Source organism: Alicyclobacillus sp. CIJ1 (assembly GCF_057538885.1).
Genome location: NZ_BAAJPH010000143.1, coordinates 57,006 through 112,889, shown reverse-complemented (window position 1 = coordinate 112,889; position 55,884 = coordinate 57,006). Strand labels below are relative to the sequence as shown.

Annotated in this window: 57 protein-coding genes and 2 pseudogenes (1 of these 59 cut by a window edge); 17 read left to right on the top strand and 42 right to left on the bottom strand. The window is 63.8% G+C overall.

Annotated elements, in window-relative coordinates:
* Window positions 1-59: 59 nt before the first annotated feature.
* Window positions 60-1,226 (bottom strand): iron-containing alcohol dehydrogenase, encoded by a 1,167-nt coding sequence (locus AC27E8_RS13555; RefSeq protein ID WP_487099816.1) that lies wholly within the window; start codon window positions 1,224-1,226, stop codon window positions 60-62.
* A 137-nt stretch (window positions 1,227-1,363) separates the two neighbouring features.
* Here AC27E8_RS13555 and AC27E8_RS13550 point away from each other — a divergent pair, with 137 nt between their 5' ends.
* Both AC27E8_RS13550 and AC27E8_RS13545 read left to right on the top strand, forming a co-directional pair.
* Window positions 1,364-2,269, top strand: a complete 906-nt coding sequence (locus AC27E8_RS13550; RefSeq protein ID WP_487099814.1) for an EamA family transporter — start codon at window positions 1,364-1,366, stop codon at window positions 2,267-2,269.
* Between the two features lie 55 nt (window positions 2,270-2,324).
* Window positions 2,325-3,605, top strand: a complete 1,281-nt coding sequence (locus AC27E8_RS13545; protein ID WP_487099813.1) for a BaiN/RdsA family NAD(P)/FAD-dependent oxidoreductase — start codon at window positions 2,325-2,327, stop codon at window positions 3,603-3,605.
* Between the two features lie 67 nt (window positions 3,606-3,672).
* On the opposite strand, the gene AC27E8_RS13540 is transcribed toward AC27E8_RS13545, so the two are convergent.
* A complete protein-coding gene (locus tag AC27E8_RS13540) occupies window positions 3,673-3,867 on the bottom strand; it encodes a hypothetical protein (RefSeq protein ID WP_008336644.1) in 195 nt (64 codons plus the stop codon).
* Between the two features lie 92 nt (window positions 3,868-3,959).
* Here AC27E8_RS13540 and AC27E8_RS13535 point away from each other — a divergent pair, with 92 nt between their 5' ends.
* Window positions 3,960-4,559 (top strand): Maf family protein, encoded by a 600-nt coding sequence (locus tag AC27E8_RS13535; RefSeq protein ID WP_487099812.1) that lies wholly within the window; start codon window positions 3,960-3,962, stop codon window positions 4,557-4,559.
* A gap of 76 nt (window positions 4,560-4,635) precedes the next feature.
* Here AC27E8_RS13535 and AC27E8_RS13530 read toward each other — a convergent pair whose 3' ends face one another.
* The 10 genes from AC27E8_RS13530 to AC27E8_RS13485 all read right to left on the bottom strand — a co-directional run bounded on the left by AC27E8_RS13530 (window position 4,636) and on the right by AC27E8_RS13485 (window position 14,972).
* Window positions 4,636-5,802, bottom strand: a complete 1,167-nt coding sequence (locus AC27E8_RS13530; protein ID WP_487099810.1) for an alpha-hydroxy-acid oxidizing protein — start codon at window positions 5,800-5,802, stop codon at window positions 4,636-4,638.
* Window positions 5,803-5,814: 12 nt separating this feature from the next.
* A complete protein-coding gene (locus AC27E8_RS13525) occupies window positions 5,815-7,494 on the bottom strand; it encodes a long-chain fatty acid--CoA ligase (RefSeq protein ID WP_487099808.1) in 1,680 nt (559 codons plus the stop codon).
* A 36-nt stretch (window positions 7,495-7,530) separates the two neighbouring features.
* The gene (locus AC27E8_RS13520; RefSeq protein ID WP_487099807.1) at window positions 7,531-8,508 is read right to left on the bottom strand and encodes an alpha-ketoacid dehydrogenase subunit beta; all 978 of its coding nucleotides are present in this window, start codon (window positions 8,506-8,508) and stop codon (window positions 7,531-7,533) included.
* Between the two features lies 1 nt (window position 8,509).
* Window positions 8,510-9,577: a pyruvate dehydrogenase (acetyl-transferring) E1 component subunit alpha gene (pdhA, locus tag AC27E8_RS13515; RefSeq protein ID WP_487099971.1), complete on the bottom strand. Its 1,068-nt coding sequence runs from the start codon at window positions 9,575-9,577 to the stop codon at window positions 8,510-8,512.
* 32 nt (window positions 9,578-9,609) lie between these two features.
* Entirely contained in the window at window positions 9,610-10,695 is a 1,086-nt protein-coding gene (locus tag AC27E8_RS13510; protein ID WP_487099805.1) for a class I SAM-dependent methyltransferase, read from the bottom strand.
* Window positions 10,696-10,859: 164 nt separating this feature from the next.
* The gene (locus AC27E8_RS13505; RefSeq protein ID WP_487099804.1) at window positions 10,860-12,026 is read right to left on the bottom strand and encodes a trans-sulfuration enzyme family protein; all 1,167 of its coding nucleotides are present in this window, start codon (window positions 12,024-12,026) and stop codon (window positions 10,860-10,862) included.
* Between the two features lie 70 nt (window positions 12,027-12,096).
* Complete coding sequence (locus AC27E8_RS13500; RefSeq protein ID WP_487099802.1) at window positions 12,097-13,299, bottom strand: SWIM zinc finger family protein; 1,203 nt, start codon at window positions 13,297-13,299, stop codon at window positions 12,097-12,099.
* Window positions 13,300-13,338: 39 nt separating this feature from the next.
* Window positions 13,339-13,992 carry an SdpI family protein gene (locus AC27E8_RS13495; RefSeq protein WP_487099801.1) on the bottom strand — a complete coding sequence of 218 codons (654 nt, stop codon included), beginning with the start codon at window positions 13,990-13,992 and terminating at the stop codon, window positions 13,339-13,341.
* Window positions 13,976-14,266, bottom strand: coding sequence for an autorepressor SdpR family transcription factor (locus tag AC27E8_RS13490; RefSeq protein ID WP_487099800.1), 291 nt, complete (start codon window positions 14,264-14,266; stop codon window positions 13,976-13,978). The genes AC27E8_RS13495 and AC27E8_RS13490 overlap by 17 nt, the downstream gene beginning before the upstream one ends.
* Before the next feature lie 121 nt (window positions 14,267-14,387).
* Window positions 14,388-14,972, bottom strand: a complete 585-nt coding sequence (locus tag AC27E8_RS13485; protein WP_487099798.1) for a YdeI/OmpD-associated family protein — start codon at window positions 14,970-14,972, stop codon at window positions 14,388-14,390.
* A 304-nt stretch (window positions 14,973-15,276) separates the two neighbouring features.
* On the opposite strand from AC27E8_RS13485, the gene AC27E8_RS13480 reads away from it, so the two are divergent.
* A complete protein-coding gene (locus AC27E8_RS13480) occupies window positions 15,277-17,079 on the top strand; it encodes an alpha/beta fold hydrolase (protein ID WP_487099797.1) in 1,803 nt (600 codons plus the stop codon).
* A pseudogene (locus tag AC27E8_RS13475) lies at window positions 17,076-17,891 on the top strand (DMT family transporter); the annotation flags it as partial. The gene AC27E8_RS13480 and the pseudogene AC27E8_RS13475, both read left to right, overlap by 4 nt.
* 30 nt (window positions 17,892-17,921) lie before the next feature.
* On the opposite strand, the gene AC27E8_RS13470 reads toward AC27E8_RS13475, so the two are convergent.
* Entirely contained in the window at window positions 17,922-18,284 is a 363-nt protein-coding gene (locus AC27E8_RS13470; RefSeq protein WP_487099796.1) for a DUF423 domain-containing protein, read from the bottom strand.
* A 12-nt stretch (window positions 18,285-18,296) separates the two neighbouring features.
* Window positions 18,297-19,724, bottom strand: a complete 1,428-nt coding sequence (locus tag AC27E8_RS13465; RefSeq protein ID WP_487099795.1) for an amidase family protein — start codon at window positions 19,722-19,724, stop codon at window positions 18,297-18,299.
* Between the two features lie 216 nt (window positions 19,725-19,940).
* Between AC27E8_RS13465 and AC27E8_RS13460 the strand changes: the two genes are divergently transcribed.
* A complete protein-coding gene (locus tag AC27E8_RS13460) occupies window positions 19,941-20,273 on the top strand; it encodes a hypothetical protein (RefSeq protein ID WP_487099794.1) in 333 nt (110 codons plus the stop codon).
* Window positions 20,274-20,468: 195 nt separating this feature from the next.
* On the opposite strand, the gene AC27E8_RS13455 is transcribed toward AC27E8_RS13460, so the two are convergent.
* From AC27E8_RS13455 to AC27E8_RS13445, 3 genes are read right to left on the bottom strand one after another with little or no spacing between them, the layout of a single operon-like run.
* Window positions 20,469-21,878, bottom strand: coding sequence for a PTS fructose transporter subunit IIC (locus AC27E8_RS13455; RefSeq protein WP_487099793.1), 1,410 nt, complete (start codon window positions 21,876-21,878; stop codon window positions 20,469-20,471).
* Window positions 21,863-22,843 carry a 1-phosphofructokinase family hexose kinase gene (locus AC27E8_RS13450; protein ID WP_487099792.1) on the bottom strand — a complete coding sequence of 327 codons (981 nt, stop codon included), beginning with the start codon at window positions 22,841-22,843 and terminating at the stop codon, window positions 21,863-21,865. The genes AC27E8_RS13455 and AC27E8_RS13450 overlap by 16 nt, the downstream gene beginning before the upstream one ends.
* Window positions 22,840-23,628: a DeoR/GlpR family DNA-binding transcription regulator gene (locus tag AC27E8_RS13445; protein WP_487099791.1), complete on the bottom strand. Its 789-nt coding sequence runs from the start codon at window positions 23,626-23,628 to the stop codon at window positions 22,840-22,842. The genes AC27E8_RS13450 and AC27E8_RS13445 overlap by 4 nt, the downstream gene beginning before the upstream one ends.
* Window positions 23,629-23,876: 248 nt before the next feature.
* On the opposite strand from AC27E8_RS13445, the gene AC27E8_RS13440 reads away from it, so the two are divergent.
* Complete coding sequence (locus AC27E8_RS13440) at window positions 23,877-24,329, top strand: PTS sugar transporter subunit IIA (RefSeq protein WP_487099790.1); 453 nt, start codon at window positions 23,877-23,879, stop codon at window positions 24,327-24,329.
* A gap of 101 nt (window positions 24,330-24,430) precedes the next feature.
* Here AC27E8_RS13440 and AC27E8_RS13435 read toward each other — a convergent pair whose 3' ends face one another.
* From AC27E8_RS13435 to AC27E8_RS13395, 9 genes are all read right to left on the bottom strand, one after another.
* Entirely contained in the window at window positions 24,431-25,084 is a 654-nt protein-coding gene (locus AC27E8_RS13435) for a hypothetical protein (protein ID WP_487099789.1), read from the bottom strand.
* A 103-nt stretch (window positions 25,085-25,187) separates the two neighbouring features.
* A complete protein-coding gene (gene trxB, locus AC27E8_RS13430; RefSeq protein ID WP_487099788.1) occupies window positions 25,188-26,147 on the bottom strand; it encodes a thioredoxin-disulfide reductase in 960 nt (319 codons plus the stop codon).
* Between the two features lie 28 nt (window positions 26,148-26,175).
* Complete coding sequence (locus tag AC27E8_RS13425) at window positions 26,176-28,089, bottom strand: acetate--CoA ligase family protein (protein WP_487099787.1); 1,914 nt, start codon at window positions 28,087-28,089, stop codon at window positions 26,176-26,178.
* 72 nt (window positions 28,090-28,161) lie between these two features.
* The gene (locus AC27E8_RS13420; RefSeq protein WP_487099786.1) at window positions 28,162-28,482 is read right to left on the bottom strand and encodes a thioredoxin family protein; all 321 of its coding nucleotides are present in this window, start codon (window positions 28,480-28,482) and stop codon (window positions 28,162-28,164) included.
* Window positions 28,483-28,659: 177 nt separating this feature from the next.
* Entirely contained in the window at window positions 28,660-28,827 is a 168-nt protein-coding gene (locus AC27E8_RS13415) for a hypothetical protein (RefSeq protein ID WP_014463746.1), read from the bottom strand.
* A gap of 141 nt (window positions 28,828-28,968) precedes the next feature.
* A complete protein-coding gene (locus tag AC27E8_RS13410) occupies window positions 28,969-29,442 on the bottom strand; it encodes a hypothetical protein (protein ID WP_487099784.1) in 474 nt (157 codons plus the stop codon).
* A 122-nt stretch (window positions 29,443-29,564) separates the two neighbouring features.
* Window positions 29,565-30,032: a low molecular weight protein-tyrosine-phosphatase gene (locus AC27E8_RS13405; RefSeq protein ID WP_041695016.1), complete on the bottom strand. Its 468-nt coding sequence runs from the start codon at window positions 30,030-30,032 to the stop codon at window positions 29,565-29,567.
* Between the two features lie 11 nt (window positions 30,033-30,043).
* Window positions 30,044-30,733, bottom strand: coding sequence for a bacillithiol biosynthesis deacetylase BshB2 (gene bshB2 / locus AC27E8_RS13400; RefSeq protein ID WP_487099782.1), 690 nt, complete (start codon window positions 30,731-30,733; stop codon window positions 30,044-30,046).
* 3 nt (window positions 30,734-30,736) lie between these two features.
* On the bottom strand, window positions 30,737-31,108 hold the full coding sequence (locus AC27E8_RS13395) for a YojF family protein (RefSeq protein ID WP_041695694.1): 372 nt from the start codon (window positions 31,106-31,108) through the stop codon (window positions 30,737-30,739).
* Window positions 31,109-31,253: 145 nt separating this feature from the next.
* Between AC27E8_RS13395 and AC27E8_RS13390 the strand changes: the two genes are divergently transcribed.
* Window positions 31,254-31,760, top strand: coding sequence for a cupin domain-containing protein (locus tag AC27E8_RS13390; protein WP_014463741.1), 507 nt, complete (start codon window positions 31,254-31,256; stop codon window positions 31,758-31,760).
* Here the strand turns inward: AC27E8_RS13390 and AC27E8_RS13385 are convergent.
* The gene (locus AC27E8_RS13385; protein ID WP_487099781.1) at window positions 31,753-32,202 is read right to left on the bottom strand and encodes a GNAT family N-acetyltransferase; all 450 of its coding nucleotides are present in this window, start codon (window positions 32,200-32,202) and stop codon (window positions 31,753-31,755) included. The two genes, AC27E8_RS13390 and AC27E8_RS13385, sit on opposite strands and share 8 nt — an antisense overlap.
* A gap of 78 nt (window positions 32,203-32,280) precedes the next feature.
* Here AC27E8_RS13385 and AC27E8_RS13380 point away from each other — a divergent pair, with 78 nt between their 5' ends.
* Window positions 32,281-33,657, top strand: a complete 1,377-nt coding sequence (locus AC27E8_RS13380) for an MFS transporter (protein ID WP_487099780.1) — start codon at window positions 32,281-32,283, stop codon at window positions 33,655-33,657.
* Window positions 33,658-33,726: 69 nt separating this feature from the next.
* On the opposite strand, the gene AC27E8_RS13375 is transcribed toward AC27E8_RS13380, so the two are convergent.
* From AC27E8_RS13375 to AC27E8_RS13360, 4 genes and pseudogenes are all read right to left on the bottom strand, one after another.
* Window positions 33,727-34,944 carry a helix-turn-helix transcriptional regulator gene (locus AC27E8_RS13375; protein ID WP_487099779.1) on the bottom strand — a complete coding sequence of 406 codons (1,218 nt, stop codon included), beginning with the start codon at window positions 34,942-34,944 and terminating at the stop codon, window positions 33,727-33,729.
* A 172-nt stretch (window positions 34,945-35,116) separates the two neighbouring features.
* A complete protein-coding gene (locus AC27E8_RS13370; protein ID WP_487099778.1) occupies window positions 35,117-37,255 on the bottom strand; it encodes a HelD family protein in 2,139 nt (712 codons plus the stop codon).
* A pseudogene (locus AC27E8_RS13365) lies at window positions 37,252-38,482 on the bottom strand (multidrug effflux MFS transporter). The gene AC27E8_RS13370 and the pseudogene AC27E8_RS13365 overlap by 4 nt, the downstream one beginning before the upstream one ends.
* Window positions 38,483-38,614: 132 nt before the next feature.
* Window positions 38,615-39,517, bottom strand: a complete 903-nt coding sequence (locus tag AC27E8_RS13360) for an SGNH/GDSL hydrolase family protein (protein WP_487099777.1) — start codon at window positions 39,515-39,517, stop codon at window positions 38,615-38,617.
* Window positions 39,518-39,650: 133 nt separating this feature from the next.
* On the opposite strand from AC27E8_RS13360, the gene AC27E8_RS13355 reads away from it, so the two are divergent.
* The gene (locus AC27E8_RS13355) at window positions 39,651-40,895 is read left to right on the top strand and encodes a WD40/YVTN/BNR-like repeat-containing protein (RefSeq protein WP_487099776.1); all 1,245 of its coding nucleotides are present in this window, start codon (window positions 39,651-39,653) and stop codon (window positions 40,893-40,895) included.
* 4 nt (window positions 40,896-40,899) lie between these two features.
* Here the strand turns inward: AC27E8_RS13355 and AC27E8_RS13350 are convergent, their stop codons facing one another.
* Window positions 40,900-41,436 (bottom strand): cysteine hydrolase family protein, encoded by a 537-nt coding sequence (locus AC27E8_RS13350; protein ID WP_487099775.1) that lies wholly within the window; start codon window positions 41,434-41,436, stop codon window positions 40,900-40,902.
* A gap of 112 nt (window positions 41,437-41,548) precedes the next feature.
* On the opposite strand from AC27E8_RS13350, the gene trmB reads away from it, so the two are divergent.
* Complete coding sequence (trmB, locus tag AC27E8_RS13345; RefSeq protein WP_487099774.1) at window positions 41,549-42,199, top strand: tRNA (guanosine(46)-N7)-methyltransferase TrmB; 651 nt, start codon at window positions 41,549-41,551, stop codon at window positions 42,197-42,199.
* A gap of 65 nt (window positions 42,200-42,264) precedes the next feature.
* A complete protein-coding gene (locus tag AC27E8_RS13340; protein ID WP_487099772.1) occupies window positions 42,265-43,242 on the top strand; it encodes an aldo/keto reductase in 978 nt (325 codons plus the stop codon).
* Window positions 43,243-43,323: 81 nt separating this feature from the next.
* Here the strand turns inward: AC27E8_RS13340 and AC27E8_RS13335 are convergent, their stop codons facing one another.
* The gene (locus AC27E8_RS13335) at window positions 43,324-44,778 is read right to left on the bottom strand and encodes an aldehyde dehydrogenase family protein (protein WP_487099771.1); all 1,455 of its coding nucleotides are present in this window, start codon (window positions 44,776-44,778) and stop codon (window positions 43,324-43,326) included.
* 45 nt (window positions 44,779-44,823) lie between these two features.
* Entirely contained in the window at window positions 44,824-45,813 is a 990-nt protein-coding gene (gene gluQRS, locus AC27E8_RS13330; protein WP_487099770.1) for a tRNA glutamyl-Q(34) synthetase GluQRS, read from the bottom strand.
* A 92-nt stretch (window positions 45,814-45,905) separates the two neighbouring features.
* On the opposite strand from gluQRS, the gene AC27E8_RS13325 reads away from it, so the two are divergent.
* Window positions 45,906-46,697, top strand: a complete 792-nt coding sequence (locus AC27E8_RS13325) for a YqjF family protein (protein ID WP_487111505.1) — start codon at window positions 45,906-45,908, stop codon at window positions 46,695-46,697.
* On the opposite strand, the gene AC27E8_RS13320 is transcribed toward AC27E8_RS13325, so the two are convergent.
* The 4 genes from AC27E8_RS13320 to AC27E8_RS13305 form a co-directional block, all read right to left on the bottom strand.
* Window positions 46,607-47,068: a MarR family winged helix-turn-helix transcriptional regulator gene (locus AC27E8_RS13320; RefSeq protein WP_487099768.1), complete on the bottom strand. Its 462-nt coding sequence runs from the start codon at window positions 47,066-47,068 to the stop codon at window positions 46,607-46,609. The genes AC27E8_RS13325 and AC27E8_RS13320 overlap by 91 nt on opposite strands.
* 54 nt (window positions 47,069-47,122) lie before the next feature.
* Window positions 47,123-48,283 (bottom strand): sulfate adenylyltransferase, encoded by a 1,161-nt coding sequence (gene sat, locus AC27E8_RS13315; protein WP_487099767.1) that lies wholly within the window; start codon window positions 48,281-48,283, stop codon window positions 47,123-47,125.
* A gap of 150 nt (window positions 48,284-48,433) precedes the next feature.
* Window positions 48,434-49,552 carry an N-acetylglucosamine-6-phosphate deacetylase gene (nagA, locus tag AC27E8_RS13310; RefSeq protein WP_487099766.1) on the bottom strand — a complete coding sequence of 373 codons (1,119 nt, stop codon included), beginning with the start codon at window positions 49,550-49,552 and terminating at the stop codon, window positions 48,434-48,436.
* 96 nt (window positions 49,553-49,648) lie between these two features.
* The gene (locus tag AC27E8_RS13305) at window positions 49,649-50,008 is read right to left on the bottom strand and encodes a winged helix-turn-helix transcriptional regulator (protein ID WP_041695009.1); all 360 of its coding nucleotides are present in this window, start codon (window positions 50,006-50,008) and stop codon (window positions 49,649-49,651) included.
* A gap of 157 nt (window positions 50,009-50,165) precedes the next feature.
* Between AC27E8_RS13305 and AC27E8_RS13300 the strand changes: the two genes are divergently transcribed.
* Together AC27E8_RS13300 and AC27E8_RS13295 are read left to right on the top strand one after the other, a co-directional pair.
* Window positions 50,166-50,699 carry a YceI family protein gene (locus tag AC27E8_RS13300; RefSeq protein ID WP_487099764.1) on the top strand — a complete coding sequence of 178 codons (534 nt, stop codon included), beginning with the start codon at window positions 50,166-50,168 and terminating at the stop codon, window positions 50,697-50,699.
* A gap of 93 nt (window positions 50,700-50,792) precedes the next feature.
* Window positions 50,793-51,632, top strand: coding sequence for an ABC transporter ATP-binding protein (locus tag AC27E8_RS13295; protein ID WP_487099763.1), 840 nt, complete (start codon window positions 50,793-50,795; stop codon window positions 51,630-51,632).
* Here the strand turns inward: AC27E8_RS13295 and msrA are convergent.
* The 3 genes from msrA to AC27E8_RS13280 all read right to left on the bottom strand — a co-directional run bounded on the left by msrA (window position 51,604) and on the right by AC27E8_RS13280 (window position 53,191).
* Window positions 51,604-52,155 (bottom strand): peptide-methionine (S)-S-oxide reductase MsrA, encoded by a 552-nt coding sequence (gene msrA / locus AC27E8_RS13290; protein WP_487099762.1) that lies wholly within the window; start codon window positions 52,153-52,155, stop codon window positions 51,604-51,606. The two genes, AC27E8_RS13295 and msrA, sit on opposite strands and share 29 nt — an antisense overlap.
* Window positions 52,156-52,171: 16 nt before the next feature.
* Complete coding sequence (gene trxA, locus AC27E8_RS13285; RefSeq protein WP_012810252.1) at window positions 52,172-52,492, bottom strand: thioredoxin; 321 nt, start codon at window positions 52,490-52,492, stop codon at window positions 52,172-52,174.
* Window positions 52,493-52,594: 102 nt separating this feature from the next.
* The gene (locus tag AC27E8_RS13280; protein WP_487099761.1) at window positions 52,595-53,191 is read right to left on the bottom strand and encodes a DNA-3-methyladenine glycosylase I; all 597 of its coding nucleotides are present in this window, start codon (window positions 53,189-53,191) and stop codon (window positions 52,595-52,597) included.
* 148 nt (window positions 53,192-53,339) lie between these two features.
* Between AC27E8_RS13280 and AC27E8_RS13275 the strand changes: the two genes are divergently transcribed.
* Entirely contained in the window at window positions 53,340-55,151 is a 1,812-nt protein-coding gene (locus AC27E8_RS13275; protein ID WP_487099760.1) for a M3 family oligoendopeptidase, read from the top strand.
* Window positions 55,152-55,184: 33 nt separating this feature from the next.
* Here AC27E8_RS13275 and AC27E8_RS13270 read toward each other — a convergent pair whose 3' ends face one another.
* A complete protein-coding gene (locus tag AC27E8_RS13270) occupies window positions 55,185-55,745 on the bottom strand; it encodes a hypothetical protein (RefSeq protein ID WP_487099759.1) in 561 nt (186 codons plus the stop codon).
* A gap of 86 nt (window positions 55,746-55,831) precedes the next feature.
* On the opposite strand from AC27E8_RS13270, the gene AC27E8_RS13265 reads away from it, so the two are divergent.
* A protein-coding gene (locus AC27E8_RS13265) for a phosphodiester glycosidase family protein (RefSeq protein WP_487099758.1) crosses the window boundary here: on the top strand, window positions 55,832-55,884 show its 5' end (the start). It continues 1,012 nt past the right edge of the window; only the first 53 of its 1,065 coding nucleotides appear in the window; it begins with the start codon at window positions 55,832-55,834; the stop codon falls past the right edge of the window.

Genomic DNA, 55,884 nt, shown 5'->3' with positions numbered 1-55,884 from the left:
AGACGCGCAAGCGTCCCACCGCCGCACTTCGATGACCGATGCCGCATGGCGCAGACGGATCACAGGCTCGCGCGCAGGATGTTCAGCACGTCCTCCTTGCCGAGCTTGCGGAAGTGGCCGATTTCACCGAACCGCACCGCCTGCGCCGCCATGCGCTCCAGTTGATCGTCGCCGATGCCGTAGTCCGCCAAACGCTGCGGTGCGCCAATCTCCCTGTAGAATTCCCGCACCTTCTCGATGGCGATGTCGGCCAGCTCCTCGTCCGACTTGCCCGTCCCGTCGACCAAAAACACGTTTTTGGCGAGCGACGCGAATCGACTCGGATCCGCGCTCTTCACGTACTCCATCCAGTGCGGGAACAGGATGGCCAAGCCGCCGCCGTGAGGAATGTCGTAGATGGCGCTCACCTCGTGCTCCATCGCGTGGCAGGCCCAGTCGCCGACGATGCCCATCGAGATCATCCCGTTCAAGGCCATGGTGCTGCAGTACATGATGGTCTCGCGCGCGTCATAGTCGGTTGGGTTGTCCACCACGCGCTTCGCGTATTCCACGATGGTGCGCATGACAGCCTCAATCAGGTGCCTCTGCAAGGGCGCATGCGGCGTCGAATGAAAGTAATGCTCGAAGCAGTGCGCAAGCATGTCACAGATGCCGTACACCGTCTGGTCGCGCGGCACGGTGAACGTATTTTCCGGATCGCAGAAGGAGAAGACCGGATACGTGTACGGCGAGCTTGCGCCTAGCTTCTCCTTCGTCTCCCAATTCGTGATGACGCCGCCTGCGTTCATTTCCGATCCGGTGGCCGCGAGCGTGAGAATGGTGCCGAGCGGCAGCGCACCCGTCGCCTGCGCCTTGCGCTGATAGATGTCCCAGACGTCTCCGTCAAATTTGACGCCCATCGCGATGGCCTTGCCGCAGTCGAGCACCGAACCGCCGCCTACGGCTAGGATGAGATCGATGTCGTTCTGCCGGCACATCTCGATGCCCTTGTACACGGTCGTCAGGCGCGGATTCGGCTCCACGCCCCCCAGCTCAAACACCGTGACGCCCGCGTTCTTCAGGATGTCCGTCACCTTGTCGTACAGGCCAAATCGCTTGATGCTTCCCCCGCCGTAGAGCAGAAGTACGCGCCGCCCAATCTTCAGGACCTCGTCCGCCAGGTGCTTCTCAATCTGCCCCTTCCCATAGTAGAGCGTCGTCGGGTTGTGAAAACGAAACGGCTCCATGCCAATCCCCCGTGTCACACACGATTTTTCAGTAGCTCATCCATTGTAAACAACTTCGACGCCGATGTCCAAAAGCGACGTTCTCGCTCGAACCGCCCCCGCATACACATGGGTTGTCCGCGACCGGAGGTGAGATTGTGACGTCCCCTGGACTCTTGACCGCCATCGCGAGCGCCATTGCGTATGCCCTGTCCTACGTGTGCCTCAGGAAGGGACAGGCGGATTCCTCGCCTCCTGACAGCGGGCTTCTTCCCGTGCTCGTCACCAGCCTTCTGTTGCTGATGGTCCTCTTGCCCGTCGGTCTTGCGTCACATCGCGCCTTGGGCTTCCCCACGCGCGGGCGAGCCCTCGGCTTCGCCTGCCTTTCGGGCGCGGTGGGCACCTATCTCGGCAGGCGCCTTTTGTACCTCGCCGTTCAGCGCCTCGGCGCCGTGCGCGGCGTGGTTCTCAAAGGTCTGAGCCCCGTGGCCACGGTGATCCTCGCGTACGCCTTCCTCGGCGATCCCGTCTCATGGCGCGTGACCGCGAGCCTCGCGGGCGTTCTCGGGGCCATTGTGCTTTTGGCGCTCGAGAATCGCGCCCGTCCCACGCGCGATCGCGCCGTCTTCTCGTCCGGCGCCTTCGTCGGCATTTCGGCAGCGGGGCTCCAAGGCGTAGGTCACGTGTTTCGGCGGATTTCCCTCGCGAGCGGCGCATCGCCAATGGGCTCGGCGTTCATCGACGTCGCCGTCGCCACCCTCGCCTGTATCGCAAGCTTCGCCGTCGAAGGCAAGCTCGGGCTGCTCCTGCGCCACTACCGAAATCACCTGTCCCCCTGGCTGCTTGCGGCAGGCGCGGCGAGCGCGGCGGGCGTCCTCCTGTTTTTCGTCAGCGCAACCCTCATCCCCGTCAGCACGGTGGCGACCCTCGCCGCGTCGGAGCCCGTGTTTGTCGCCCTCCTTTCCTGGATCCTCGTCCCGCACCTCGAGCGCCCGAGCCTGTACAGCGCATCCGCCGCGTGCCTGGTCGGGTTCGCCACGATGATCCTCTCGCACACGCCCTAGTTGCCGACGGCCCCGCCTTCCCGTACACTTCAGGGCAGAAATGAGGCGGGATCAGATGACGGATGTCTTGGTGATTGGCGGCGGACCCGCGGGTTTGATGGCGGCCATTGCGGCGCGCGAGGCGGGCGCCCGCGTATTGCTCGTCGAAAAGGGCGACAGGCTGGGGCGCAAACTGGCCATCTCCGGCGGCGGGCGCTGCAATGTGACCAACGCGAAGCCCCTGCCCGAGTTGATGCAGCACGTTTTGGGAAACCCGAAGTTCCTGTATTCGTCGTTCCACCGTTTTGGCAACGAGGACATCATTCGCTTTTTTGAAGGGCTCGGGGTGAAACTGAAGGAAGAGGACCGCGGCCGCATGTTTCCCGTGTCCGACGACGCCCGCACGGTCGTGCGCGCCGTCGTGCGGCATATGGAGCGGCTCGGCGTCGAGGTTCGGCTCCAAACGCCCGTCGCGCGCATCCTTACGCAAGAGCGGCAATTTGTCGGCGTGGAGACCGAGCGCGGCGAGGTGATGTCCGCGGCGGCGTGCGTCATCGCCACAGGCGGAGCGAGTGTCCCGCAGACCGGCTCGACCGGCGACGGCTACCGATTCGCGGCGTCTGTGGGCCACACTATCGTGCCGCCGTACCCGACCGCCGTGCCCATCACGTCGGATCACCCGTGGATTCGTCGTCGAGAGCTTCAGGGGCTGTCTCTCTACGACATCGAGCTATCCATCTTTCGAGGCGACAAGCGCTTGACGGTGGAACCTGGCGATCTCGTCTTCACCCACTTTGGGCTGAGCGGTCCGGCGGCGCTGCGCGCGAGCCACTATGTAACGGTGTCCCTGCGGGACAAGCCGGAGGCGAAGCTCACGGCTTCCATCGATGTGCGGCCTGACTACACCTTTGAGGACTGGATGGCGCTCCTCAAGTCTGCGCGCGAGCGCCACCCCAAACGGAGGCTGCGCACGGAACTTGAGAGACACGTGCCGGATCGCCTCGCGGCGTTCATCTTGCATGAGGCCCAGGTTGACGGCGAGATACCGCTGGCTCAAGCCTCGCACGCGTCGCTGACGAGGGTCTCGCGCGCGCTGAAGCGGCTCGTCATCCCTGTGACGGGGACACTTCCGCTTGAGAAGGCCACCGTGACGGGAGGCGGCGTGAGCGTGAAAGAGATTGACCCCAAGACCATGCAGTCGAGGCTTTGCGCTGGGCTTTACTTCGCGGGCGAGGTGATGGACGTTCACGCGCACACGGGCGGATACAACATCACCATCGCGTTTTCCACGGGGCACACGGCGGGAAGCGAAGCGGCGCGCTACGCGCTCGCGCACGCCCGGGCAGAGCGGGTCTGAGGTCCCTAGAACGCGCGCAGGGCACAGGTCTCCCTGTGCCCTGCGCTTTGCCCCGAGCTCAAAGGATTCAGATCTGTTCGTCGCGCACCGACGCGCCGTATTCGCCGTCGAGCGCTCGGGCATAACGTCCATAGGACGGATTGCCATGGCGAGAGGCACTGCCGACTTTTTCGCCGCGGCGCATCGCGCGGCTCGCTTCAGCGCTCATCACCGGGCCGGACGCTTCATCGCCCCGGCCAATCGACTTTCGCCGCGATGTCATGCCACCTTCGCCTCCTTGCCGCTCGGAGCTATGCTTACTGTGCGCGTCGGCGTCTTTTCCATGCGTGCAAATTGAGGAAGGAGATCTGCGCCATGCACATCATTCTCGCGTCGGGATCGCCGAGAAGGCGAGAGCTGTTGGGCATGCTCGGCGTGGCCTTTTCCGTGCGGCCGAGCCAGGCCGACGAGACCATCGCCTTGGGCACGCCGCCGCAGGAAGCTGTGGTAACGCTCGCCAAACGAAAGGCAGAGGCCGTGTGGGCGCAGCTCGACGAGGCCGAGCGGCGGGACGCCGTCGTCGTGGCGGCGGACACCGTCGTCGCCATCGATGGAGACATCCTGGGCAAGCCACAGGATGCCCATCAGGCCCTCGCCATGCTGAAACGCCTCCGCGGGCGGACACACCTCGTGTACACGGGCGTATGCGTTCGCACGGCTTTTGCGGAAGAGGTCGCGTTTGCCGAGACACAGGTGCGCATGCGGCCTCGAGACGACGCGTGGTTGCGGCGATACGTGGCCACGGGCGAGCCGATGGACAAGGCGGGCGCGTACGCCATCCAAGGGTACGGGAGTCTGCTCGTCGAGTCCATCGCAGGCGACTACTACAACGTCGTCGGCCTGCCGCTCGGGCTGTTGGACGAGATGTTCAACCGATTGGGTCTGCAGTTGACCTCGCTCGAACCTTCTGTCTAAGCGGTAGCTCTGCGGAAGTCGAGCGCTGTGCGATGATCTACCGCCCGTGAGCGCACGAGGAGGGTTGACAGATTCGCTACGCGCGCGCGAGCGCGCTTGCGTCGAGCGCCGAAAGTGAGCGGTGTCCCGACAGGGCCATCGTGAGATCGAAGTCCGCGAGGAGATACCGCAGGACGGTCTCCACGCCGCGCTCGCCGTCGACCGCGAGGCCGTACGCGTACAGCCGGCCCACCAGCACGGCGGTCGCACCGAGCGCCATGGCCTTCACGACGTCGGATCCGCGCCGCACACCGCCGTCCATGAGGACTACCTTCTCGCGGCCGACGCGTTCCCGGATGGCCACCAGCGCGTCCAGCGATGCCACGGCTCCGTCCACTTGCCGGCCGCCGTGGTTCGAGACGATGATGCCGTCGGCTCCCCGGCGGAACGCCTCCTCAGCGTCGTCGGGATGAAGAATTCCCTTCAGGAGGAGGGGAAGATCTGTCTCCTCGCGCAGCCAATCGAGATCGTCCCACGTGAGCCCTGGATTGCCGAAGATCTGCGTCCAGAGGAGGATGGCGCCCGCCAGATCTTCCTCGGGAGACCGGCGCAGCTTCGCGCGAAATGCCGGATCGGAGACATAGTTGCCGAGTCCTTCGCCGAGCAAGAAAGGCAGGTAGGCGCGCTCGAGATCCCGCTCTCGCCAGGCCATCATGGGCGTGTCGAGCGTGACGACGAGCGCCTTGCACCCGGCAGCCTCGGCCCGGCGAACGAAGCTCTGGGCAACGTCGCGGTCCTTCGACCAGTAAAGCTGAAACCAGAGCGTCGCGCCGGGCGCCTTTTCGGCGATGGTCTCAAGCGACATGGTCGACGCCGAACTCACGATGTAGGGCAGGCCCAGCTTCGCGGCGCCCCGCGCAGCCGCCACCTCTCCATCGGCGTGCAGAATGGACTGCACGCCGATGGGCGCGAGGAGCACGGGATACGGCAGCCGCTCGCCGAAGAGTTCGAGGGACAGATCTCGATCCGACACGTCGCGGAACACGCGAGGCACAATCCGCCACTTGGCGAACGCCTCCTCGTTCGCGCGCATCGTCTCGCCCCGCCCCGACGCGCCCGCGAGATACCAGAACGTCTCTGGCGACAACACCTCCCGCGCTCGCGCGACCCAGTCCTCCATCGAGATGCAGAGCGGAGCGCCGCCATATTGGCCGGTGATCCGCATCTGATAAATCTGAAACTGCGCTTCGTTGCCGATGTTCATCCGCTTCACTCCTCAGGGCGATGCGACCTGCCGCTTCCTGCGTTCCTCCTCCTGCAGCACGCGCCAGAGGATTTTGCCGCTGCCGGACATCGGCAAGCTGTCGACGAACTCGATCTCGCGCGGGCACTTGTACGCCGCCATCTGCTCGTGCGCCCAGGCGATGATGTCCTCCGCCGTCACCGCGCCCTTGTCATCCTGCTTGAGGATGATGAATGCCTTCACCGTCTCTCCCCGGCGCGGGTCTGGGACACCCACGACGCACGCCTGCTCCACCGCCGGATGCTTGTAGAGGATGGACTCCACCTCGGTGGGCCACACCTTGAATCCAGACGCGTTGATCATCCGCTTGATGCGGTCCACGATGAAGAAGTAGCCTTCCTCGTCGTACCGGCCGAGATCGCCCGTGCGGAAAAACCGCTTCCCGTCCATCTCGACGAACGCCTTCTCGTTTTCCTCCGGGCGGTTCCAGTAGCCTAGGAAGACCTGCGGGCCGGAGACCAGGATTTCGCCCTCCTCACCCGGGCCGAGCTCCGCGAGCGTCTCCGGATCCACGATGCGGGCATCCACGTCAAAGAGCGGGACGCCGGCGCACTGGAGCTTGGCGCGATCCGGCGGGTTGGTGTGCGTCTGCGCGATGGTCTCGGACAAGCCGTAGCCCTCGACGTAGTCGAGGCCGGTGAGCGCCTTGAGCCGCTCGCCCACCGCTTTTGGCAGCGCGGCGCCTCCGCCGCCCACCACCATCAGGGAGGACAGGTCGTACGACTCGATGCGCGGGTTGGCGAGGAAATCCACGACCATGGTGGCGATGTTGGTCCAGTGGGTCACGCGCAGCTTTTCGATGAGCTCCGCGGCCGTCTCGCGGTCCCAGCGCGTGAGAATCGCGAACGTGTTGCCGCAGTAGATGGGCGCGTTCATGCTGTGCTCCATGCCGGTGACGTGGAAGAAGGGCAGGGTTGAGAGCGCCACACCGTCCGGCGTCACGCCGTTCCAGACGACGGCGCAGACGATGTTGGCCTGCACGGTGCGATGCGTGTGCATGCAGCCCTTTGGCACGCCGGTGGTGCCGGACGTGTAGGGAATGACGGCGAGATCGTCCGCGGAGACCTCGCTCGGCCGCGGGGCAAGCCCGGATGTAAGCGCTTGCGACCATGGCACTAGCGCAGGGTGATCGAGAGACACGGCGGGCGCCGCGACCACGTCCGGCACGCGGTGCGCCGGCTCGGGCGGCAGGGCGTCGCGATAACAGGCGACGATGGCCTTGTCGATGGGGCCGGTTTCCACGAGCGGCCGGACGCGATCGATGAGCTCCTGGCCGACGATGGCGACGCGCGCGCCGGAGTCCTCGAAGTAGAAGGGGAGCTCGTTCGCCACGAGCATCGGGTTCAGGGGCACGACGACGGCGTCGGCGCGCAGAATGGCGTAATAAGCCACGACGAACTGCGGCGAATTCTGCATGTAGAGCGCGACGCGATCGCCCCACTTCACGCCGAGGGCCTGTTGGAGATAACCGGCGAGCGCCTCGACTTCCGCGTGAAGCTCCCGGAACGAAATCTCGCGGCCGTAATAATAGATGGCGGTCTTGTCCGGATAGCGGCGAGCGGACACGGCGAGGTTGTCGTGAATGGGCGTGCGAGGCACGGTCAGCGTGCGTGGAACACGTTTCGGCCAATACGCGAAGTGGCGCGTGAACATGCAAATCCCTCCTCAATCGTAAACAGGTACCCGGTGTCAATCTTCCATGACGCGCTCGATGGCCTCGACGACGCGCGTCACGCTGGGAAGCCAGGCGTCCTCGAGCGCGGCTGGCGGATACGGCGTGTCGAACCCGGCCACCCGCTCGATGGGCGCCCGCAGGTGGTAAAACGCCAGGTCCATGATGGAGGCGGCCATTTCGGCGCCGAGCCCGGCATATCGCACCGCCTCGTGGACGATGACGGCGCGCCCGGTCTTCTCCACCGACGCTTGGAGGACGGATCGGTCGAGCGGCGCGAGCGTGCGCAGGTCGATGACCTCGCACGAAATCCCCTTCGATGCCACCTGCACCGCGGCCGATTCCGCCACTGGCACGGTCGGCCCCCAGGCGACGAGCGTGACGTCCGAGCCCTCGCGGCGGACGGCGGCACGGCCGAGAGGCACCTCGTAGTCTCCCTCCGGCACCTCTTCCCGGAAGGCGCGATAGAGCCTGATGGGTTCCAGGAAGATGACGGGATCGGGCGAGCGGATGGCGCTGAGCAAAAGCCCCTTGGCGTCGTACGGCCGGCTCGGCGTCACGACGACGAGCCCCGGCGTGTGGGCGAAGAGCGCCTCCAGGCTGTCCGAGTGCAGCTCCGGCGTGCGCACGCCACCGCCGTACGGCGCGCGAATGACCGCGGGTGCCGTGAACCGCCCCTGGGTGCGGAAGCGGATGCGCGCGAGCTGCGCCGCAATTTGATCCATGGCCTCGTAGGCAAAGCCGAGAAACTGGATCTCCGCGACGGGCTTCATGCCCGCCATGGCGAGGCCGACTGCCGTTCCCACGATGGCCTTCTCCGCGAGCGGCGTGTCGACGACGCGGGCTTCGCCGAATTCGGCCTGCAGCCCGTCCGTCGCGCGGAAGACGCCCCCGTTTTTCCCCACATCCTCGCCGAAGACGAGAACGCGCGGATCGTCGCGAAGAGCGATGGCCAGCGCATCCCGAATGGCCTCGATCATCGTCCACTTGGGCATGTCAGCGCGCCTCCTTTCCGCGCTCGGCGAGATCGAGCGCGAGACCCTCGGGGACTTCGGCGTAGACGTGGCGCGCGGCCTCCGCGAGGGGCTTGTGCGGGTACGCTTCCATCTCGGCCACCGCCTGGCGCACGCGCGCCTCGGCCTCCTCTTCACACGCGGCCTCCCGCGCATCGTCCCAGAGCCCCTGGCGCGTGAGCCAGAGCCTGAGCCTCACGAGCGGGTCCTTTGCCGCCGCCCATCGCTCGACATCGGCGGCCTCCCGGTATCTTCCGGGATCGTCCGCCGTCGTGTGCGGGCCCAGGCGATACGTGACCGCCTCGATGAGCGTCGGGCCCTCCCCGCGGCGCGCGCGATCGACGGCGTAGCGCATGGCCTGGTACACGGCAAAGACGTCATTCCCGTCCACCCGGATCCCTTCCACGCCGTAGGCGATGGCCTTCTGCGCAATCGTGGGCGACGCCGTCTGCCGCTCGACAGGCACACTGATGGCGTACTGATTGTTCTGGCAGAAGAACACGACGGGCAGGCGCATGACGGAGGCGAAGTTCATGCCCTCGTGAAAATCCCCCTCCGACGTGGCGCCGTCGCCGAAGTAGGCCACCGCAACGTCGTCCGTCAGTTGGAGTTTGCACGCCCATCCCGCGCCCACCGCGTGCAGGATCTGCGCGGCAATGGCAATCTGCACCGGCGCCATGTGGAGCCCTTCTGGCATGCGTCCCGCATCCGGATGGCCGCGGCTCTTGAGCAGGGCGTGCACAGGTTCCAGCCCGTGGTACATCATGCCGGCGAGCTCGCGATACGTGGGAAACACCCAATCGCTCGGGCGAAGCACGGCAAAACTGGCGATCTGCGCCGCCTCCTGGCCGCGAAACGGCGCGTAGGTCCCGAGCCGTCCCTGGCGCTGGAGAAGTTGCGCGCGCTCGTCGAATTTTCGGCAAAAGATCATGAAAGGGTACCACTCGAGGGCGAGATCGGCCGCATTGTCCGGCAACGACCCGACCACCTCGCCCGCCTCGTTCAGCACCTGATCCGGTTTTGTGTCGCCCGTGAACCGGTACACCTGCACGTCATCCACCCCGATTTCGCCGCTTATAGCTCTCAGCGCGGCTGCGCCACGATGCCGTTGTGCGTCTTGATCCAGCCATGGCGAAGAATGTTGAATCCGTTTTCATAAAGGTACAGCCCCATCTGATCGACAGTCATCAGTTCTCGATACGTGTAGTTCATCGCTTCCGCCATCACGTGGTAGAACAGCTTGGTCTTCCACCCAAGCCTCGGCGTGGTCAGGATGGCGTAACCGCCCGGCCGCAGAAACTTCCGGTGCCATTCGATGCATTCCGGTTTGTACTCGTCCGGAAAGTGCTCCAAAAGCCCCACGCTCAAGACGATGTCGAATTCGCGCCCAAACGGCAGCTTGCGGATGTCCTCCACCAGGTACGTCAGCTTCATCTCGCTTCGGTACCACGGGCGCGCCGATCCCGTCGCCGGATGGTACCCGAGAAACGGGTAATCCTCCGGAAAGTCCCCGAAGCGATGATCGCGGCAGAAGGCGTCGTAATCCACCATGACGGCCTCGCCACCGGGATACATGGCGTACAGCTGCATCGCCTCGTAACCCTCCGCCGCGCCAAGGAACAGAATGCGGGGACGCTTCACGTCAAGCCCGCGAAACAGCGCGCGCTTCCCGCGCGGGTCCCAGATGGTGTCGGTGACGCGGTGCGCCAGGTTCCACAGCGTGACCTGCTGTAGGTCCTGAAAAACCGAGGCGATCTCGTCCGCTCGAAGCGAAGCGACGCTCTTCAGCATGCGGCGCATGGCGGCCCGCTGCGCCGCTGGCCCGTCCTTCACGAACCAGCTGTGGAACGACCGGTTGAACATCTCCCAACTCGTCTTGACCGGCATCGTGTCGCCGTGCTTCTCTTCCCAGAGCCGTTTGCCGGATGCGTAGTTCTCGACGCGAACGGGTTTGCCGACGTCCTTCCAGCGAACGAGGGACCAGTCGCGAATCGGACGCTCGACGATGAACCGATCCAGCTCCTCGAGGCGCGGCGCGCGAAGATCGTAGCGAAACTGCGGCCCTAGGCGCGTTTCCCCCACGCGCACGGGGTGTTCGGCGCCTAGCAACGCACGGCTCTGCTCCGCGTTGGCGCCCCTCGCCTTGGATGGCACCTCCACATTCGCCACCCCCCCTGGTTTCATATATGAAACGAAATTTCGAAACCTTTCACTAGGAACATGTTCGACGCGCATCTCACAAAATCCTATGCGCCCGCGCCACGATTCCGCACCTTCTCCCGCATATGTCCCGGGCCAATCCGCCGCGCCTGTGGCGGATTGGCCCGTGCACGTCATCGCCTGCGGGAGAGCACTTGCTCGGCGGCGTAATCCAGCGCCTGGCTGAGATCGTCAATCAGATCCCCGATGTGCTCGATGCCCACCGACAGCCGCAGCAGCCTGTCGGTGACGCCAACCTTCTCCCGAATTTCCTCCGGAATGTCGGCATGAGTCTGCCGAGTGGGATACGTGATGAGCGTCTCGACGCCACCCAGACTCTCCGCAAATGTGACGAGCTTCAAATGCTCGAGGATGAACGGCACCATCCGCGCGTCCAGCACCTCGAACGACACCATGCCCCCGAAGCCGGACGCCTGCTTCGAACAGATGGACTTTCCGGGATGCGTATCGAGGCCGGGATAGTAGACCTTCACGATGTCGTCGCGCGCGTCGAGCCACGCCGCAATGGCGCTCGCGTTCATGGCGCACCGCTCCATGCGGATGGCGAGCGTCTTCATGCCGCGCATGAGCAGCCACGCGTCCTGCGGCCCGAGCACGGCGCCGATGGAGTTCTGGACGAAGTACAGCCGCTCGGCGATCTCGCCCGATTTCGCCACGACGAGGCCGGCGAGCACGTCGTTGTGTCCGCCCAGAAACTTCGTGGCCGAGTGAACCACGATATCCGCGCCCAGCTCAATGGGACGCTGGAAATAGGGCGTCATGAACGTGTTGTCCACGATGGTCAAAAGACCGCGCCGGCGCGCAAACAGGCTCGCGGCCGCGATGTCCGTAATTTGCATGGTCGGATTGGTGGGCGTTTCGATGAAGAGCGCCCGCGTGGTATCGCGCAGGGCGGCCTCCACCTCCTCGAGGTGGCCCGTGTGCACATACGTGGCCTCGATGCCGAGCGGGCGAAAGATGTGCTCAAGCACGCGATAGGTGCCGCCGTACAGATCGCTCGAGACGATGACGTGATCGCCCGGGGAGAACAGCGAAAAGACGGCGTGGACCGCGGCCATGCCGGAGGAGAAGGCGAATCCGCGCACGCCACCCTCCAACTCGGCGATGGCGTCCTCGAGGACTTTGCGAGTCGGATTGAGCGTCCGCGTGTAATCGAATCCGGTGCTTTGGCCGAGCGCCGGATGCGCGTATGTCGTCGAGTGATAAATGGGGGCAGACACGGCTCCCGTCCTGGGATCCTGGCGATTCCCAATTTGGGCCAACTTCGATTCGATCTTCAACGTGGTCGGCTCCCTTCCTGCGCTCAAATCACAAGCGATAGACAAAATGTACAGACGCGCAGGGCGAGCGTCAAGGACGCGCGCGAGCGTCCATGGCGGCCCGCGCCAGGCGCATGTCCCCATCGCGGTCAGACACGGGCCGCATGCGCGCGATCTCGTCGGCCGCGGCGAGATCGCCCATCTGAAGCGCAAAGGCGATCATCTCGCGCCAATTCTCCTCGATCCGCGTGGCCAGCGACACAGGGACCCAGGGCACGTGCGGCACGCAGCCTTCTAGGCCGGGCGGACGGGGGAAATCATCGACGGCATTCACCCGCTCGCAGGCAGCGCGCAGATGGCGCGTGTCGACCCACCCGCCCTGCAGCGCGGATAGCGCGTCGAGTGCATCTTCGGCACAGGTCGCTTCGGAGAGTCTGGCAAGCGACCATGCGCGCCATTCGTCCATCGCCGCATCCCCAAGGCCGGAAAGCCGCTTGACCGCCGCCGCGAGTGGGGCGCCGAGCGAGCGGAGGAGCTCCCTGTGGGGAAGCTCGTACTCGCCCGGGACGTCGTCGCTCAAGCGCGCCACGAGCCGGCGGAAATCGTAGACCGCATAGGTCGCGAGCTCCGCGGGCGTTTCACCCGCGAGGGCGTCCGCGAAGGCTTGAATCAGCCTTCGTGCGCTCTCCCAGCCCGCGCCGGTGTACGTGACGGTGACGGGAGGCGGCGCGTCCAGCCCCACAGCGACGGCCGCATCGCCTTGCGCGATTTGGTCGGCGGCAAGAAGCAGCGCTCGCGCCTCCTGGTGAAGATGGGAGAGCGACGGTTCATCTGCCCAACGGACGGGCGCCGTTTGCACGAAGCGCATGGCGCGAAGGAGGAGCGAGACGTCGGGGCGCAACGCCATGACATCTGCGACATAAGCCGGCACTTCACCGTCTCCGATGGAGCCGAGGTACGCGTCGAGATCGAGCGGTTGCCCTCCTCGAATCCCGTCGAGCCGCGTCTCGCGGGCGACGTGCAGCGCGACGGCGACCCAGTGTTTGCACGGCCCGCCGTACGGACACGAGCAACGGCTCTGCTCGACATCTTCGATGTGCAAAAAGACGCGATAGTCTGCCGAGCCGCGCACGACAGCGCGGATAGCGCCGTCGTGCAGCGACCAGGAGACCACGCGCCCGGTTTCCGCGTATTCCACGCCGCGATAGAACACGTACTCCGGGAGAACATCCTGCCACCCAACGGGTGACGTGAGCTCTCTCAGCGCCTTGCGCCACTTTGAGACTTTGTGCACCTCGCCACCTCCGTTTCGCGAGCGCCGCCTCGAAGCGAGTCATAGCTTCCGAAGCCGCCTCGCGTACATATACGAGGCCACCAACGCGATGAAAACCCACAGGCACACGGGAACCAGTATGGCGACCTCGAGCATCCCGTGTCCGGCTGGCAACACCCACGCCAACAGGATGATCAACATCCCGGCGGGGACGCCCAGTTGGCCGCAGAGGCGGTGCGTCCAAGTCCATACGCGCTCGTCCGCAAACGTCCATGACACGCGCACGCCGATCCAACCGTTCGGCCGTACGCGCGGGAGCACGTTCGCGATGAGCATAAACATGAGTCCAGACGCGGTGGCCTCCCACCGCAGCGTGGCCCTGTGAAGCACATGAGCAAGGTCCGCCGCGTACATCAGAGAAACGCAGACCACCACCACGCCGCCAATGTACCGATATGTCGACCAAAAGGAAACATCGAGCTTCGAGTTCCGCCTCCACCACCGATACGCGTACCAAAGGAGCATGATGCCCAACATCACAGCAGGTCCATCAAAGACGACCCAAAATCGCGAGCGCGGCGTATCATTCGACTGCAGATAACTTGGGATATCAGCGGGCAGATGCGGGTACGCCAAGCAGCCAAACGCCAACGCCATGGCCCATGCCGCCCAGCCCCACCACGGCACCGCTTGCGGTTTACGCTTCCCCGTCACGGTCATCACTCCCAAAGTGTTCAAGAAGCCAGGCCAGCCACTCCTGCAACACGGTGGTGTTGAGCCGGTAGACGATGCGCGTTCCCTCGCGCCGGTCCACCACCAGATCTGCGTGTTTCAATACGCTGAGATGACGGCTGATTGTGGGCTGCGCATGGGGAAAGTGGTCCGCAATCTCCCCGGCCGTCTTCGGCCCTGTCTTCAACAGTTCAAGAATCCTCCGCCTCGTCCCATCCGACATGGCTTTGAATACGCGCTCATTCACCTTCACCACCACAATCCTCGCACGACTTCTTGATTCATTTTATAGCCATATAGCTAAATACGCAATATGCTGAGGCACAACACCAGCGCCCATTCGTTCACGATCTTCCATATATTTCTTCTCTCGCCGTTCAGCGGTCGTAGAGGCCCTTGCCCTCCAGGATCATGGGAATGCATTTCTCGATGCGGGCTGCCCGCGTCTTTGACTGCTTGGGCGCCGAAAAGTGCAGGAGGTACGCCCGCCGCCTGCCAGGTGTCAGCGACTCGAACGCCTGCCGCAACTCCGGCATCTCATCGAACTTGCGCAACAGTTCCTCCGGCATCGGCGGCTCCGGCGCCTCGCGGGGTGGCGCCGCTTTGCCCCCGCGCTCGATCTCGACCGCCTGCTGGATGTAGTCGCGAATGGCGTCCTCGCGCGCCTTCACCTCATCCGCGCTTCGAAACCGCATCTGGCGCCCCACCTGCGTGTGCTCGCCCGGCTTCTCCAACAAGCGGTGGCGATCCTCCAACATGCCTCCCTTGAGAAAGTTGAGCGCGCAGTAGTCCTTGAAGGCGCTCATGATGACCACATTCCGGCCCTGATAGGTATAACAAGGCTGCCGCCATTTCACTTCCTCGGCGAGCCCGCAGCTCTGCAGAATGGCGCGAAGCGCCTTTAACGCGTCCTCCCATCGGTGGACCTTGCAGTCCGGCGTGCCGCCAAAGCGACAGCGCATGCAACCCTGTTCGAGGTACAAATCGACTTCTGGGTTGGAATGTGCCTCATGTGCACCCTCAAGCTCCAATCGGCCTGTCAAGTACCTTCACCGCCCGTCTCGCTTCTGCTCACCCGACTATAACACACAATGGCGACCGCCGGCGTGAACCGGGTGACACCCCACGCTACGGTTCCCCGCGCCTATCCTCCAATCTTTTGGAACCGCCCCACGGCTCGGCAGGAATTTTCACACTCCGCGCAAAAGATCCATCTCAGATGGCCAAACCACCCTCAGGTTCACCCCACGAAGGAGCGTGAAACTCGTGATACAACTCCCGCGCCCGAATCCCGAACAACTCTTCCACACCCCCACCATATTCGGGCTGGCGGTCTCGAAGGACGAAACCCGGATCGCCGTCGCCACCAATTTCTCCGGCCGCTACGACGCCTGGGGCATCGATCTCGATTGCCCCTTCCCCTACCGGCTGACGAACGAAGGCCAGGTGCCCTACGCGATGCACTTTGACCCCCAGGGCCGCTACGTGCTCGTCGCGTTCGATCACGACGGAGATGAGAACGCCCAACTCTACCTCATCCCGCCCCGCGGCGGCGAAAAGCAGCCGCTTTGCACCCACGACGGCCGCCGCTTCATGTTCTGCACGACGTCCAAGGACGGAAACCGCATCTACTACTCGTCGGACAAGGACAATCCCACGTATTTGTGCGGCTACGTGTTCGACCTCGAATCCGGCGAGGAGAAAACCCTTTACGAAGGTGAGGGCGGTCCCACCGTCTTGGTGGCCGTGAGCGACGACGAGACGTCCTGGGTGACCGCGACGTCCTTCGCGAACACGTACCAGATCGCCCACCTCCACCGCGGCGGCGAACGCGTGAGCCTGACGCCGGACCCCGGGACTCCGCACATCGTGGAGTCCATCGAATTCGCGGGTCATCTCGTGGTCTTCGCCACGGACTATCAAGCGGACGAACTGTATCTCGCCTCGTTTGATCCGCAAACCGGTTCGTTCCAGCGCATCTGGGCGCCGGAAAAGGGAAGCGTCACGCACGTGGCCGTGCACGAGGACAGCCAGACCGCGTACGCCGCCGTGATGCGCGGCGTGATCGACGAACTGTACCGAGTGGACCTGCGCACCGGTTCTGCAGAGAAGCTGACCGCGCCTTGCGACGTCGTCGGGCAAATCAAGGTTGGGGACAGCGGGCGCCTGTATCTTCTCGGCGGAAGCGACAACGAGCCCGGGAATGTTTGGATGCTCGACCTGGACGGCACATGGCGTCCGCTCACGCGGGTGCGCCCCATGGGCTTTTCCCCGGACGACTTGGTGCAGGCCGACGTGGTCCACTTCCCATCTTTTGACGGCCTGACCCTCGAAGCGCTGCTCTTCCGCCCAAAGCCTGAGGTTGCGAATGGCTACACCATCGTTTGGCCACATGGCGGGCCGCAGGCCGCCGAGCGCAAAGGCTTCCGGAAACTGTTTCAGTACTGGCTCCTCTTCGGGTACCAGGTGTTCGCGCCGAATTTCCGCGGCAGCACGGGGTACGGCAGCCGGTTCATGAAGATGGTGGAGCGCGACTGGGGCGAAGGGCCGCGCAAAGACATGATTGCGAGCATCGAGTGGCTCGTCGCGCAGGGCCTCGCGGACCGCGACAAGCTTTTCTTGGTCGGAGGCAGCTACGGCGGCTATATGACGCTTCTTTTGCATGGCCGGCATGCGGACTACTTCCGCGCCTGCGTCGACCTCTTCGGGCCGAGCAATCTCGTCACCTTTGCGCAATCGGTTCCGGACTTCTGGAAGCCCATCATGAAGATGTGGCTGGGCGACCCGGACGATCCGGCGGATCGCGAGCGGCTGATCAAGGACTCGCCCATCACGTATCTGGACGGCATGACGAAGCCCATGCTCGTCATCCAAGGCGCGAACGACCCGCGCGTCGTCAAGGCGGAATCGGATCAGATTGTGCAGGCCCTGCGGGAGAAAGGGCGAGAGGTGGAATATATCGTGTTTCCGGACGAGGGCCACGGATTTATGAAGCTGGAGAACGAGATTGAAGCCTACCGGCGGACCATCGCGTTTCTCGATCGGCACCGCCAAGCCTCGGCGCCGTGAGGGCGATCACGGCCCTGCTCCTCGCCGTCGGCCTCGTCGCCATCTCGTTCTCCGCCATTTTCATCGCGTGGTCGACGGCGCCGGCGGGCGTGATCGGCATGTACCGGCTGTGGATGGCTGCCGTCCTGCTCGTGCCCGCCGTGTGGCGGGAACGGCCGCCGGCGCAGTCCGTTCGGCGGATGTCGGGATGGCTCGCGGCGAGCGGGGTATTGCTCGGCCTTCACTTTCTGTTTTGGATTGAGTCGCTGAAGCTGACGAGCGTCGCCTCGTCGCTCATCATTCTGGCGCTCGAACCGGTGTTTGTGTGGATGGGCGAGTGGCTGTGGCGCCGTGCGCCCGCGGCGTGGGTCGATCTCGCCAGCATGGTGGTGGCCATCGCTGGCGCCGCCCTCGCCGCAGCGGCAAGCGCCGGAGTCACCCGCACCGGCGCCCTGGGCGACCTGATGTCGCTCCTCGGGACCCTCGCCGTCTCGGGCTACGTCCTCGTCGGCGCACGGGCCCGGATGGAGATCCCCGCGTGGACGTACAACGCATCGGCTTTTGTCGTCGGCGGTGCGGTGCTTGCCCTGGCCAACGCATGCCTGGGCGCGCCGTTTTGGGGCTACAGCGCCCACAACTGGCTCTTATTCGCAGCGCTTGCCGTTGTCTCGACCATTCTCGGCCACGGCATCTTCAACGCGCTCCTGCACCGCGTGCCGCCGACGGCCATCGCCATGACCGTCGTGGGGGAACCGGTGGTCGGTTCCATCCTCGCAGCGTTGCTTCTGCACCAGCCCATCTCGCCGCTCGAGGGGCTCGGCGGCGCCATCTGCCTCACCGGCGTAGGCGCTTATCTCTGGCGATCAGCGCGCCAAGGCGAGGATGAAACAAATCCACCCGGCCAGGAAGCAGAGGCCGCCGATGGGCGTGATGGCCCCGAGCACCTTGACGCCAGACACGCTGAGGGCGTACAGGCTGCCCGAGAACAGCACAATCCCCACGGCGAACAGCCACCCCGCCGCGGACAATAGGCGAGAATCGGGATGAAGCCGGAGCAGGATGCCTACAGCGATGAGCGCCAGCGCGTGATACATCTGGTACTGATCGCCCGTGTGGTAGACGGACATCATCTCGGTTGACAGCTTGTCCCCCAACACGTGCGCGCCAAACGCGCCAAGCGCGACGGCGAGAAATGCGAACACGCCTCCCCAAATCGCAAACGCCATGGTGCTTCCTCCTCACATCGCAGGCGGGCGCCGGTGATGGGTCGCCTGCTCGTAGTCGTACGCCAACTGGCACAGCCGGACGTCGCTGTACGCGGTGCTGGTGAGCGTCAGTCCCACCGGCTTGCCCTCCTGCGTGTACCCGGCGGGCACGGTAATGGACGGATACCCCGCCTTCGCCGCAATGGAACAGCCGTAGTAGTTCACAAACGCAAGCGCGTCCAACCGGTGCTCCGCGAGCACGCGGTCGATGCCTTCCTGGCGCGACTTGCGCAGATCGCGAAGCCGCGCGCGGATGTACGCGCCGTCCGCGAGGTGGAGGTGGCTCTGCGCCCGCGCCCGCTCGAAAATCGCCTGGCCGTATCGGAGGGCGCGATCGGCGTGGCGGGCATTGAACGCCATCACATCGGCGAGCGAATGGACGGGCAGCCATGGCTCCACAGTGGCGAGATACCGATCCAGCGCCGGCGGAAACTCCGCGACGAGCACGTCGTAATCGAAGCTGTCCTTCGCGAGGTCGCACTCGATCACGTCCGCCCCAAGCTCGCGCAGCTCGGAGAGCGCCTCATGGAAGACCGAGCGCTCGTCCTCTGGAACGTCCTCCAGATACGCCTGCGGCACGCCAATCCGCGCGCCTTGGAGCGCGCCGCGGCGAAGGTGAAGCCACGCCTCGCGCGCCGGCCAGCGCACGCCCTGCGTCGCCACGTCCCGCGGATCCGGGCTGGCGATGACGGACATCAAAAGCGCCGCATCGGCGACGGTGCGCGCCATCGGCCCCGCCGTATCCTGGCTCATCGCGATGGGGATAATGCCGCGCCGGCTGACCATACCGAGCGTCGGCTTCAACCCCACGAGGCTGTTGGCGCTCGACGGGCTCAGGATGGAGCCGCTCGTCTCCGTGCCGATGGCCGCGGGGGCAAAGCCCGCCGCGACCCCCGCGCCGGACCCTGAACTCGAGCCGCCGACATCGAATTTTCCAGGTCCGTATGGATTCAGCGTCTGCCCGCCGCGCGAAGAATACCCGTTCGGCATATGATCGCTCAGGAAGTTCGCCCATTCCGTGAGATTCGCCTTGCCGATGATCACGGCGCCCGCCGCGCGAAGCCGGCGCACCACTTCCGCGTCCTCCTTGGCCCGGTGCCCCTCGAGCGCCACCGATCCAGCTGTCGTCTGCATGGCATCGGCCGTGTCGAGGTTATCCTTGACGAGGATAGGCACCCCGTGCAGCGGGCCCCGCAAAAACCCGGTGCGGCGTTCCCGGTCCCGCGCCTCGGCCTCCAACAGGGCCTCGGGGTTCACCTCGATCACGGCGCGAATCCCCATCCCGTCCACGTTGTGCGCGGCCATTTGCTCGAGATGCCGCGCCACAGCATCGAACGAAGACACCTCGCCTTGTCGAATGACCATGGCCCACTCGACGAGCGTTCCTGTCATGACGTCCATCCAGCCGTCCCCCATCCCTTCGTGTCTCACGGCTATTGTGCCACAGTCCATGCGCCCTTGTCTCGACGCCCAGAGCGGCGATCCAATTCACCCATGCAGGAAAGCGCCCTTCGATGGGAGGTTGCGAAAGGAAATGAACTGCCATCGTCGAACATACACCGGGAGATCCAGATCTCCTGACGCCTGGATGATCAGCCGGTCACGGGGGTGAGCGCCGTGATTCTCCACCTGCTCATGCTGGCCGCGCGCGATTCCGTGCTTCTCATTCTCGATGTATTCGCCGCGTGCCTACTGGCATTCTTCGCCTTTTCGGGTGTCGTCGAGGGGCCGTTCTCGTTCCTCGCAAACGGACTCGTGTTCGTCGCAGCCGCCGCCATTCCCGAGTTGATGGGACTCTCGTGCCTGTGGCTGATGAAGTCGGGGTATGCGCTGTCCGTTTCCATCGTCGCGGAAATTGTGGTCTTGATTCTGGCCGCCTTCGTGGGACAGGTAGGACTTCAGGCGGCGATGGCGTACGTAAAAAAGCACAGGCCCCGAGACGAAGAATAGGTGGAGGAGCGGACAGGAGGAGCAGACGCAGGCGGCCTCGGCATCACGGATTGGCACATGCCGAGGGTTCTCGCACATCAGACACGGTGGAGCGACCCCAGCGCGAGAGATGGGGTCGCTTGTAAGTTGCGTTCGGCTGCGGGATGGCGAATCGAGTCTCCTACGTGCGTGCTGCGGACTTCGCCTGCCGACTTATCAGGCGGGCTGAACCTGGATTTCCCGCTTGAGCGCCGTCACCATGGCGGCGCCCACGCCCGCCCCGACGAGGATGGCGACCACGAACAGGTACCAGTGCCCGATGAGCGGGAACACGAAGATGCCTCCGTGCGGCGCCGGGTTCGTGACGTGGAACAGCATGCTGAGGGCGCCCGTCACGGCGGATCCCACCATGATGGACGGGATCACGCGGAGCGGATCTCGTGTCGCGAACGGGATGGCTCCTTCGGTGATGAAGCAGGCCCCCAGAATCACGGCGGCTTTCGCGGCGTCCCGCTCCTCCGGCGAGTACTTGCGCGGCGCGGCGAAAGCTGAGATGGCCATCGCGAGCGGCGGAACCATGCCCGCCCCCATCACGGCCGCCATGATCATTTCGGCTTCTGGCGTCTTCGTGGCCAGCAGGCCGACAGCAAAGAAATACGCCACCTTGTTGAACGGACCGCCCATGTCGAAGGCCATCATCAGACCGAGCAGGGCGCCGAGCCCGAGCGACGCGCTCGCACCAATGTGCATGAGGCCACTGGACAGCGCGCCCATCAGCGCGGCCACCGGATGGCCCAAGACGTAGATCATCAGCAGCCCCACGATGCCCACGGACAGAACCGGAAGGATGAGAACGGTTTTGATGCCTTCGAGCGATCGCGGCACCCGGATCCATTTTTTCAGCGCAAGCGTGACATAGCCCGCCACGAACCCTGCGATGATGCCTCCCAAATACCCAGCGCTCGCGTTCGGCCCCGCGTGATACATGGTCCCTTGCGTGCCAATCCAGCCGCCGACGAGCCCTGCGGCGAACGCGGCGCGATCCGCAATGGACTGCGCGATGAAGGCCGCCAGAACGGGGACAAACAGCTTAAAGGCCGATCCGCCGCCGATGTTGTCAAAGGCCTGAGCCAAGGACGACTGGCCGTTGATGTCGATAGCCGTGGACAGCGCGATGAAGATGCCCCCCGCAATGACAAGCGGCAACATGTGCGACACGCCGTTCATCAGGTGCCGATAGACGGCGGGTGTCCCTTGGTTGCGCGCCTGCTTCGCCGCTTGAATCTCGTCGAGCGCCCCGCGCGATTCGCCCGGCTCAAAGGTCGGCGCCCGCAACGCATCCTCCAGCAACCTTTCCGGCTCCTTGATGGCCGCGCTCACGGACGTCTGAAGCAAGCGCTTCCCTCGAAAACGGTCGAGATCGACCTGCTTATCCGCCGCCACAATCACGGCGTCCGCCTCGCGGATCTCGGCCTCGGTCAGCGCGTCCTCGGCGCCGAGCGCGCCCTGCGTCTCGACGCGCACCTCGTGCCCCAACTTCTTTCCAGCCTGCAAAAGCGCCTCCTGCGCCATGAACGTGTGCGCGATTCCAGTTGGACACGCGGTCACCGCTACGAACTTGGCCACAACACATCCCTCCACGCTTCGATTTCAATCTGCTGCTCGATGGCCGCAATTTGTGCGAGCGAAGGAAACACGCCCGGCGGCAACGCTACCTTGCACGTGGCCGCTGCGGAAGCGAAGGTGAGAGCCTCGGGCACGGAACGTCCGTTCGACAGCGCGTGCACCATTCCGGCCACAAGACTGTCCCCAGCGCCCACGGGCGACACCACCTTCACGCTCGGCACCCGCGCGCGCCAAACGCCTTCTTGCGTGACCGCGATGGCGCCATCCGCCCCGAGCGAGACCACGACGCACGCTGCGTATCGAGCCATGCGCCGCGCCTGTCGAATCGCGTCCACCGCGTCCAGCACCGGAGCCTTGGCCCACTCCGCGAGCTCCTGCCGATTTGGCTTCACGACGTGCGGACGAGCTTCCAACGCGAGGCGCAGCGCATCTCCGCTAGAGTCGAGAACGACGCGCGCCCCTCTCTCGACGGCCGCCTTCGTCCACGCACGGTAGCCCTCCACTGGGCATCCTTCTGGCAGATTCCCGGCGATGACGAGCCACGCCCCCGGCCGCAAGGCCTCGAGCACCTGAGCACTCAGCAACGCCCAGCTCTCGGGATCGATGTGAGGCGAAGGCCCGTTCAGCTCGGTCAGCCGACCGTTGTCCTCCATCACCTTCAAGTTCATCCGCGTCTCCCCTGCAATGGGGATCCACTGCGCCCACCCAGGAAGCGAAGAGGCCAGCCACCGCCCGCGCGAACCGCCCGCAAACCCGAGCGCGCGACTCTTTCGGCCCATCGCCTCGAGCGCACAAGAGACGTTCACGCCTTTGCCTCCAGGCACAAGAATCTGTTCGTCCACGCGATGCAGTTCGCCCGGCTTAAGGGACTCTGTGCGCACGTACACATCAATCGCCGGATTGACGGTCACCGTCACGATGTCCGTCGAACTGAGGCTTTCTGGATCGTCCGGCTGCACAGTCATTCCATCACCCCTCCCTCCTCGTTTTCACAAATGAACTCCACCTCGGTTTCCGCCTGCCACTGGCGCCACTCGCCGTCCGGCAGGGGTCCGTCCGACACCCACGTATCGATCTCGTCCCAGGTGGCCACCCGCACAAACGCGGTCTGGTGGAGCTTCGTGCGATCCGCGACAAGAACCACGCGATCGGCACACTTGACCATCGCCCGTTTGATAGCAGCCTCCTGGGGATTCGGCGTCGTGATGCCGCGGAAATCGATGCCGTTCGCGCCCAAAAAGGCGATGTCGACGTGCAATTCGTCCAACATCCGCTCCGCAAACGGCCCCACAAAGGCTCCGGTCTTGGCGCGAAGCTGGCCGCCCAATAGGACGAGATCCAGGTCACGGCGCGTGCTGAATTCAGAGGCGATATCCAGGCTGTTGGTGACAACCGTCACGCCTTCATGGCGCCACTGCCGGGCGATTTCGTATGTCGTCGTCCCTGCGTCGAGCAGCACGACTTGCCCTGGCCGCACAAGGTCGAGGGCAAGCGCGGCAATCCGCATCTTCGCATCCTGGTTCTGGATTCGTTTCTCGCTCCACGTCGGCTCAAACGCGGCCACTTCCTTGGCCACTGCGCCGCCGTGCGTGCGGTGCAACACGCCTTGCTCCTCGAGCTCTTGCAAATCTCGCCGAATCGTGGATTCGGAAGCTTGAAACATCTGCGCCAGTTCGCTCACGGTCGCTCGCTTATGCACGAGCACGTGCTGCGCAATGCGGGCCTTGCGCTCATCTGCGAACAAGCTCACCACCTCCCGCTTGGCGCTTGCCCCTCGCTGTTCTCAGGTTTTCACTCGCAGACCTTCGATGGACGCACCTTTCACATACGAGCGCTCGAATATGCTCGAAGATGATTGATTGCGATCATTTTATGGTGTAGCATGGAGGTTGTCAATCGAGAGATGGATTTCTCGTGAAATCGCTTGGGTATGGCCCACACCATGGCTCGACGAATCACGCGACTTGGGGATTCGCAAGGAAAGGATGGCTGAGGAAGATGACGATCCTGACGCGCGATCACGTATGCTTTCTGGACGAGTCGGTCGCGACGCGCACCGACGTCATTCGGCGGATGGTAGAACTGGCTTTTCGCTTGGGCCACGTAGACGACGTCGACGTTGCCGTTCAAGCGGTCGAGCACCGTGAAGAAGAGGGAACGACTGGATTCGGCAAGGGCATCGCCATTCCGCACGGCAAGTCCTCCGCAGTGCGAGAGGCCGCGCTCATGTTCGCCCGGCTGGAAAAGCCTGTGGATTGGAACAGCCTGGACGGCGCTCCCGTGGACACGGTGTTCCTCATTCTGGTGCCGGAGGGCGCTCACGATGAGCACCTCCGCCTGCTGTCGAAACTGGCGCGCAAACTCATGCACGACGACTTTGTCAGCGCCCTGCGAGAGGCGAACGCAGCGGACCAACTCGTGGACACCATCCGCGGGGCGCTCGAGGAGTAAGGAGTTGGGCGGCATCGAATCGTGCGGCGAATGCTCAGGTGAGATGCAGCGCGATACAAGGAATTGGGCCAGCCGCCCTACTTGGCGACTGGCCCGTTGTGTCACTGCATCGCGCCGTAATAGCCGAGATCCTGCTGAATGTGTTGGCGCACGACCTGAGGATCCGTCCCATATTGCGCAAACGCGCCGCGCGACGGATGGCCCTGCATCCCATAGCCGTGCGCCTGATAGCCAGGTTGCATTTGCATCATTTGCGCATAGGGCTGCGGGTAGGATTGCGCGTGGCCCTGTGCACCCATCATACCGAATTGCGGGCCGTAACCCGAGGGCGACATGCCGTAGCCACCTTGTGCTTGGCCCGCCGCCTGTTGATACGCCTGGCGTCCCTGCATGGAGACGACGTGCGCTTGTTGCGGCGCGCCATACGAGCCGTAGCCCGCAGCATATCCAGCGCCGCCGTGCATCCCCGCCATCGCTTGTCCCAGCGGTTGCCCGCCGTATGCCTGCAGGTCCTCTTGAATGTGTTGACGGACCATCTGCGGATTGGACCCAAACTGGCTCAGCATGCTGTGGCCCATGCCCATGGTCCCCATCGGCGCATAGCCGTACGACGGCTGTGCGTACTGCGCGTCCTGCTGCATGTGCTGATGAACCGTTTCGGCCGGGGTGGCGAACTGGCGCATCTGCTGATACACCTGCGCATTGTAGCCCATTCCCTGGCCCTGGCCACCATACGTCGGTTGCATCGGCTGCATCTCGGCGTCACTCCTTCGTTGAAGTGGGTGTTTCGCCTGAAGTATGCGCCATCGCCGCACCCGACATGCAGACGGTGCCGGAACCAGAAATCCCGTCCAGAGGTCAGGCGTTGAGCGACACTGACCAATCGTGAGCCGCCTGACCCTCCAGGAACTTCTCTGCGTCCATGGCCGCTTTGCAGCCGGATCCCGCCGCCGTGATGGCCTGCCGGTAACGCGAATCCATCACGTCGCCGCAGGCAAAGACCCCTTCCACACTCGTCTCCGACGTGTTGCCCTTCGTGATGATGTACCCGATGTCGTCCAACTCCAGCTGGCCGCGCAGGAAGTCCGTGTTCGGTTTGTGACCAATGGCGACGAACACGCCGTCCGCTTCGAGCACCTTCGTCTCGCCCGTCCGGTTGTCCACCACCTCAAGCCCCGTTACCTTATTGCCGTCCGAGAGCACGCGCTTCGACTGCACGTTCATGACAAACCGGATCTTTGGATTCGCCTTGGCGCGCTCCTGCATGATCTTCGACGCGCGGAACTCCTCGCGTCGGTGGACAATCGTCACCTCGGAGGCGAATTTCGTGAGAAACGTCGCCTCCTCCATGGCCGAATCGCCGCCGCCCACGACGATGACGCGCTTGTTCCGGAAGAAAAACCCGTCGCACGTAGCGCACGTCGACACGCCTCGGCCAATCATCTCGCTCTCTCCTTCAATGCCGAGCAGCTTGGCTGACGCGCCCGTCGCTACGATGATCGCGTCCGCGGTGTATTCGCGTTCTTTGTCGATCACGACCTTGAACGGGCGCTGCGACAAGTCCACTCCCGTCGCGATGCCCGCTTTGAACTCCGCGCCGAACTTCTCGGCCTGCTTCTTCATGGCCTCCATCAGCTCCGGACCCATCACGCCATCCGGAAAACCGGGGAAATTCTCCACTTCCGTCGTCAAGGTCAACTGGCCGCCCGCCTGATCGCCCTCGAACACGAGCGGCTCGAGATTTGCTCGCGCCGCGTAAATGGCCGCCGTGTACCCAGCTGGCCCCGTTCCCAGGATAATGAGCCTCCTGTGTTCCATGACAAGGCCTCCCCTCTTTCATGCTATGTTACCCGTTGCGCCGCGCGACTTCCACTCGGCCCGCGACGCATACGGCGCGGTCCTTTTCGATGACGAAGTACAGATCTGCCTCTGCAATCTCCGGCACGTCTTCGACCCACTGCGACATGCGGATCATCGCGTCGATCACGACCTCTTCATGCGGCTTCATCCGCGACGAGGCACTGTTGACCAGAGCGTCGCTCCACAGCTCTCGGGCGTCGGAATCCGTGAGTGGCAGAAGCCGCACGGCGGGCAAGGTCTTGGCGGACCGGCGAAGCGCGGCCGCGCCCCGCTCCTCCGAGGAGAGGTACAGGCGCAAAAGCGGGCCAAACAGCGGATCCGTCTCTACGACGATGTTGAAGGTCGCCTGCTCCTCCGCTTGGTCGTTCGGCGCATCCGCCGCGTCGAGCCCAATAGCTGCCAGCACTTCGCGCACGGCGGGCCAATCGAGCGTCACCAGCCCCTGAACGTCCTCCTCGCCACGATACGATGTTGCGGAAATTTCCTGGTACATGCGCGTCCGGGCCAAGTCCGTGTCGATCCCGTCGACAAACGGGATCACGCCCGGATCCTTCTCGCGGTACTCGTGATACGCCACGACCTTTGCGAGCGCGCGAACGGCCTGCTCCGGGAACGGATAGATGGGAATCTGCCGCTCGGAGTCCACCTCAAGCATCCGCACGCGGTAGTCACCTGTGGTCAGAAAGTTGGCGACCACGGGTTTTTCGTACGGATGGCGGACGCCTGGAACGGGAGGGTCGTTCGCCACTTCGCACAGCGCCGCCGAAATGGCGACGCGCACAGCCTCCTCGTTCGATGGACCCACGGGCGTAAACAGCACGATGACGGAATCCACACTCGGATCGCGCAGCACCTGCGGCAACACTTCACGATAGCTCTCGGCGAGGGTCTCGAAGCCCACGTTGATGACCGGCCCGACGAATTCCAGCCCCTCCCGGACAATGCGGTCGACCGTCATCACGGCCCCTCCGGCGGTGTTGGTCACGACCGCCACCCGCCGCCCGCCGCGCGTGGGACCCGCCTTCAGCAGCACAGCGACATCAAACAGTTCCTGTAGCGTGTCCACGCGGATGACGCCGGCCTGTTGGAACATCGCCTCCACGGTCGCGTCTTCGGCCGCCACGGAGACGGTCCGCGCGTTCGCCACATCGTGCCCGACGGGCGTCCGTGCGCTCTTCACAGCCAGGATGGGCTTCTGGCGGGTAATGCGCCTGGCGAGCCGAGAGAAATTCCTCGGATTCCCAAACGACTCGAGGTACAGGAGAATCATTTCGATGGCCGGATCGTCGCCCCAATATTGCAGCAAGTCGTTGCCCGAGACGTCCGCGCGGTTGCCCAGGCTGACGAAGCTCGCGACGCCCAAGCCAATGTAGGCCGCATAGTCCAGAATGGTGATCCCGAGCGCGCCGGAATGCGACGCGATGGCGACGTGACCGTACTCTGGCACCTTCGGCGCAAAGCTCGCGTTGAGCCGCGTCTCGCTGTCCATCTGGATGAGACCGAGGCTGTTGGGGCCAATGAGACGGCATCCCGCCGCGCGCAGCTTTTCCGAAATCTCGCGCTCCAACTCTTCTCCAGGCTTATCCATATCGGAAAACCCAGACGACAAGATCATCACGTGCTTGATGCCCGCCGCAATCACGTCGTCGATGACGGACAAGACCTGCGACGCGGGCACCACCAGCACCGCCAGATCGACGGGTTCCGGGACGTCGCGCAGGCTGGGGTAGGCGCGCACCGCGGCCACCGATTGCGCGGACGGATTGACGGGGTACACCGTCCCGCGAAAGTCGCTGTTTAGGATGTGACGAAACAGGACGTGGCCGAGTCGATCCTTGTTCCTCGACGCGCCCACGACGGCAACCACCTTCGGATGAAAAAAGTGGTGCAACGACGTCATACCGCTCTCTGCCCCTCTCCTGACGCGAAAGGCCGCAAGGGCGGTATCCGCCCGCGGCCGTGATCGCACAAATCAGGCATACGCCTTGTCCAAGAACTGCTCCACCTGCTCCTTGGACTTCGCATCCCGACTGAAGAGCCGCTTGACCTCGCGGCCTTGGTCGTACACGAGGAAGGTCGGAATTCCGAGAATCTGGAGCTCTTCCGCCAGCTCCGGCACCTCGTCCCGGTTTACACGGACCAAGGTGAATTGTCCTCGGTACTTTTCCTCCCATTCCCCCAAATATGGTTCAATGCGACGGCAGTCCGGGCACCACGTCGCATAGAATTCCACCACCACGCGGCCCGATTGCACCGCTTCCCGATACCTATCGCTCGTGCGGATCTCTTCCACGGCGCTCGCTCCCTTCTGCCTTCATTATACTGCTCGCCGTGTCCAAAACCACTCGCCCGAACCAAGAGTGCGGCGGAGCACAAAAAAGAAGGCGGATCCAGTCGATCCGCCCAGGAGAAGGAGTGGCGTGGACAGCCTGAAGCGACCGGCGCGTGGCCGGGGCGGCTCCCGCCCGTCTCAGGACGAGAGCCGGCGAAAGGTGACGATCAACTGATCCCGATACCGCCGAATGTCGACGACGCGGATTTGGCTCCGTTCCACCGCTTCCTTGAGCTCCCGCATCATCAACTCGTTGCGAGCTTCGTCGGCCTGCGTGAAGATGACCGTTTCGAATGGCGGTTCCATCGAGATCGACCCTCCGCGAGAGAATGCGGACCAGGGCGTGCCCTGTTGTCTGTAGCGTAGCGCATCGCGGGGGTCGGATCAATGCATTTTGTAAGGATAGTTTACATAGCTAAAGATTTTTCTTTGGCTTCGTCATATTTTTTAACGCACAGGGTGAACTCGCTTGAGGAGAAAGTCGCGCCACGTGCCTGCGGGCCAGCGCTCCCCGCTCGCATCGCGCACCACAATCTCGGCGTCTGCGGCGCCGTCGTGCGTCTCGATGAAGTAACGATCCGCAGCCGCCATGGCGAAAAGGAACGGGCGCGCCAGCCCAACCACCCGCTTGCCCTCGCTTTTCGGCGCAATGGCCGAAAGCGGGCGCCACCGCTCAACGGACAACTCAAACCGGTGTGCGTCCTGCCACGCGCCGACCGCGACGGCGCCGCCTAGCTTTCCTCGCGCGCGGCGCGCCCATTCGGCAACGTCATCTCCGCCACCAATCCACACCTGATAGACGCTGCCGCGCGGCAAGCGAGCGGCGGCCAAGGTTCGCCCGGCGAGCGGGCCGTCGGGATACACGCCTTCGAGAAACACGGTGCGCACGCGCCGCAGTGGGTTTCGATACATGGTCTTCATGTCGGATCCTCCACCCGATTCAGCCGTTCGCCCATGTGTATGCCGATGGAGGTGCGTGGGTGCCGAAGACGAGCGCGGGCCCGGAGATCCCGGGCCCGCGGATGAAAGAAAACGAGACGGGGTCAGGTCTTGGCGAGATCCGCCTGGATGCGGCGGAGAAGTGCCTCGCAGCCGAGGCGCACCAGGCGATACACTTCTTCGAAGCGGCCGTCGTAGTACGGATCCGGCACTTCGTCCGGCTCGTCGGGGACGAGATCGAGCAGCCGGAACACGCGTTCCGACCGCTTCGCGCCGAGCCGCTCGAGGGCGCGCATGTTGGACTCGTCCATCGCGACGATGTAGTCGAACCGTTCGAGGTCCTCCGGACGAATCTGCCGGCTCACGATGCCCGCGTAGTCGATGCCGTTTTGTTCGAGCACGCGGCGCGTCCCGTGATGCGGCGGGTCGCCAGCGTGCCAGTCGCCGATGCCGGCGGAATCGACCTCAATTTCACCCTCGAGGCCGGCTTTTCGGACCATGTCGCGAAAGACCGCCTCCGCCATCGGGGATCGACAGATGTTTCCGAGACACACAAATAGGACGCGGATCATGCGGACCCTCCTCAATCGTCGATCCGGTAGACCCAATACCGCTCCGTGCCCAACAGGCGTAACACTTCTTCCCGCGCCGGTCCTCCAGCGGCCAGCGCCTCCTCCACCCGCGCGAAGATGCCCGAGAACTGCGAGCGGTGGGCCTTCATCGCCGCCAGCTTCTGATCCAGGACGCTCGACACGTCAATCACAAAGTCGGGATCGCCCAGGATCTTTTCGGGCTCGTGCACGACCGCCGAACCCCAGATGACTGGCCGCTCCTCTTTGGGCAGCCGCTTGACGGCGATCACGGCCGCATTCGACATGGCGTCGTGATCGGGATGCACCCCGAGCCCAGGATAATACGTCATGAGAATCGACGGCTTTACCTCGCGGATCACGGCCTCGATGCGATCTGCGATTCGCTCGGGATCTTCAAATTCGACAGTCTTGTCCCGCAGGCCCAGCAATCGGAGATCCCGAATGCCGAGGATCTCGCACGCCTGTTCAAGCTCCTTCCGGCGAATCTTCGGGAGGGTCTCCCGGTTGGCGATAGGAGGGTTGCCCATGTTGCGCCCCAGTTCACCGAGCGTGCCGCAGATGAGGGTGGCGGGCGTGCCCGCGCGGGTGAACAAGATCACGGTCCCGGCCTTGCCGAACGACTCGTCATCGGGATGGGGATACACGAGCAGCAGGTGACGCGTCTTTTCCACGGGTGCCATCGCTCACGCCTCCTCCTCCATCGCGCTCATGGGCCAGGGGGTGCGTGAAAGCTGCAGCGCAACCGCGAGCCGCCCCTCGTCATCGTGGCCTGCCAAGAGCAATCGGCCCTTCTCGTCTACTTCGTAGTCCGTGAGTCCCTCCGCGTAAATCCAGCCATTCTCCATCTTGAGCCCGACGCGATACGGCCGATTCCCGGCGATGGCGGCCCGCTCAAAGCGAACGCGCCCGTTTCGAATGTAGGCACACACCGCCATCGGCTGGCCGAACCGGTGCGCGGCATACGCGCCATTGGTGGTCTCTAGGTGCAAGTAGACGTCGTCTCCGACAAAGCGGTTTAACGCAGCCTGTACTGCCTGCACGTCGATCGGTTTCAACACGCAGCACCTGACCTTCTTCTGAGTTTTGCGCCTGTGCGATAATCGTCAAGAATCAACGTCCTCTATCGTGCCAAAACATCGGGGCCGATTCAAATGGCCGAGGGATGTCTCCCCGCGCGCGATGGAATGAAGGAGGTCTTCCATGAACACCGACGCACGCAGATGGATCGAACGCTTACAACTCGCCCCGCACCCCGAAGGCGGATACTATCGCGAAATCTATCACTCGCCGCGCTACCTCTGCGATCCGGCCACCATCGCGGCATATGGCGGCGCGCGCCGCAGCGCCACCAGCATCTACTTCCTGTTGCCACAAGGCGACGTGTCCCGCCTGCACCGGCTCCGCTCCGACGAGCTGTGGTACTTTCACTACGGCCGACCGCTCATCGTACATCTGTTCCATGCCGACGGCCGCTACGAGGCGAGGGAGCTCGGCCTGCCCGACGCGCCCGGCCGAGAACCTCAGGTCTTGGTTCCCGCCGGAACCATCTTCGGGGCCGAGCTCATCCCGGGAGAGGGCGCGGCATTCGCGCTCGTGGGCTGCATGGTGACGCCCGGATTCGACTTTCAGGACTTTGAGCTCGTGTCGCGCGAAGAGGTGGCTCCACGGTTTCCGGATCAGAAGGACGTCATTGCGCGCCTCACGTGAGGGATTTTTGCATGCGAACGTGAGGAATGCCGGCGTCCTCGAATACGTCGTTCGAGACGCGTCGGTAACCAAGTTTTTGGTAGAACGGCTCGGCGTGCAGCTGCGCGTCGAGCACAATCTCCTGAAATCCACCTTCGCGCACCAGTTCCTCCACGGCCTGCATCACCTGCCGGCCGAGTCCGCGGCCGCGCAGGTGCCCGAGGACGGCCACGCGCTGCACTTTGGCCGTGCGATGGTCCCCAGGGTGATACGGGCGAAACCGCGCCGTGGCCACCGGCGCCCCATCGTCGTCATACAAGAGCACATGCACCGCCCGATCCGGATGATCAAACTCGTCGATTTCCAATTCTTCCGGAACTCGCTGTTCCTCAATGAACACCTGTCGCCGGATGGACAGGCAATCGCGCAACTGCGCCTCATTCACGACCTTCACCGCGCGCATCCCCAGCACCCCCAGCGATTTGGAAGACATCTTTCGAGAAGCGTATAATTCAACCGGAATCAGCAAGGAGGAAGGCGCATGTCCACTATCACCATGTCGACAGGGGAACCGCGCGGCGGGCGACGGATCCTCTTCTTGATGACCATCGCGCTCGGCGTGCTTTTGAACCCACTCAACTCGTCCATGATCTCCGTGGCCATGGCCAAATTCGAACACGTGTTTCATGTCCATTTTACCACGGCCTCTTGGCTCATCTCCTCGTATTACCTCGCCAGCGCCGTCGCCCAACCCATCATGGGGAAGGTGGCCGATCTCGTCGGCCGAAAACCGCTGTTTCTCATCGGACTCGCGCTTGTGACGCTGTCGTGCGCGTTGGCCCCTTTCGCACCGTCGTTCACATGGTTGGTCATCTTCCGCCTCATTCAGTCGTTTGGGAGCGGCGCCATCTACCCTGCGGGCATGGGAATTGTGCGGAACGTCATCACGGAGCGGCAGGCCCAGGCACTCGCGTTTTTGTCCGTGTTTTCTTCGGGAGCGGCCGCCTTTGGCCCGTCCATCGGCGGGGTCATCATGAACTATCTGGACTGGCAGGGGATTTTCCTCGTCAACTTTCCATTCGTCGTCGCCAGTTTCCTCCTCGCGATTTTCGTGCTGCCGAACCCTCGCCGCGGCGTTCACCAGAAGGCCCGCGACGTGCTGCGCGAAATCGATTTGCCCGGCATCGCCCTGTTCATCCTCGCCATTGCCACGTCGCTCGTCTTTCTGCTCTCGCTCACGGAACGACCAGCCTGGTGGGCCGCCGCGGCGGGCGTCGTGTCGTTTACAGCATTTGGGTTGCGGGAGCACGTCGCGCAAAGCCCGTTCTTGAGCCTGCGCTTTTTCAAGCAGTACATGTCGCTCACGTGGGTGTTGATCCAGTTCACCACGGTGAACATCATCTTCTATTCCATCTTTTTCGGCATGCCCACCTATCTGCAGGAGGTGCGCGGCTTTGACTCGCAGGAGACGGGGCTCATCATGCTCACGGTGGCCGGTTTCAGCCTCATCACGGCGCCCATGACGGGACGCTGGGTGGCTCGCAGCGGCTCTCGACCGCCACTTGTCCTCGCTGCGGTGTTCATGACGGCGGGCAGCCTGCTCATGTTGACCTTGCACACGGCATCGCCTGTGTGGTGGCTGTGCGTGGTGTTATCCGTCCTCGGACTGTCCAACGGCTTCAACAACGTTGGCCTGCAGACGGCTCTCTTTGCGGCGAGCCCGCGCGAGGTCATCAGCACGGCATCCGGACTGTTTCAGATGGCTCGCTACATGGGGACCATCCTGTCGACGGTCGTCCTCGGCCTATTGTTCGGCGCGCACCTTACGACGTCGGAGTTGCACGTCCTTGCGGCCGTCCTTGCATGTCTTGGCGCCTTCGTCCTCGCCATGAGCCTCCGCTTGCCCCGACGAGCTTGAAGCCATGAAAGAGGGCCGCCCGCGGTGGCCTTCGTGGCCCCGCCGGACGGCCGTCAGATGGCCCCTGCATCAACTAGACCGAGAATCCTCCTGCTTGAATCCCCGAGCTTGCCGCATGGCGCGATCGCGAAACGCCTTTGGCGTGAGCCCCACCTGCCGCTTGAACAGTTTGTTGAAGTACGTGGGATCCGGATACCCAACGTGTGCACCCACCTCGTACGCCTTGAGGTGAAAATCGCGCAACAGCAGATCCTTCGCCTTGTTCAGGCGCGTTTGCACAATAAACTCTCGAATCGTCATGCCCGTCTCGCTCTTGAATCGCTTGGACAGGTAGCTCGGGCTCAGAAAAACTTGGCTGGCAAGTGTGGCTACGTCGAGATCCGAGTCATAGTGCCGTTCGATGATCTCGATGACCTGACCGATTTGCGCGCTGTGAGCCGTGCGCGCCGCCTCTTCTCGCCCGAGCACCACCATCAGCGCGTGCTTCAGCTTGTCGCGCCAGTCCCACCATTTTGGACATTCTTCCGCCACAAAGCGGAGCCATTGGCGCGTCGAGATGGGAACTTGGAGCATCCGATCCCGCCCGTCTGCCTGGCGCTGGCCGACGGCTGCCATGATGAACTGAGCGCAGAGTTCCGCCACGTCTTCGAGCTTCGTCGGCCGCTCCGCCAACTGCGCGAACCAGTCCTCCACCACCGAAGCGATGCCCTCATAGCCGCGATCGCCAAGCTGGGTGACGGCCCGCGTGATCAACCGCGTTCTGTCCTCTTCATGGAGCGGCGCCAACTCGCGCCTTCCCTGCGAGTATGCCGACGATTCAAACACGTTCCAGTGCGACGCGGCCGTGGCCTCCATCAGCGCCTGCCACCAGCGCACCACCTCCCGCTCATCGCACGCGGTGCTCACGCCGACGAGCGTCCGATCCGCGGCCAACCTCGCGAGTGCGGACTCGAAGCCCTCCATGGCCCGCTCCGGGTGATGAGCCGCGAGCGTGACGACGTACGTGGCCGCGTCACACGACACGAGATGCACACAGTCGAAACCCGCCGACTGAATCTGCGCCAAAAACGGGTAAATCGGCACGACGCGCGAACTGCGTACGACGACCACCAGCCACGCCTGGCGATCCCGCACGCTTTCCAGCGCCCTTTTCACTTCTCGGAAATCGAGTTCCACGGGGTGTTGCTGCAGCACGTCCCAGGTGACAGACGGCCAGCTCGTGCGAACTTCTCGGATGGCGTGCAGCGAGGATGAAACATTGCTCTTTTTCGGCATGCGCACGCTCACGTTAGCCCTCCCCTCGCGCCCCACGAGGAATGAAAACGGTTTCTCTCGAAACATTATAAAAGAATCCCTGCGCACAGGGGAGTCGTAAATTCCATCGTTCTTGTCTTTCTTGGCACTTGTTTGCGAAAGAAAGGCGCCGAAATCCCCTGTTTCGGCGCCAAAAGACAAGAATTTAATCGGCCACGGCCCACTCGATGAGCGGCGACGGGCGGTCACAGTACAACAGCCGCAAGCGATGCAACGCTCGCGTGCATCCGACGTACAACAGTTTCGCATCCCGCTCGTCGGCGCGGTAATGGGCCTCGTCGGCGTCCACAAGGATGACGCTGTCGAACTCGAGACCCTTGGCCAGGTAAACGGGCACGACGCTGATACCACCTTCGTAGTGCGTCTGGGCGGCCGTGAGAAGGTGAGCGTCGAGTCCCGACTCCAGGCACATCTGATGATAGACGTGCGCATCCTCTTCCGTCCGCGTCAATACCGCGATGGTCGTCGCCCTCCGGCTTTCTGCCGACAGCCGCTCCATCAGCGCATCGAACCGACTGTCCCACGCGACGGGCTCGACGACGACAGGATCGCCGCTGCGAAACACGGGTTTCGCCACGACCTTCGGCCGGAAGGGTTCGAGGATCCGGTTTGCGAACGAGACAATCTCATAAGTTGAGCGGTACGACACCGACATTTCCACGTACCGGCTTCCACCTGGAAATAGCGCGCGAACCTCATCCCAGTCCCGGAATCCCGCCTCGCTGTGAATGCTCTGAGACAGGTCCCCGAGAATGGTAAAGGACAGGCTTGGACAGTACGCCTGCAGCACCCGGATGTGCGCCGGAGAAAAATCCTGCGCTTCGTCGATCACGACATGGTGAAACACATCCCGCGCGTCCACCCCGTGAAGCCACTGGTGAATGGCAAGGAGCAGCGGCAGATCTTCCGGTTCCACGAGCGGCCGCGCCCCGTATTTTGCAGGACGCTGGATGGACGCAAGCGACAGATCCGGATGATGCCGCAGGAACGACTCGTAGATGGGCAGAGGCTCGAGGTCCGGCCACGCCCGCTCGAACTCCCGCGCGGCGGCCGCAATCTGCCGCTTGATGGACTTATCCGCCTTGCCCGCATCCTTCGCCTGCATCTCCCACTGCCGCTTCACACGGGCGACCACGCGATCGCGCCGCTGGCGCACCGGGTAGCGCGCGTACTCCACGTGAAACCAGCGAGCGATGGTTTCTGCAGAAATGGGCGGCCCAACCGGAGACGGGACGTCCCGACTTGGCACCATCTTTTTCTCCATATCCTGCAGGAAGGCTTGGAGGGCCTCCAGCGTCTCAACCCGCCCCTTCACCTCGATCTCGCGCCGCATCGCCTCGTACGCCTGCGACGGCCGAAGCGCGAACCGCTCGCGGAGTCGCTTGGCCGGATCGGGCAGGAGCACCACATGGTCCAACACGCGGAGCGCAAACGCCGCGAACGTCGTTTGCTGGACGTCCCCCACGCCGAGTTCGGGCAGCACCTCGGAAATGTAATCCACGAACATCGCGGAAGGCGCAAAGATGACCATCTTCTCCGCCCTCAGCTTTTCGGGATGCTGATACAGCAGATAGGCGAGCCGATGCAGTGCGACCGTCGTTTTTCCGCTTCCTGCGACGCCCTGAATGAGGATGGGCACATTCTTATCCGCGCGAATGACCTCATTTTGCTCCGCCTGAATCGTGGCCACGATGTCGTGCAGCCGGCTGTCCTTAGAATCCGCGAGGCGGTAGAGCAAAAATTCGTCGACGCTGCCCGCCTGCGTCTGCCCTTTCACGTAGCTGTCGACGACCCGGACGAGATCGCCGTCGCGCACGACGATGTTTCGCTTGAGCGACACGGTGCCGCGGACCTCGCCGCCTGGAGCTTCGTAGCGCGCCTCGTCTCCCTGGCCGGTGAAGGAGTAAAACACGCTGGCGGCAGGGGCGCGCCAATCGAGGACCACGCGCTCGCCGGTCGACGGGTGATCGATGCCTTGCTTGCCGATGTAGAGCTTCTGAGGGGCCTCCCCCTCAGGCTGAAAGTCAATGCGGCCGAAGTATGGATCGTTGAGCGCCCGCCGGAGCTGGTGGCGCCGCTCCTCTGCCATCTCGGCGACCGCCACGTCAGCGACGACGTCGGCCGTCAGGGCCTCGTCTGCATCTTCGTCGTCCTCGTCCCGAACCGGCATCCTGGGCCCCGCGTCGAGCGCCCCTCGAATGATGTTTCGCACCTGTTCCAGATGCTGTCTCTCTTCCTCGTACGGATCGAGCGCCGGGCGAGGCGGCGTTCCGGTCTCGCTCATGAAACCACCTCCCTCTTGGAGCGAACCATGACCAGGGACCACAGCACGTACCACGCGAGCGCGCCTACGTCTGCCACCGCGATGACGGCGCCCATGGGCAGGCTGTCATGCGATCCGCCAAGCCCCACGAGAGGCGTCGCGGCTGCGCCGAGCAAAAGTTGGGACACGCCAATGAGGCCGGCTGCGCTGCCGGCCTGCTTGCCGTGATGCTGCATGGCCAGCGACGATCCCACAGTACTCACGATGCCGACACACGAGACAAGCACGAAGAGCGACGGCAGAATCCCAGGAAGCCCAAGCCCGAGAAGGACGCTCGCGAGAAGCCCAAGTCCCCCGAGCGCGGCGAGGCTCACGCCGAAGCGGAAGATCTTCCGCCCCTCGATGCGCCGGGCCAGATGCCCGGAGACCTGGGAGGCAATCACGATCCCGATGCCGTTGGCCGCAAAGCACGCGCTGAACGCCTGCGGCGAGAGCCCGTAGATGTCCTGAAGTACGAAGGGCGACCCCGAGATGTACGCGAACATCGCGGCCGACACCAGCCCCTGCGAAAAGGCGTAGGCGACAAAGACGGGATCGCGAAACAGCACGCCAAACGCGCGCAGGGCACCGACGAGCCCCGCCCGGTTCCGGCGCTCCACTTCGAGCGTCTCCCGCAGAGCGACGAGCGACCAGAGCCACAGCGCCGCGCCGACGGATGACGAACACGCCTCGCCAGTCGGTGAAGCGGAGCAACTGGCCGCCGATGACCGGCGCGAGAATCGGCGCCACGCCGTTGACCAACATGAGCAGCGAAAAGAACCGCGTCAGTTCCACACCGCTGAACAAGTCCCGAGCGATGGCTCGCGCGATGACGATTGCCGCGGATCCACAAAGCCCTTGCACCAGGCGGACGGCGACGAGCCCCCACGCGCTCGGCATCAGGCCACACGCGAAGGAGGCCAAGAGATACAGGCCCAGCCCGACGAGCAGCGGGCGCTTGCGGCCGAGCGCATCGCTCAAGGGCCCGGCAAAAAGCTGGCCGACCGCCAAACCGAGAAGACACGCCGTGAGGCTGAGCTGGGCGACCGACGTGGCGGCGTGCAAATCACGCGCCATGGAGGGCAGCGCCGGCAGGTACATGTCGATAGAGAGTGGCGCAATCGCGGTCAAGCTCCCGAGGAGCGCGGCCAAGCGCAAGCGAGCGCCGAACGAAGTGGGCGCCTCGGCGAGGGTGCGAGTGTTGGTCATCTCCACTTCCGACTTCACAGAATCTCCCCCTTCGTGTTGGCTTCTATCTTCTCTTCTCTCCAGTGTTTCTTCTCTCCGCGCGGCCACTCGCTCTCACTTGCGCTCGCGGCGGGCGCGCACGGTTATACGCCCTCACCAGGTACCGTCCGCGAGCTGGTCGCCGAGCCACTGCAGGATGGCGTTTTGCCCCTGCGGCGTGGCCGCCGCTTGGAACATGGGGGCCATGGCGAGCGCCTGTTCCCCAGCTTCGGCCAGGAGGCGCTGTCCGAGCGCGGTCGGATGCACGTCGTGCGGCAGAATGTCCGCGGCAGGCTGCGTCAGCGTGTCATACGCGTCCGCGACGGGATCGCCATCTGAAACGGCATCGGCGACGATGGCCGCGTTCGCCGCTACAATCGCGGCTTCCGCGGTCTGGTGCAGCCATGGGTCCGACGCCGGAAAGGGATTGTAGAGATCGTAGACAATCACGGTCGCCCGCGGATTGTACCGATGCAACAAGCCGAGGATGGATGCCAGGTTGCTTCGCACGTCCTGAACGCCCCGGGCGAGTTCTGACGACAACCTGGCCGCCTGTGACGAGGTCGGCGTGACCCGCGCCCAGTCCGCGCCCTTCGGCAGCATCGCGAGCGCGGGAAGCAACAGATCGTTACTGCCAATGTCGACGGTGACGACCTGCGCGGCGGCAACGTCGGAGCGCATCGCGGCGTCCGTCGTCAGCGCCCGCAACAGATCCCCAGACGTCCAACCGGGCACGCCGAGATCGACGGCGCGCCACCCTTCCTTTTTCGCGAACAGATACGGAAACGCGAGCGGTGATGGCTTCTCGTTGTTTCCAAGATTGTAGCCGAATGTGATGGAGTCTCCGAGCGCCACGAGCACATGGCTTCGCTGGGAAGCGAGCGCCGCGCGAGCCTCGCGAGCCACTTGGATGTCCGCGGTGCCGTTCGATGATGAGCTGACGTCTGGCTGCACGACGAGGGGCGAGGTCAAGACCATGGCGCCAAGCGCCGTCAGCCAAGGCCCGAGTGCCGGCATGGCGTTTGTTCCCCTCCACAGTTGGCATGTATGGCTTCGCTTGTGTTCCGGCTGTAAAGCGCCTATTGTTCATGATAGATCACAATCGGTCGAGATGCTCGGCCGCGACGCCCCGAACCGGAGGAGGGTCTCTATGCGTCCGTCAACGCTCGTGCGTTTGGGAATGGCAGCTGTCGTGGTCATCCTGTCGGGATGCGGAACCGATTCGCCTTCCCACCCGCACACCTCTGCCGGGGTCCGCGCCCCATCGGCAGGCCAGGCATCCGTCGCGACGGGTGTGCGCCTTGCGTCACGTGCGAGTGCGCAAGTGGCCACCCTGGCCTCGAGCCTGCGCGCCATTGACGTGCACATGCGCATGATCACCACTCGAACCGGGCTGCTGTGGGGCTATCGCGCCAACCGCTTTGTCATGTACGAGACAGCGGACGGCGGACACACGTGGAAATCGGTACCCCTGCCGACGTTGCCGACCGACGACGTCTCCGCCTATGGGCCGGGAGGCGCGCACGACGTGGCGGCCGTGATCGACTCCTCCACCATGTGGTCGCTGGTGAGCGTGAGCCGTCAGGCGGCTCGCGTCTGGATCACCAAGGATGCGGGACGGCACTGGCGTGAGACGACGCTTGCGCTGCCAGCAGGAGCGATTCAGTTTGCCGCCGGCCAGTGGATGGCCGGGAGACTGGGCTGGATGCTCTTTGAAAGCGCCGGTTACGGCGGCGTTGCGGCCAAGTACTTGTATCGAACGGAGAACGGCGGGAACTCATGGCAACTCGTGGCCACATCCACGGGTGACCTGCCACATAATGGGGTCCGCACCGCGATGTCGTTCGCGCCCAATGGCAAGACGGGCTTGATGGTCGTGGTAGATGACCTGGAGAAGGAGGTGGACGTCGTAGAGACCAACGACGGCGGCCTCCATTGGCAGCCCACGAGCATCAGTCTCCCGAGCGGCATCACGCAGCCTCCGTCCGTGGAACTCGTGCTCGCCGGGCCTGGAGAAGCGCTCCAACTCGCCATCGAGGTCCAGGTGGGCTCTGCTTCGCAGCTCCTGGTGATGAACTCGTCTTACGGCTCCAATTGGGATGTGGCCGAGATCGGCGTCGACAACCTGGAGGCCATGTGCGCCTCGCCCGCCGGCGATCTCGCCGCGCTGGAAGACAAATCCGGGCAGCAGACGTGGATGGTGAGCCCCGACGGCGGCCAGACCTGGTACACCCAGACCGCCGTAGGCCTGCCTGCGAGCGTTGCGGATGCGGCTTCCGTCGATTTGTCGTCGCCCTCTCCCAATGCCTTTTTCCTCGTGGCGCTCGACGCTCGGCTGACGCCAACCCTGTACGAATCGTCCGACGCGGGCGACACATGGCAGCCCCTCGGCTGAACCTTCAGGCGATCTCGGCGTGAAACAGCCTGCGCATGTGCTCCAGGAAGATGTCGCCGAGATCCGTAAAGGTGGCGCATCCCTGTCGGTGCACCACGGCATGAAACCCCTCGTCGTACGCGCCCGCGACGGTCAGAAAATCGCAGATGTCCGTGCACACACCGCACACGTGGACGACATCCACGCCGCGCTCGCGCAGACGCCCTCCCAGTCCAGTGCCGTAAAAGGCGTTGTAACTCCGCTTGGGGACATACCACACGTCAGGGTGCTCCTTGTGCCGCTCGTACCACGTGGCCAAATCCCCATACAACTGTTGCCCCCACGTACCGCGCACGTTGTGCGGAGGCCAGTCGCGAAAGTGGCGGTCATCGGGGTCGTGCTCGTCCATGCAAACGGCCACCACGCCTCGCGAGGCGAGCATGCGGTCCGCGAGAGAAACGATATAGGGCACGATAGCCTGTCCGGGCTTGCCGACCGTCAGGGTACCCTCGTCGTGAACGAAATCGTTGGACATGTCGACAATCAACAGCGCTTCGCCCATGCGGATCGCCCCCCTTCGTCCTCATTGTACCAGTTGCTGCATCGGCCCGTCACGTCGCTTGCATTGGCCGCCAGGTCTTTTGTACCATCGAGCGAGAAGTGAGGGAGACAAGATGCGCTTTCGCACGGGACACCGCCTCGAGAAATGGTTGGAAGGCGGTCGTGATCATCTGTTCGACGCGTACCAGGGCGATCCCGCCGCTTGGTACCAGGCCCTGACCGAGCCCATCGCGCTCGAAATTGGCTGCGGCCGCGGCGGATTCATCCGTCAAATGGCCCGCCTGCATCCCGAAACGCGCTTCGTCGGCGTGGACAGAGTTCTGGCTGTCGCCGCGAAAGCAGCCTATGGCGCTGCGCTGGACGGTCTCGGCAACCTCTCGTTTCTCGTCGGAGACGTCGAGCGCTTCGGCCCTCTGTGGACGGAACCAAGGGTGGCATGGCTGTATCTGAATTTCTCGGATCCCTGGCCGAAAAAGCGCCATCACAAGCGGCGCCTGACGGCGCCGGCCAAGCTCGCGTGGTACGCGCAGTGGATGCGGCCGGAAGCCTGGCTCGAGCAGAAAACCGACAACCTCGAGTTCTTCGAGTGGTCGCTCGAGTCCTTCCGCGCGAGCGGTTGGGAAATCGCGGAGGTCGAGCGAGGGTTTCCACCGGGCGATCCGGGCGGGACGTTGTCGGGCAAATACGTGCAGACCGAATACGAGACGAGGTTCCGTCAGCTGGGACAACCCATCTACTACCTGCGGGCTCGCCCGGCTCGATGACGCCGGGCGCCCACTTCGATGGGTATCCTTGGTAGCGAAAGCGCATTCGTCGGGGAGGCGAGCGAATGAACTACCGGCCATTGGGCGAACTGCAAGTGAGCGAAATCAGCTTTGGGACCTGGGCCATTGGAGGAGACTGGGGGCGCGTGGACGAACGCGATGCCCTCGACGGGCTGGCCGCCGCGATGGACGCGGGCGTCAACTTCTTTGATACCGCGGACGTGTACGGCAACGGCCGAAGTGAGGAACTGCTGGCAAAGGCCACGAGGGGACGCGAACAGGAGATCTATATCGCCACCAAGTTCTGCCGAGCGGGCGACATTCACGATCCGGCCACCTACAGCGAATCCTCGGTGCGCCGCTTCCTCGAGGGAAGTCTCCGCAGACTGCGGCGGGAGGTTGTCGACCTGTACCAGATCCATTGTCCGCCCACCGAGATCCTCCGCGATGGCGCCGTGTTCGAGGTGCTAGACAAGCTGCAGTCAGAAGGAAAAATTCGGTACTACGGCGTCAGCGTGGAGACGGTCGAAGAGGGGCTTTTGTGCCTTCAGGTCCCGGGCGTCCGAGCCTTGCAGGTCATCTTCAACATCTTCCGTCAGAAACCGGCTGAGGAGTTGCTTCCCAAAGCCAAGGCGCAGGGGGTGAGCATCCTCGCCCGACTGCCGCTCGCGAGCGGCCTGTTGACCGGCAAGTTCAAGCCCGACCACCGCTTCGATCCCGACGACCACCGCTCGTTCAACGAACACGGTGAGCAGTTCAACGTGGGGGAGACGTTCGCCGGCCTCGGGTTTGCGAAGGGCGTCGAGTTGGCGGAGAAGCTGCGCTGGATCGGCGAAGGCCGCGGCAACATGACGCGAGCCGCGCTCCGCTTCATCCTGGATCACGGCGAGGTGACCTGCGCCATCCCGGGCTTCAAAAACCGGCACCAGGTGGAAGACAATCTGGCCGCGCTCGAGGTCAGGCCCTTCTCCCCGGATGAGCGCGCGCGACTGCGCCGGTTTTATGAGGACGAGGTGCTTCCCTTTATCCGCGGCGCCTACTAATCCGTTCCGAAACCAGGCACCGGGCCCACGGGAGAGACTCACCTGCTCGCCGCGGGCCCGGTCTTTTGGCTCTTCAGATGCTCAGAAGTTCGTGCGAATGGCGGCGAGCTTCCTTTCCATCATGTCGTACATCGCGTACAGCACGCCCTCGCGTCCGACGCCGCTCTCCTTCACGCCGCCGTACGGCATATGATCCACGCGGTACGTCGGCACCTGGTTGATGAGCACCGCCCCCGCCTGCACCGTCTCGATGGCCAGCATGGCGTGGTCCATCCGCTTCGTGAAGACACCTGCGTTCAGCCCAAATTTGCTGCGATTCGCGAGTTCCAGCCCCTTCTCGAAGCTCGAGACCCGCTCCACGAGCAGGATGGGCCCAAACGCCTCCTCCGTGCACAGCTTCGCATCGAGCGGGACGCCCGTCACCACCGTCGGCTCCATGCGGTTGCCCTCAATCCGCCCTCCGACAAGCACCTTGGCGCCGCGATCGACGGCCTCGTCCAGCCACGCCTTGAGCCGCACGCCCGCCTGCTCGTTGATGAGCGCCGAGACATCCGTCGCCTCGTCAAGCGGATCGCCCACTTTGAGCGCCTTCGCGCCGCTCACAATCCGCTCCACCAACTCGTCGTACACCGCGTCGTGGATGTACACGCGCTGAATCGAGATGCACACCTGTCCGTTGTACGAAAACCCGCCCTGGACGATCTCGGCCGCCATCTTGTCGAGCTCGTGCGCGGTGAAGCCGTCATCCACCACGAGCGGCGAATTCGAACCGAGCTCCAGCGTCACGCGCCGCAGGCCCGCCTGCTGGCGGATGATCTTGCCCACCGCCGGGCTTCCCGTGAAGGTCACAAACGCGACGTCCGGGTGCGTCGTCAGCACCTCGCTCAACTCCTTGCCGTCTCCCGGGATGATGTTCAGCACCCCAGGCGGCAGGCCCGCGTCCTGGAAAATGTGGCCGAGAACTAGGGCCGAAAGCGGCGTCTGCTCGGCCGGCTTCAGCACAATCGCGTTCCCCGCCGCGATGGCCGGGCCGACCTTGTGCGCCACCAGGTTCATCGGGAAATTGAACGGCGTGATGGCCGTCACGACGCCAAGCGGCTCCCAAAGCGTGAACGCCACGTGGTGTTCGCCGCGCGGGGCTGCATCCATAGGCACCGTCTCGCCGCGGATGGACTTGGCCGCCTCGGCCGAGAAGCGGTATGTCTCGATGGTCCGGTCAATCTCCTGGCGCGCGGCCCGGATGGGCTTGGCCGCCTCGCGCGCGATGGTCTCGGCGAGCTCTTCTTTCCGGTCGGCGATGATCTCCGCCACCTTGCGCAGGATCTGCGCCCGCTGCCAGGCCGGCACCTTGCGAAACGACTTTTGCGCTCGCGCGGCCACCTCGATGGCCCGCGCCGCCTGTTCCGGCGACGCGTACCCAATCTTCGCCAGGGGCTCTCCGCTGTACGGGCTCCGCAGTTCGACGTGGCGCGCCGCCTCTTCCCAGTCGCCGTCGATGAACAGATGGGTCTTCCCCACTTCAATCGCTTTGCTCACGGTTTCATCCTCCTGCAGGAGATTCTCTGCACAGCGTTTCCTCCGCTACACATCGGCATGCGCCTGAAGCCACCTCGTGTACGCCGCCCGCCATACGACGGGATGGCGAGGCAACCGGGCGAGATCGAACCGGTCCATGACCTCGGCTAGACGCACAGGCTCCGGGCGGTCCAGTTGCCCAGCAAGCCACAGAAGGAATCCGACGAGATGCTCGGACCGCACGCCCGCCTGGCGAAGGGCGCGGAGCGACAGGTCCCCGTGGCGCTTTGCGAGCCTCCGCCCTTCCTCGTCCACCACGAGCGGCACGTGCGCGTAGCGCGGCGGCGCATAGCCCAGGCGCTCAGCGAGATAGACCTGGCGAAACGCCGACGGAAACAAATCGGCGCCGCGGATCACGTCGGTGACGCCCATGGCGTGATCGTCGACGACCACGGCCAGGTGATACGCAATCACCCCATCCGCCCGGCGGACGACGAAGTCGCCGCCTTCGGCCGGCCGAGCGGTGGTCCGGCCGAGCAGGCGATCGTCGACCGTGACAAGCGCCTCGTCTGAGACGCGAAGGCGAAACGACGGCGGCTTGCTCGCGGCTCGTTCCGCCCGCTCGGCGTCCGAAAGCCGAAGACAGCAGCCATCGTAACGGGGCTCATCGGAGAACAGCCCTTGCCCTTGTGGCGCCGAGGCGATGGACAAAAGCCGAGATCGCGCGCAGAAACACGGGTACAGTTCGCGTGCTTCTTGGAGGCGCGCAAGCGCCTGCTCGTACAATCCGCGCCGAAAGCGTTGCTCGTACGGCGCAGCGGGCCCGCCCACGTCTGGGCCTTCGTCCCAATCGACGCCGAGCCAACGCAGATCTTCCATCATCGCCTCGCGGTACACGTCGCGGGACCTCGCCTCGTCCAGATCTTCGACGCGCAGGATGAACGCACCGCCCTTTTGCCTCGCGTCGAGCCAGGCGAGGATGGCCACCCAGGCGTTGCCCACGTGCAAATAGCCGGTGGGACTCGGCGCAAATCGACCCTTGTACGAGGGTGTCAACCGGCACACCTCTCTTCGCCTTCATGTTAGCAAAACTTGCTGGTGATGTCCCGCGAAGCCGCGCACACGATACCCAAGAAGGGGGAAGGTCTATGCGAGAGGCATGGTGTGTGGAACAAACGTGGCGGCACCTGGCGATGGCGCACTGGCGCGTCGATCCTGATGTTCTGATGCGCCACATTCCGCCGGGACTGGAGCTCGACCGGTTCGACGGGCATGCGTACGTCAGCGCGGTGTTGTTTTCTGTGGATCCGTTTCGCCTGCGGGGACTGCCGCCCATCCGGGGCATGCGCAGGTTTTGGCAACTGAACCTCCGCACCTACGTCCGGCGCGGAGGAGAGCCGGGCGTGTGGTTCCTCCGCTTGGAGACGAGTCGGGCGTGGCCCGCACGGCTCGGAAAACTCGCTTACGCGCTGCCGTTCGAGCCGGCGGACATGGCCGTGAGGGAGGCGGGAAATGGCCTCACCGTGGGCCTGGTGAGCCGAGCGGGCCGCGGGCCGGCGCTGTCCCTCGGGTTTCGTCGGGCCGGTAGCCGCATGCCTTGGTATGAGCCCGCGCCCGACTCCATCGAGGCATGGCTTCTCAATCGGTACGCACTTTATGCGCACGCCCTCGGCATGGTGCTCGAGACCCGCGTGGTTCACCGGCCGTGGGTGATCCAGCCGGCGGAGGCCCGCGTCGGAGAAACGTCACTCCTCGAAATGTACGGATGTGACGGCCACCCGGCGCTGGCCTATTCAGCGGAAGCGCGCACAGCCCGCATCGGCTTGCCACGGCCCGTTATCGGCCTTCCCTACTCGCCGGACAACCGTTCGTTTGCGCGGTGGATGCGCTCGAGCAAGGCGCGCACGCGCGCCCGGAGATCCGCGATTTCCTCGTCCTGAAGGTCGTCAATCTGATCCTTGACACAGTCGGGGACCACGCCGAGCTCTTCGCGCAACGCGCGCCCCTTTTCCGTCAGCGACACGCACATCTTGCGCTCGTCATCGGTGTCTCGCCGCCGGTCCACGAGGCCGCTCTCCTGCATTCGCTTCAAAAGTGGGGTTAGCGTGCCAGAATCCAGGTAAAGCCGCTCCCCGAGCGCCTTCACTGTGCATGCGCCGAGTTCGTACAGCGCGACCAGCACCATGTATTGGGGAAAGGTCAGCCCATGGGGCTCCAAGAACGAGCGATAGAGTCGCATCGTTTCGCGGGCGCAGGCGTACACGGCGAAGCACAGGTGTTCGTCCAGACTCAGGAGCGGTCGTTCTGTCATCACGACAAGCCTCCAAGCTCGCTTGACTCGGCCTTCGCGGGCCTACCGTCTAGTTTAAGCCTGTTTCGCGTAATACTCCATCAGAACTTGGACGACCTCCGGGCGGCTAAACTCGGGCGGCGGTGCAATGCCCTCTCGCAGCATCTGGCGCACCTTGGTGCCCGACAGCGTCACGTGATGTTCGTCGCCGTGCGGACACGTCTTCGCGGTCGCCATGCCCTGACATTTGCGGCAGTAGAACGCATTGTCGAAGAACAACGGCGTGATGCCGAGCTCCGCAACGTCGAACTGATCAAAAATCCGCTGCGCGTCGAAGGTGCCGTAGTAGTTGCCCACGCCGGCGTGATCGCGCCCGACGATGAAGTGCGTGCAGCCGAAGTTCCGCCTCACCAATGCGTGCATGACGGCCTCCCGAGGACCGGCGTAGCGCATGGCGGCCTTGTACACGCCGAAAAACACGCGATCCCGCGGATAGTAGTGCTCCAGGATGGCCTGATACGCGCGAAGGCGCACGTCGGCCGGGACGTCGTCCGCCTTGGTGGGCCCGACCAGCGGGTTCAGGAACAGCCCGTCGACCACTTCGAGCGCCACCTTCTGAATGTATTCGTGCGCGCGATGCACCGGATTTCGAGTCTGAAACCCGACGATGGTGCGCCACCCGCGCTCCTGAAACGCGGCGCGCGTCTGCCTGGGCGTGTACGCGTATGGCGTGAACTCGTCCACGCGCTCATCTGGCAGCACTTCCACGGGGCCTCCCAGATACACGCCCCCGCGCTCGTAGAGCCGCCGGACGCCAGGGTGTTCCAAATCCCGCGTCCGGTAAACCTGCTCCGCCTCGTGATCCAAGTTGGGGCGATACATATGCAGAATGGTCATGCGCCCGCAAATCACGCCGTCCGGCCGCACGAGCGCCACCGTGTCGTCCAGCCGCAGCGTGCGTGCCACGTCCTCCGAGACGGGCAACGTCACGGGGATGGACCAGATGTGCCCCGTCGTGAGGCGCATGGTCTCCACAATCGAGTGGTAGTCCTCCTGCGAAACAAATCCGTCCAGAGGGGAAAATGCGCCAATGCCCAGCTGGTATAGATCGGACACGGCGATCTCGTCCAGCTGAATGGCCTTGAGCGCGGACCAAGACCGCCGCGCTTCTTCCGCCTGATCCGTCGGCACCAGATGCTCCTGCACCGCGTCACGTTCGCGTTCCGTCACTGACAAGCCAACTCCTCCTCACGCATGCGATCCCGTCAGATCGCCATAAATAAAGTAAACCGATAGACATGATGTACATTGTATCATCGCGACCCCGTTTTGGCGAGGGCGGTCCCGACGACGGGCGGTTCACAAGGTGTTCACCCATTTGCGTGTCTACGCGGAGTGCACGAGCCGGCCGCCGACGATGGTGTGGGTGACGGCGCCCGCCTCTGAGAGAGCTACGAGGTCCGCTCGATATCCCGGCTCGATCCGCCCACGCCGCTCGCCCAAGAGGCGCGCGGCGTTTGCGGCCGCCACGTACGGCACGTCCCTGGGCAAAAATACGCGGTGCGCGAGGCCCATCTGCACCGCGCGCTCCATCGTCAACGCGCTGCCCGCAAGCGTCCCGTCCGGTCGACGCACAACGCCATCCTCGTAGACCACCTCGCTACCGGCAAACCCGTACCGCCCCTCCGGCATGTCCACCACCGATACAGCATCGGTCACGAGCATCACGCCATGGCGCCCCTTGATGCGCATCGCGAGGCGCGCGAGCGCTGGATGAACGTGGACACCGTCGAGGATGAGTTCGACCATCGCGTCCGCGCGATCCAGCGCCGCGGCAGCCAGGCCTGGCCGCCGGTGATGCAGACCTTCCATCGCGTTGAACAGGTGCGTCGCGCTTTTCGCGCCCAAATCGAACGCCCGCATCGCCTCGCCGTACGTGGCCGCTGAGTGGCCGAGCGAAACGAGGATGCCGAGATCGCGGGCAGTGAGAAGGGTTTCATCCGCACCTGGCAACTCCGGCGCCATGGTGAGGATGCGCACCGGGCCCGCCCTCGCGTACGCTCTCAATTCTTCCGGAGATGGCGTGCGCACGTGCTCGGCGGGATGAGCCCCGCGCCTCTCGGGATGGATGAACGGGCCCTCCAGGTGAAAGCCAAGCACGTCCGCCCCCCGCCACTCCGCCGGCTTTCGCCAAGCCGACAACGTCGCCGATGTGGCCTCACGCGAAGCGGCAACCGTCGTCAACACGAGCGCAGTCGTCCCGTGCCGGGCGTGCGTCGTCGCAATCTGTTCAAACGCATCCATGGAGGCGTCCATGACGTCCGCACCGCCCCCTCCGTGCACGTGCACGTCGACGAAACCAGGGAACAGGTGCGCTCCCGTGTCGATGAGCCGAGCACCGGTGAGTTGGCCCATTTTCGCTTCGCCCACGTCTGTGATCCAGCCATCCTCGGCGATCACGTCCTTCCACTCGTCCCCAAGGAGCCCTCGGATGACCACGCGCATTCCGCGCCACCTCCATCGTTTTCCGGTTCCCCTCGGGAATCCGCCCTCCACGTCTCGCCAGGCGGGCCTGCCAAGGACCACCATGAGGTGTCTTGCTTACAGCTTGGGCTCTTGGTGGGCTCGCTCCGCCTTCCGGCGCAAGTGCTCGAGTCCCCACGCATGCATGAGGTCAAGGATGGGGCGCAGGGATTGCCCGTATGGCGTGATAGCGTACTCCACGCGCGGGGGCACCTCGGGGTACACGGTCCGCTCGACGATTCCCTCTTCTTCCAGTTCGCGCAACTGCTTGGTGAGGACGCGCTGCGTGATGCCGGGAATGCGGCGCATGAGCTCGGAGAATCTCAGCGAAGGGTGTTGAAACAGGTGGTACAGAATGAGCCACTTCCATTTCCCACTTAGCACTTGAAGCGTGGAGACAGCCGAACAGGGCGACTCTGCGGAATGGCCGGACGACATCGAAATGAACGCCTGCCTTTCGCTATAGGTAGGTTACTTCAAGTATACCAAAGCACTTCGATGTTCCTACTTATCATTTTTTCATCACTGATGAATAATAAGAGCAGGCAGAAGCACTCAGCCATGAGTGCACATCGATCTGTCGGGAGGTTGACCTATGGCAAAAGTCGCTTGGAATGTAGATCCGGCTCACAGCACGATCGGCTTCAGCGTGAAGCACATGATGTTCACGACGGTGCGCGGTCATTTCAAGAAGTTCTCGGCGACCGTCATCGCCGATCCAGAAGATCTGACGACGGCCGAGATCGACTTCACGGTCGACGTCGCCAGCATTGACACGCGCGACGAAAACCGGGACAACCATCTCCGCGGCGCCGACTTCTTCGACGTTGAGAAGTATCCCCACATGACGTTCAAGGCCACCAAGATCGTCAAGACCGGCCCCAATACGTACGACATGACGGGGGATCTCACCATCCGTGACGTCACCAAGCCTGTCACCTTTCACGTGACGTACGAAGGCATGGGCAAAAACCCCTGGGGCCAAGAAGTGGCTGGCTTTACGGCGCAGGCCAAGATCAACCGCAAGGACTTTGGCCTCACTTGGAATGCCGTGCTTGAGACCGGCGGCGTGCTCGTGAGCGACGAGGTGAACATCGAGCTCGAGATCCAAGCCGCGAAGGCACAGTGAGGGCCTAAGGCGGGAATTGCCCCTGAACCGGTCGCAGCTACGTCTGCGGCCGGTTTTGTGTTACGATAAAGGGACAGCAAGGGGGCGGAAAACGTGGCGATTCTCTCCGTTTCGAACGTGACGTGGATTCGAAATGGACGGACCATTCTGGACGATGTGTCGTTTGAAATTCGCGAAGGGGAACACTGGGGTCTGGTCGGCTTAAACGGCTCCGGCAAGACCTCGCTCCTTCAAATCATCACGGGCTATCAATGGCCCACACGAGGACGGGTCTCGGTGCTTGGACGCCCGTACGGACGCGTGGACATCCGCGAAGTCCGGCGGAACATCGGCTGGGTCAGCTACGCCCTCCTGCAGCGCGTGGAACAGGACGCCGGAACAGACACCGCACTTGACGTGATCGCAAGCGGAGCCTTTTCCTCCATCGGCTTGTGGGAAAGGCCGACGCAAGCTCATTGGGAACGGGCGCGCGCGCTGGCCCGCCAGTTTGGGATTGAGCACCTCGCCGACAGCTCGTTTCACTCGCTTTCCCAAGGTGAAAAACAGCGCGTCCTCATCTCGCGCGCACTCATGGCCAAACCTTCGCTCCTCATCCTCGACGAGCCGTGTACTGCACTCGACGTGCGTGCGCGGGAAGAGCTATTGACCTCGTTGAACGCGATGGCAAAGGCCCCGGATGCGCCGGCACTTCTGTACGTCACCCACCACATCGACGAGATAATTCCCGCCATTACGCACGTGCTCGCGCTCGACGCCGGGCGCGTCGCAGCCTGCGGAGACAAAAAGGCCGTGCTCACGGACGACGTGCTGTCCCGCATTTTTCACGTCCCCGTGCACACGGTCTGGCAAGGCCATCGCGCCTTTTTGACAGTGCTCTCCCGAGGCGCCGAGGCCGCGGAGCGGGTCATTCCCGCCCCCAGTGCGCGGCAATAAACGCATCTCGGCCTGACGCGCGCCGATATCGCTCGTAGTGGAGCGGTTGTTTTCGATAGAAATCCTGGTGGTACTCCTCCGCCGGGTAGAACGGCCCCGCAGGGCGAATCTCCGTGACAATTGGCTTCTGAAATCGGCCCGACGCTTCCAACGCGGCCTTCGACGCCTCAGCCAGGCGGCGTTGCTCTTCGGTATGATAGAAGATTGCCGTCTTGTAAGACGGGCCGCGATCGTAGAACTGCCCGCCGGGATCGGTCGGATCGATCTGGCGCCAGAAGATGTCCAGCAGTTGCTGATACGTAATCTGGCGGGGATCATACGTGATCTGGACGGCTTCCATGTGGCCCGTGGTCCCGGAACACACCTGTTCGTAAGTCGGATTCGGCACATGGCCGCCGGTGTAGCCGGAGACCACGGACACGACCCCCGGCCACGTGTCGAAAGGCTTGACCATGCACCAGAAGCATCCGCCGGCGAAAGTGGCCCGTTCAAGGCCGGCGTCCTGCTGCGCCTCGGATGTCATCGGATCCGCCGCTCCTTCACTGCAGGACGTCCGCGAGCTGCGCCTCAAGCTGCTCCTTCGGCTGATACCCGATGAGCTGTTTCACAGGGCGGCCGCCCTTGAACAGGATGAGCGTCGGAATACTCATGATGCCGAACTGGCTGGTGGTCTCCGGGTTCTCGTCGACGTTCAGCTTCGCAACGGTCACCTTGTCGGCGTGCGCCTCAGCGAACTCCTCGAGCACCGGCGCCATCATGCGGCAAGGACCGCACCAAGCCGCCCAGAAATCCACCAGCACGGGTTTATCGCCTTGAATCGCCTGTTGGAAATTGGCGTCTGTCAACGTCATTGTGGCCATTGGAATACCCCCCAAGGTACTTACTTGCATTTTTATAGTACCATTTTTGTGGGCCGCTGGTCAAACGTTGCCGTGGACGGGAGTCCCCGAAACCTCGCCGCGTCACCGGACGTCATGACTCAAGGACTCCGCCAGGGCGCGGAGCGGCTCGTACCGGAAGCACGCGACGACGTGGTCCAGGACGACGCCGACAGCCTGCAGATACGCATAGACCATGACGGGCCCCACGAATCGGAAGCCGAGCGAACGCATTTCTCGGCTCACGCGCTCAGCGAGCGGGGTCGTGGCGGGCACATCCTCTTCACGCGCGAAGGCGTGGACTTCGGGTTTGCCGTCCACGAATCGCCACAACCAGCGCGCAAACGAACCGTGCGCATCCTGAACCTCCAGAAAAACCCGCGCATTGTGAATCGCCGCTTCCACCTTCGCCCGGTTGCGAATGATCCCTGAGTTGGGCGCCAACAGGCGTGCCACATCCTCCTCCCCGTAGCGTGCCACCACCTCCGGTTGAAAATCCGCGAACGCCTGTCGATACGCTTCCCTGCGCGACAAAATCAAATACCACTGCAGCCCCGCCTGCGCGGCTTCGAGCGTCAGGAATTCGAAAAGGACGCGATCGTCAAACTGGGGCACGCCCCATTCCTCGTCGTGATACCGCACGTACAGTTCTCTCGATCCCGCCCACTTGCAGCGCTGCATCGCCGACTCTCCCCTCCCCGTTCATGGCCTCTCCGCCCATTGTGGCGCATTGAGGCGAGATCGTCCATGCCGTGAGGTGAACGCGCACATGCAAAAGGAGAGCCTCTGGAAGCAAGCTCATGTGGTGGAGCAAGCGGTATAATTCGTCATGGGAGGCGATCGCGTGAGCGAACAACAGCGGTGGGATCTCGAGTCCCTGTACGCAGGGGGAAGCCATTCGCCTGCGTTTCGAAACTTTCTCGACGACTTGGAGACCAATGTCACATCCTTCTCGATGGTGCTGCAGAACACACCAGGCGCCATGCAAAGTCCCGACATGGGGCTCAAGGCCATGGTCCTCACCATGCAGGATCTGAGCAAACATCTTCGGCAAGCGGGCGCGTTCGTGTCCTGCCTGACGGCCCAGAACGTGCACGACGCGGAGGCGAAGAAGCTGCAGACGCGCGTCAACCGGATTCGGTCCACGCTCACGAGCGCGCTGGCGCTGTTGGATGAGCGGCTTCGGCAGGCCGGAGAAAGCAGCATCCAAGCAGTATGGGACGATTCAGAGCTGAAGCCTCTCGCGTTTGCGATTGAGGAGCGGATCGAGCGGTCCAAGCGGCGATTGCCCGCGGAACAGGAGCGGCTCATTGCACGACTGTCGGCCGACGGGTACGTTGCGTGGGGAGAGCTGTATGACACGATTGTCGGGCGTATGGCTGCAGACATCGAAATGGAGGGGTGCCGGGAGACGGTCTCGATGGGCCAGCTCTCGAACCGGATGACCCAAGCGGCCCAGCGCCATCGCGACCAGCTCTTCGATGTGTGGGAATCGTGCTGGGCCCGCGAAGCTGACCTCTGCGCCGATGCGCTGAATCACCTAGCCGGCTTTCGGCTGCAGGTGTACGAGGCGCGCGGCTGGCACTCGGTCTTAGAAGAGCCGCTCGAGATGAACCGAATGTCCCGAGATACACTGGAGGCCATGTGGGACGCCGTGACGCGCAATCAGGAACGCCTCCTCCCCTACTTTGCCGCGAAGGCCCGGCTGCTTGGGGTGGAAAAACTGTCATTCGCCGACATGGACGCGCCACTTCAGGCCGGCGCGCATCATCAGGCCATCTCGTACGATGAGGCGCGGAGGTTCATCGTGGATCAGTTCGCCGCGTTCAGCCCGGAGATGGCTGCGTTTGCCGACGCTTGTTTCGAGCGAAAGTGGATCGAGGCCGAAGACCGTCCAGGCAAGCGCCCAGGCGGATTCTGTACGAGCTTCCCTTTGCATGGCGAATCGCGGATCTTCGTCACCTTCTCGGGGACGCCTGGCAACGTCGCGACACTCGCACACGAGATTGGTCACGCGTATCATCACCACGTGATGCGCGATCTCCCTTACCTCGCGACGCTGTATGCGATGAACGTCGCGGAAACGGCCTCGACGTTCGCGGAGGCCATCGTCTCCGACGCTGCGATTCGAACCGCTTCTGACGAAGCCGAACGGCTTGAACTGTTGAACGACAAGCTGCAGCGCGCTGCTGCGATGTTGATGAACATTTACGCCCGCTTCCTGTTCGAGACGAGATTTTACGAGGAGCGCAAGCGCGGTTACGTGCCCACCGAACGGCTGAACCAGCTCATGGTGGAGGCACAACAGGAGGCGTACCGCGGATCGCTTCGGCGGTACCATCCGCACTTTTGGGCGTCAAAGCTCCACTTCTACATCACTGGGACGCCATTTTACAACTTCCCATACACGTTTGGATTTCTGTTTGCCTCCGGCATTCACGCCATCGCGGCCGCGGAGGGCAAGACCTTCTCCCGCCGGTACGTCGAACTGCTCCGCGATACGGGCCGGATGCGCGTCGAGGACCTGGCGCAAAAGCACATCGGCGCCGATTTGACGAAGCCCGACTTCTGGCAGAACGCCATCGACTTCGCCCTGCGCGATCTCGACGAGTTCGTCCAGCTCGCAGACAAGCGGGTCTAGTCACAAGAAGCAACAAGCCAGCCGCAGACCTCGTTAGAGCTTCGGCTGGCGCATGATCTGTAGGTGCCCTGCCTCGATCCAATACCAGTCGATCTCGCCTGCGCTCACGACGCACACGCCTTGCGCCCGCGGATAGTTGCGGAGGTGCGCGTTGAGGGATTCCGCTTGTCGCGGCGGATCGTCCGCCTGCGGCAGCGGGCCCAAAACGACATGCCAACCCGGCCTGGGCTGAAAGGCCACCAACGCGACAAGCGCCCCACCGTTTCCTTTTGCCGGCCCGGAAAACACGGTAGCCGCGACTTGACACGACGGATCGAGGCAGATTTCGCCCTGGGCTGGATTGTCCATTTGCGCGAGTCGCTGATCGAGAAGCCAATGGTACAGGTCGGCCGTGGTCCTCACGCCCTGAGGCAGGGGTTCCACCAAGATGTGATGGTTCTGGACCCCAGACTTCGACGTGCTCGCCTGCGGCAAGCGGTCGGCCTGACGCGGCGTGCCGGGCGTCCCTGATTGCTTGGCCGCGCCACAGCCGGCGCCGAGCGCGAGCGACGCCGTGAACGCGCATCCCCACGCGCAGAGGCTTCTCACCTTCATCTTTGACCACGCCCCTTTTGGGTCAAGATGCGCCATGCGTTCCAAATCCATGCACGGCCCGCCAGAACACGAAAGGAGAATGACGTTTGGTTCCACTGCACGTCAATGCTCTGCCGTATGCAACGAGGGCGGCGATTCC

Excerpts from the sequence above, each read along its gene's own strand:
- AC27E8_RS13555 (WP_487099816.1), bottom strand. The coding sequence starts at position 1,226 with ATGGAGCCGTTTCGTTTTCACAACCCGACGACGCTCTACTATGGGAAG.
- AC27E8_RS13545 (WP_487099813.1), top strand. The coding sequence starts at position 2,325 with ATGACGGATGTCTTGGTGATTGGCGGCGGACCCGCGGGTTTGATGGCG.
- AC27E8_RS13540 (WP_008336644.1), bottom strand. The coding sequence starts at position 3,867 with ATGACATCGCGGCGAAAGTCGATTGGCCGGGGCGATGAAGCGTCCGGC.
- AC27E8_RS13535 (WP_487099812.1), top strand. The coding sequence starts at position 3,960 with ATGCACATCATTCTCGCGTCGGGATCGCCGAGAAGGCGAGAGCTGTTG.
- AC27E8_RS13530 (WP_487099810.1), bottom strand. The coding sequence starts at position 5,802 with ATGAACATCGGCAACGAAGCGCAGTTTCAGATTTATCAGATGCGGATC.
- AC27E8_RS13525 (WP_487099808.1), bottom strand. The coding sequence starts at position 7,494 with ATGTTCACGCGCCACTTCGCGTATTGGCCGAAACGTGTTCCACGCACG.
- AC27E8_RS13520 (WP_487099807.1), bottom strand. The coding sequence starts at position 8,508 with ATGCCCAAGTGGACGATGATCGAGGCCATTCGGGATGCGCTGGCCATC.
- AC27E8_RS13485 (WP_487099798.1), bottom strand. The coding sequence starts at position 14,972 with ATGCGCTGTCGCTTTGGCGGCACGCCGGACTGCAAGGTCCACCGATGG.
- AC27E8_RS13470 (WP_487099796.1), bottom strand. The coding sequence starts at position 18,284 with ATGGCGTTTGCGATTTGGGGAGGCGTGTTCGCATTTCTCGCCGTCGCG.
- AC27E8_RS13465 (WP_487099795.1), bottom strand. The coding sequence starts at position 19,724 with ATGGACGTCATGACAGGAACGCTCGTCGAGTGGGCCATGGTCATTCGA.
- AC27E8_RS13450 (WP_487099792.1), bottom strand. The coding sequence starts at position 22,843 with ATGACTGTGCAGCCGGACGATCCAGAAAGCCTCAGTTCGACGGACATC.
- AC27E8_RS13440 (WP_487099790.1), top strand. The coding sequence starts at position 23,877 with ATGACGATCCTGACGCGCGATCACGTATGCTTTCTGGACGAGTCGGTC.
- AC27E8_RS13435 (WP_487099789.1), bottom strand. The coding sequence starts at position 25,084 with ATGCAGCCGATGCAACCGACGTATGGTGGCCAGGGCCAGGGAATGGGC.
- trxB (WP_487099788.1), bottom strand. The coding sequence starts at position 26,147 with ATGGAACACAGGAGGCTCATTATCCTGGGAACGGGGCCAGCTGGGTAC.
- AC27E8_RS13425 (WP_487099787.1), bottom strand. The coding sequence starts at position 28,089 with ATGACGTCGTTGCACCACTTTTTTCATCCGAAGGTGGTTGCCGTCGTG.
- AC27E8_RS13415 (WP_014463746.1), bottom strand. The coding sequence starts at position 28,827 with ATGGAACCGCCATTCGAAACGGTCATCTTCACGCAGGCCGACGAAGCT.
- AC27E8_RS13410 (WP_487099784.1), bottom strand. The coding sequence starts at position 29,442 with ATGAAGACCATGTATCGAAACCCACTGCGGCGCGTGCGCACCGTGTTT.
- AC27E8_RS13405 (WP_041695016.1), bottom strand. The coding sequence starts at position 30,032 with ATGATCCGCGTCCTATTTGTGTGTCTCGGAAACATCTGTCGATCCCCG.
- bshB2 (WP_487099782.1), bottom strand. The coding sequence starts at position 30,733 with ATGGCACCCGTGGAAAAGACGCGTCACCTGCTGCTCGTGTATCCCCAT.
- AC27E8_RS13390 (WP_014463741.1), top strand. The coding sequence starts at position 31,254 with ATGAACACCGACGCACGCAGATGGATCGAACGCTTACAACTCGCCCCG.
- AC27E8_RS13385 (WP_487099781.1), bottom strand. The coding sequence starts at position 32,202 with ATGCGCGCGGTGAAGGTCGTGAATGAGGCGCAGTTGCGCGATTGCCTG.
- AC27E8_RS13380 (WP_487099780.1), top strand. The coding sequence starts at position 32,281 with ATGTCCACTATCACCATGTCGACAGGGGAACCGCGCGGCGGGCGACGG.
- AC27E8_RS13370 (WP_487099778.1), bottom strand. The coding sequence starts at position 37,255 with ATGAGCGAGACCGGAACGCCGCCTCGCCCGGCGCTCGATCCGTACGAG.
- AC27E8_RS13360 (WP_487099777.1), bottom strand. The coding sequence starts at position 39,517 with ATGCCGGCACTCGGGCCTTGGCTGACGGCGCTTGGCGCCATGGTCTTG.
- AC27E8_RS13355 (WP_487099776.1), top strand. The coding sequence starts at position 39,651 with ATGCGTCCGTCAACGCTCGTGCGTTTGGGAATGGCAGCTGTCGTGGTC.
- AC27E8_RS13350 (WP_487099775.1), bottom strand. The coding sequence starts at position 41,436 with ATGGGCGAAGCGCTGTTGATTGTCGACATGTCCAACGATTTCGTTCAC.
- trmB (WP_487099774.1), top strand. The coding sequence starts at position 41,549 with ATGCGCTTTCGCACGGGACACCGCCTCGAGAAATGGTTGGAAGGCGGT.
- AC27E8_RS13340 (WP_487099772.1), top strand. The coding sequence starts at position 42,265 with ATGAACTACCGGCCATTGGGCGAACTGCAAGTGAGCGAAATCAGCTTT.
- AC27E8_RS13325 (WP_487111505.1), top strand. The coding sequence starts at position 45,906 with ATGCGAGAGGCATGGTGTGTGGAACAAACGTGGCGGCACCTGGCGATG.
- AC27E8_RS13320 (WP_487099768.1), bottom strand. The coding sequence starts at position 47,068 with ATGACAGAACGACCGCTCCTGAGTCTGGACGAACACCTGTGCTTCGCC.
- nagA (WP_487099766.1), bottom strand. The coding sequence starts at position 49,552 with ATGCGCGTGGTCATCCGAGGGCTCCTTGGGGACGAGTGGAAGGACGTG.
- AC27E8_RS13305 (WP_041695009.1), bottom strand. The coding sequence starts at position 50,008 with ATGTCGTCCGGCCATTCCGCAGAGTCGCCCTGTTCGGCTGTCTCCACG.
- AC27E8_RS13300 (WP_487099764.1), top strand. The coding sequence starts at position 50,166 with ATGGCAAAAGTCGCTTGGAATGTAGATCCGGCTCACAGCACGATCGGC.
- msrA (WP_487099762.1), bottom strand. The coding sequence starts at position 52,155 with ATGACATCCGAGGCGCAGCAGGACGCCGGCCTTGAACGGGCCACTTTC.
- trxA (WP_012810252.1), bottom strand. The coding sequence starts at position 52,492 with ATGGCCACAATGACGTTGACAGACGCCAATTTCCAACAGGCGATTCAA.
- AC27E8_RS13280 (WP_487099761.1), bottom strand. The coding sequence starts at position 53,191 with ATGCAGCGCTGCAAGTGGGCGGGATCGAGAGAACTGTACGTGCGGTAT.
- AC27E8_RS13275 (WP_487099760.1), top strand. The coding sequence starts at position 53,340 with ATGGGAGGCGATCGCGTGAGCGAACAACAGCGGTGGGATCTCGAGTCC.
- AC27E8_RS13270 (WP_487099759.1), bottom strand. The coding sequence starts at position 55,745 with ATGAAGGTGAGAAGCCTCTGCGCGTGGGGATGCGCGTTCACGGCGTCG.